We start from the raw sequence: 43,633 nt of genomic DNA, 5'->3' as shown, positions 1-43,633 counted from the left end.
TGCTCGGCCAGGATCTGTTTGACGATGTCCGGCACCGACAGGTCCTGGAACACCCGCGAGCTGACGCGATGACGCAGCAGCGCGAACGGCGGCTCAATGGTCAGCTGATAGCGGCTGAAACCGCCGTCCGAGCCCAGGCTTTCCACTTTGGACACCACGCCGCAGCGCAAGCTCTCCGCGCCGGCGGCGTCGAGGATGCCGATGCGGGCCGGCAGGCCGAGCAGGGTCTTGAGTTCGATGGCCCCGTCTGGGGATAAACACACCAGCTGGTAGGCGTAAGGCCGGGACACGCCTTCTTCGCCGGCCAGGCTCAGGGGCAGCAATTGCTCGGCCGCCACGCTGCCGTCGCCCAGGCTGAGGGTGAGCAGGCGTTGGTCTTGGTTGAAGGCGGAGGCGAAGCTGGCGAGCAGGGTGCTGAGGTCCATGGCGTTAACCCGATTCAAATCGACTGCGCAATTGGCGAGTCCTTAAGCAAACCCTGCGCGGTTGCGCCGGGTTTGCTTAAGCACCCGAAAACGCCCGGCCGCCCGCTTACGCATGGCGGCCCGGCGCCGAGATTCAGTTGGCGATCAAACGCACCGCGTGCAACTGACGCTCGGTGTCGTAACGCACGGTGATTTTATTGGCCGGCACGCCGGCATCGGTCAGGAACTGCTTGACGGCGATAGCGCGGGTTTGCGCGGCGGCGCGAGCGTTGCCGATGTCGCCGCGGTAGCAATGGCCGCGCACCAGAATGGATTTGGCGGTCTTGAGCTTGGGCAGCAGCAGTTGCAATTGAGCCTCGCCCACCGGGGACAGTTTCGGGCTCATTTTTTCAAACGGGATCAGGTTGGGGTCTATGGCCATATTGGCGGCCACGGCCTTGTCCAGCGCGGCCTTTTCTTCCGCCGCCTTGATCACGGCGGGGTCTTTCGAGGCTTGTTGAGCGTTAGGATTGGTCTTGCAGCCCACCAGCGACAAGGCGAGCGCGGCGACCATCAGCAAACGTTTCATAGCATTACTTCCCGGATTGACTTTAAACATGGCGAAGAGCAGCCGGGAAACCGCTGCGCCGGACCGGCGCGCGGCAGTTTCCCGGATGCCTAAAACCCGCCCGAACGACGGGCGGGTCAGCTTTCCAGCACCGCTAGGAAATTAGGCGATCGCTTTGTTAGCGGTCAGGTCCCAACCGGAGCTGACGTTACCGCCGCCAGCGCCGTCAGCGCGTTTCTGCTGGGTGTAGGTCCACTTGATCTTGCCGTAAGTGAAGCTCACTTTTTCGCTGGGGAAGCCGTTGTCGTTAGCGGAACCATGCGGCTCAACCTTGGCGATCAGGACTTGCTCCATCTTGATCTCCATGTACTTCACCTTGTCGCCACCGGCACGGCACAGTTCGATGGTGATTTCCTTGATGTGCTGGCCCTTGCAGCAGGCTTCGTAGATCTTCGGGCTGGCTTTGTCCAGGAAGTGGGTGATTTCGTAAGCGGCGTGGTTCACGCGCTCGGCGGTGGCGCCGCCGGCGGAGCTGGCGGTAGCCTGGGCCGGCTGTTCCAGTTTGTGAGCAAAGGATTGGATCTCGATCCAGTCTTTGTGCTTGTCGTCGCTGCTTTCGCCAGGAATACCGTCAATTTTCAGGAATGCATCAAAAGCCATTTACTTCTCCTTAAACAAAGGTCAAAAATTGGAGGCTAAGCCCCCCATTCCAAAAGACGCCCGCGCCCGCCGCCGCGCCTAAACCCGGCGGACGCGCGCGGACTCTCCAGCCTTAACCCGCCGGTTGCGGCAGTTCCGCCACCAAACGCAGGGAAATAGTCAGTTCATCCAGCTGGAAATGCGGCCGCAGGAAGGCGGCGGCGCGATAGACGCCGGGTTTGCCCGGCACTTCCACCACGTCGACGCGCGCTTCGCGCAGCGGATACTTGGCTTTGGCTTCCTGGCTGGCGGAGTCGTCCAGCAGCACATATTGCGCCAGCCAAGTATTCAGGAAGTCCTGCACGTTCTGGCGCGAGGCGAAGCTGCCGATCTTGTCGCGCATGATGGATTTCATGTAATGCGCGATGCGCGATACCGCGAAGATGTAGGGCAGTTGGGTGGACAGGCGCGCGTTGGCGTTGGCCGAGTCCGTGTTGTAAGTCTTGGCCTTCTGCACCGATTGGCCGCCAAAGAAGGCCGCGTAGTCGGTGTTTTTGCAGTGCACCAGCGAGATGAAGCCCAAGTCGGACAGCAGTTTTTCGGTGCGGTCGGTGATCGCCACTTCGGTGGGACACTTGAGCGCCACTTCGCCGTCGTCAGTCTTGAAGGTGTGGGCCGGCAGGCCTTCCACCAGGCCGCCGCCCTCCACGCCGCGGATGGCCGCCAGCCAGCCGTATTGGGCGAAAGCGGAGGTCAGACGCGCGGCGTAGGCGTAAGAGGCGTTGGTCCACAGGTATTTTTCGTGAGTGCTGCCGTCCACGTTTTCTTCAAAGTCGAATTCCTCCACCGGCACGTTGTCGCGGCCGTAAGGCAGGCGCCCCAGCACGTGCGGCAACACCAGGCCGACGTAACGGGAGTCTTCCGACTCGCGGAAGGATTTCCACTTGGCGTATTCGACGGTGTCGAAGATCTTGGCCAGATCACGCGGCTTGCCCACATCGGTGAAGCTTTCCAGGCCAAACAGGCCGGAAGAGGCCGCGGTGATCAGCGGCGCGTGCGCGGAGGCGGCTACGTGGGACAGTTCGTCCAGCAGGTAGAAGTCTTCCGGGTGGCGAGTGAATTCGTAATCGCCCACCAGGCCGGCGTAAGGCGCGCCGCCGAAGGTGCCGTATTCTTCTTCGTAGATTTTCTTGAACAGCGCGCTCTGGTCGAATTCCGGCGCCGCCTTGAAGTCCTTGACCAGGTCTTTCTTGGAGGCGTTGAGCACCTTGATCTTGAGCATGGTGCTGGTTTCGGACTCCATCACCAGGTACTTCAGACCACGCCAGGAAGCTTCCAGCTTCTGGAAGTCGTTGTGGTGCATGATCTCGTTCAGCTGGGAGGAGATCAGCGCGTCGATCTCGGCGATGCGCGCGTCAATGCTGGCGGACAGGTCTCGCGATACGCTGACGCTGCCTTCCAGCACCTGGTCGACCAGTTCGCCGATCAGGTCGCGGGTGTGGCCCTTTTCGTTGTCGTTGGTGGCGACGCGGCTTTGCTCGATGATGGAGTCGAGCAGGCTGCCGGCCGCCGCCGGTGCTGCGGCCGCGACGGCCTCAAGTTGTTGTTCTGCGCTCATCTATCACTCTCCCGCTTTGTCCGGATGCGCGGCCTGGCTGATTGCCTTCAGCTTTTCGGTATCGCGCACCACTTCGTCCAACAATTCTTCCAGCTTGTCGTTACCCGCCATCTTGTTGCGCAGGTCGGCCAGGCGCTTGCGCGCGTCCAGCAGCTTTTTCAGCGGCTCAACCTGATCCACCACGTTCTGCGGCTCAAAATCGGCCAGTTCTTCGAAGTTCAGCTCCATCGCCAGCTGGCTGCCGTCGTCTTTCAGCTTGTTGTCCACCTTGATGGCCAGGCGCGGCGCCATGCCCTTGAGCACTTCGTCGAAGTTGTCGCGGTCGATCTGAACGAACTTGCGTTCCTTCATCTTGGGCAACGGCTCCTTGCTGTGGCCGGAGTAGTCGCCCAGCACGCCCAGCACGAAGGGCAGTTCCTTGGTTTCGATGGCGTCGCCGATTTCAACGTCGTAAGTGATCTGCACGCGCGGCGGGCGTACCCGCGACAGTTTTTTCTGTGTGCTTTCTTTGGCCATGATGGTTCTCTCTCAAGTTCACAAAGCTCTGATTGGAGCGGCCTCTGCGGATATCGCCGGCCGTTCCGGTGTTACGTCACTACTCAGGCCACGCTGCGCGACAGGCTGGACGCCACTTCGCGCAACTGCGCCACCGAAATGGACGGATCGTTCAGCCTCCGCCCCAGGATGTAAGCCGCTTCTGCGTAGGCCTGATGGCTGCGCCACGGCGCCTGCGGCTCAGCCACGTCGACGATGAAGCGGGCATCCAGCTGCCCTCCCCAGCACTGCGAGACAATCTGCTCGTTCAAGTCGCCCGGCAGCAGGGCCAGGAAGCGCCCTTCCGGCCGGTGAATCAGCAGACATTGCTCCGCTTGGCCGGCCTGGCCGGCGGTAGCCGCCTGGTACAGCGACAACCAAGTGGCCGCGGCCAACATGTCTTCGCCATCGCTGTCCGGCAGCGGCAGCAGATAGGTCTGCGCCGTCAGGCTGCCTTGGAACTTGCGCAACAGCTGGTGGTGGAAGGTGAAGGCCAGAAGCACCGTTTCCAGATCCGGCAGGCCCCGGCTGCTCAACAGCCGGCTCAGATGAGAAGCCGGCGTCACGCTCAGATGCCGCTCCAGCAGTTGCTGCGCCAAGTCCAGATCCGCCACGGAGGAGATGCCAAACAAGGACTGCTCCTCCAGAAACTGGCGGCAAGCCAGCATTTCCACGGCGTTGTCGATGGCGCTGCTCAGTTGCTCCTTCAAGCCGGAGAAGAACAGCTCATTGGCCAGCATCAACACCGACAGCGGCGGCAAAGGCCCGTCGCAAGGCATCAGCGAGGCCGCCACCAAAGGATAATTACGGCCGCTTTCATCGCGGCTGGGCTGCATCACGCCCAGCGACAGCCACATTTGGTCGCGGCTACGCAGCACAAAGCTGGTGCCCGGCATCGCGCGGTAGCGCTCCACCGCGTCCGGACCGGCCTCCAGCCCGCCCAGGCTTTGCGCCAGCAGCTGGTCCAGCTGAGTGGCCGCCGGGTGGGTGGCATTGACGCGGACGAAGTCGCCGCGGCGCGGCAACTTGCCAAAAATGCAGAATTGCGGAGGCGTTTCCTGCGCCCGCTTGAAATTGAACGCCATGACTGTGTCTCCCTTATAGCGTCACGCGCTCAGGCAAGGTCAGCTTGTAAAGCTTGTTCAGTTGCAGCGGATTCACGCCGCCAACCATGCGGAAATTGAATTTCACCGTTTGCGCCTCGCCGTCGGGCTTGCGCAAGTTCCAAGTGAGCTGAGCGGAGTCCGGGCTGTCCTGGCTGACCTTGGCGCTGGACAGCAAGCGCATCAGGCCCATGCGTCCCGGCTGGTTGCCCACCACGCTGCTGGCGCCGCTGTAGGACACCACCTGGATGCGGGCGCCGGCGTTCTGGCCGTTGCCGGGCCAGGTGAACGGCTGCCAGGCCTGCGGGCCGTTGCGGTAGCGCAGTTCCTGGCCATCCACCTCGAACACGATTTCGGACAGGCCCGGCGTCGGCGTCGGCTGCAGTTCAAAACGGGTGTTTTCGCCGTCTTGCAGTTGTGCGTTGGCCAGAGCGGACAGGCTGCTGACGCTGGACAGGAAGGCCGGGTTGAACTTGACGCCCATATTGCCCCAGGCGCGCGGCACCAATTGGTCGCCCTTCTTCTGCACCAGGCCGTTCAGGTATTTGTTGATGAATTTGTCCAGCGTGCCGTCGTTGGCCTTGACGAAGCGGCTGATCTCCGCCACCGAGGCGCTGTTGCTGGAATCCGCGAATGGGTATTTGCCGGCCAGCTGCTTCCACTGGGGCAGCACTTCGTTGGCCCAGGCCTGGTTGATGTCGTTGGCCACCGGCCCCAGCAGAGCGTTGTAGGACTGGGTCAGCGGGCGCACCAGCATCGGGCGCACCATCTCGCCGGTTTCCGGCGTGACTTGGCTCAGCAGGGTGTTGTCTACGAAGGAGGCGGTATCGCCCAGCTCCGAGCCGGAGCCGCCCAGGGTCGCCTGCAAGGCGGCGCGGGCTTGCGGGCCGGGTTCGTCGGTGCTGGAGATCGCCGCCAGCTTGGCTTTCAGCTTGGCCAACTGTTCCAGGTAAGCGTTGATCGGCGGGTTGTCGCCCTTGACCAGTTGCGCCACGCCGGCGAACTGACGGCCCACTTCGCCGTACAGTTTGGTCTTGTCCGCTTGGGCCGGCGAGCTGCCGCCCTTGAGGAATTCCGCGGTTTTTTCCAGCATCGACTGCTTGGCGTTTTCCAGCGAGCGGTTCAGCTCCGACGGATTGTCCCAGGCGGTTTCCATCGCCGCGCGCGCCAGCACCAGCTTGATGGGCGAGCTTTGCTTATCGGACAAGCGCGCCATCGCGGAGGCGGACTGGGCCGGATTGGTGAAGTCGCGGGTGGTGACGCCGATCAGGAATTTCTTCCAGGCGGCGGCGTATTGGGCGCGGTACAGGGCCTCCAGCGCGGCGCGGTTTTTCTCCACGTCGCCGTCCCGGCCCAAATTGTCCTGAGTAGACGAGGCCAGCACCCAGTCGTCGCTACGGATTTCACCCTTGCTGGCTTCGTCGATAGCGCCCTTAACATAGGTGTTCCAGGCTTCGCGAGTGTAGGCGCCCTCTACCATCTGGCTGCCGGCCATCACGTCCAGATCCCGGTTGTCCAGAATCCGCGCCACGGTCAGCGGAGCGAAACGGGTATTGGCGCGGGCCTTGATTTCGTTGAACACCCGTTCTTGGGCGGACAGGCGCTTGAAGGAGCCTCGCAGCACATCGCGGGCCTCGCCCACCACCTTGGCGTTGTTCTCGATCAGCGGCAGGTCCGCTTCCTTGATCTGGCTAACGTAGAAAGCCACCAGCTTCTCGGCCACCGCCATCACTTCTTCCACCGAATACTGGCCGCGCTGGCTTTCCAGATAGGGCCGCCAGTAGCGCGGCAGCTGGTCTATCAGATGCGCTTCGTCCATGCGCTTCTGCTCATGCAGCATCAGATAGGTTTTCAAAGCGTTGTAGCTGGCGTCCAGTTGCTGCGGATTACGCTGCGGAGCGGATGCGGGCTCGCCTTGCGCCGCTGAGGCCTCCAGCTTGGCGGTGGTGGCGCGTTGCGGCCAATCCAGCGCGCTCAGGTTGATATTGGGCAAACCGCCGCGCGGCGCGTGCTTTTTAGGCTTGGGTTTGAACGGCGCGGGCGCGGCCGGCTTGGGCGGCTCGCTCACAACCGGCGCGGGCGCGGGAGCCGGCGCCGGAGACTCCGGCTTCAGCGCCACCAGCGTGGTTTCCAGATTGCGCTGCACCGGGCGCAGCATCACTTCCTTCAAGCCGGTGAAATACTCGCGACGCAGTTGCGGCTCCAACTCCTTGCCCTGATACAGGCCCAGGCCCACTTGCCACGGCGCGCCGTTCTTGCGGTAAGCCTGCAATTCCTCCAGCCGCTTCTGCAAGATCTGCAGCGAGCGCAGCTTGTCGTACAACTGCCCGCTGGCGGCCAGCTTTTGCGCCTGCGCGCGCTCGGCCTTCACCTCGTCCAGCAAATGCTGGTTGCCGATGAAGGACCAGGTCCAGAAGCTGGCCAGCGCGGCCAGCGACAACACCCCGGCGGCCATGCCGAACAAACGCCAGCGGCTGCCGCTGGGCTTGGTCTGGCGCGAAATCAGGTGTTGATCCTGAAACAGCACGTCGCGGAACAGATTACGCAGGAAGTAGCTGTAAGACGCCGGCGCCTGCTTCATCTCCTGGCCGCCCTGGCTCAGATCGAATTGGCCTTGCACGCGATTGGCGGCCACGATGCGCGGCACGCCCTCTTGCAAGGCGCTGGTGAAATAGAAACCACGCAGCAGAGGACGCGCGTGATAGGGGTCTTCTTCGTGCAGCAGCTTGACGAATTTAACCACCGCCTCTTTCAAGCCGTGGAATTCAATGGGAAAGGCGAAGTGCGCCGGCTTGACTTGGTCGCCGCGGTACTGGATCAGCTTTTCCTCGCCGGCCTGCACCAGGCCGCGGTAGAGCAGTTCAAACTGCTGGCCGGTCACGGTGGCCACGTCGAAACCCGTGCCCTGATCCGCGCTCAGCGTCGCGCCCCAGACCCTGGCGCGGTCTTCATCGCTGGCGTCCTGGAAAAACTGGGCGAAGCCGCCCAAGAGGTCCAGCTTGGTGAACACCAGATAGATGGGCACCAAAAGGCCGAAGGTGTTGCACACCTCGTGAATGCGCTCGCGGATCTGGCGCGCGTACAGAGTGAAACCTTCGCTATGGTGCTGCGCCAGCTCCGGCAGGCTGATGGCGATCAGGATGCCGTTGACCGGCGCTTTGGCGCGGTGCTTTTTCAGGAGCTTGAGGAATTCCAGCCACTCCACCCGGTCCTCGCTCTGAGTCGCGTAACGGCCGGCGGTGTCCAACAGCACGCCTTCGGTTGAGAAGAACCAGTCGCAGTTGCGGGTGCCGCCCACGCCCTGAATACCGCTCTTGTCGCTGAACGGAAAGGTCAGGCCGGACTGCAGAATGGCCGAGCTCTTGCCCGCAGCCGGGTGTCCGATGATCATGTACCAAGGCAGTTCGTACAGCGCGGCGCTGCCGCTGGCGCTGCCCAGCTTGGATTTCTTCAGGGTGTCTATCGCGCCCAACAGCCGCTGGCGCAGCAGGGTGACCTCGGCGCGCTTGTCGGAGCTGGCGTTGATCACCGCCTCGTCAGCCTGCTTGCGCAGCATGCGCTCCACCAGACCGCCGGCACGGCGCGCCAAAACCTGGCCCACCAGCAGGGTCAGCACCCATAACAACATGACGCCGATAATCCAGCCCAAACGGGCTTCCAGCGACTCCAGGCCCAACCACGGTCCCAGGAACCAGATCAGAGCGATCAGGATCAGGAACCCGATCGCCGAAGCCACCTTGGCGTGACGCAGCCAACCTTTCATAAACACCCACCACCTTCTTGAAAACCGTTATTTTTTGAGCAAGGACTTCAGCGAGCCTGAGCGCTCGATATGTCCGAAATCCTTGAAACTCCAGTTGCCACCCCAAGTCAGGCCGGCCGCCGTCGCCTCTTCTCCCAGCGCGTTGTAAGCCTGCATCGCCCAGGGATCACGTTCCGATATCACTACCTTGCCTTCGCGGATGGGCGCCAGGTCCACCGCCAAGCCGTATTGATGCTTGCTCTGCCCACCCTTGGCCTTGGTTACCAGCGTGGCCTGCCCGGCCAGAGAATCCTGACGCTCCGGACTGCGATAGCCCTCCAGCAGCACCATGGGGAAGCCCCTGGCCTTCATTCTTTCCATGACCCGCAGCACCACTTGCACAAACTCGGGATTCAGCTTGCTCCAGTCTCGATCCGCATGTCCCAGGCTGGGCCGCTCCGCAATGACATTGACAAAAGCTTCCGGCGGAAGCGGCGGCGGCGGCACTAGTTTTTCTTCAAGCAGCGTCTGCTTGATTCTCATGCCCTGCGCATACTCGGAAACCTCAAATTCCGGGCTGCGATGAAAACGGTTCAACTTCAGCGTGATGGCCACCGCCAGGGCCACCAACAGCAGCGACACCACCGGCAGCCACACCCGCCAATAGCGCGCGGCTACGCTGGGGGCACGGCGCGACGCACGCAAAAAAGCGGCGCTTACCGCCGGCTTTTCATTGCGTTTTTCAGGTCTTCCGGCCGCAAGCGCGCCCAAGGCCTCCGCCCCGGTCAACACCGGCTTTGGAGAGCGATTTCCTTCCAAGATGCGGGGCTGTCCCAGGAAGAATTTCCAGCCCAGCCAAGACAGGAGCAAAACGATGCCAAGCACCAGAATCGGCAATATATAGTTCAAATGCATTTTGACGCGAGACAATAAATGACATTACAATTTAAATCAATAGCTTGAGCTACCCGATTTCGAATTTTAATAACTGAGTGCAAATCAATGTGCAATGGGACATGCATTCCAATTAAACCAAAAATTTGGGATACTTTCGATAGCAGATAGTCACAAATCCAATCGTTAGGAACCGCCGTCATGATGAAAAAACGCCCCTGCTGGGAACAGGTACGCATCCTATTTTACGCCATTGTCATTGCCTCTCTGGCCGCTTGTTCCAGCACGAAGACCATCGACATCAAAGCTGAGGGCAGCCCCTCGCTAAACCGCGACGCCAAAGGCAAACCGCTGTCCGTAGTGGTGCACGTCTACCAGCTGAAAAACCAGCAGGCTTTCAACCGTCTGACCATGGAGGCGCTGTCCAGCGGCAAGCCTGAATCAGAACTGCTGGGCGACAGCCTGATCAGCAGCAAAGAACTGACCTTTTTGCCAGGTGGCAAAGTGACACTGGAAGACGTCACCATTGAAAAAGACGCTCAATTCATCGGCGTCGTCGGTTTTTTCCGCCGGCCGGATGCCCACTTCTGGCGTTTGTTGTATGACGCAGACGCCGTCCGCAGCAAAGATCTGAGCTTCCGCGCCGCAGATTGCCACTTGGAAGCCATCAAGCCCAAGGCATTGACCATGCCCGGCCAGCCTTCGCCCGCCAAGGCGGACTGCGCCGCCAGCCGGAACTGACGCCTGAAAACGGCGCCAAGCCAACGCTGAAAATTAACAAACCCTTTTGCATGACAAGGGCTGCGCTCTTGCTGCAAAATGTCGCGCATTTTAGCGATCGTGTACACAGTTTGAACAGGGTGTTATTACCGGGTACGGACCGCCTTGGTCATGACATGGCTCAAAGCCCGTTCGGGCCTTCGCCCACCGCGGCCTGGCCCGACTGACAAGCCAATGAATTTTCAGGCGCAATTGAGATTTCAGTAGATTTCCAGACAAGGTGTATCAGTAATGCAACAAGCCAAACGAGTGCTCTGGGGCGAAGGCATGTTTCTGCGCCCGCAGCACTTTCAACAGCAAACCCTCATGCTGGAGCAGCATGTCGCCTCGCGGCAGCAACTGAGCCAGCGCCACGCTTGGGGCCTGCAGCATATTGCCTTGGACGAACAGGCGCTCAAGGGCGGCGCGGTCCGCATCGACGCGCTGTCCATCCTGTTCCGCGACGGCACGCTGTACCAAGCGCCGGCCAGTGCGCCGCTGCCGCTGTCCCGCGACCTGAACACCTTGCCGCAAGCCGGCATCAAGACCACGCTTTACGCCTGTCTCGCCCATATGCAGCCTTACGGCGGCAATACCCGCAACGGCGAAGTCATGTCCCGTCCCACCCGCTTTCAAAGCGCCAGCGCGGAAGTGGCCGACCTGTACACCCAGGCTCTGGACGCCGACCTGTCCACGCTGGAGTTGGACGTGCGGCTGATGATCGAGGAAGAGAACCGCGACGGCTACGACGCCATTCCGCTGTGCCGCCTGGAGAAAGACGCCACTGGCCAATGGAGCCTGGGCGGCGGCTTCATTCCCCCGCTGGTCACGGTGGAAGGCTCGCGCGAGGTCAGTCACATGCTGCGCCGCCTGCTGGACATCTTGCTGGTCAAGAACCAGGCGCTGTCCGGCGGACAGCGTGAACGCGCCAAGAACGTGATGGAGTACAGCTCCAGCGACATCAGCTCTTTCTGGCTGCTGCACACCGTCAACCGCAATTTCGCCAAGCTGCGCCACCTGTCGCTGTCCAGCCCCCTGCACCCGGAAGAGCTGTACCTGGCGCTGGCCGAATTCTGCGGCGAGCTGCAAACCTTCTCCACCCATTACACCCTGTCCGACATCCCGGCCTACCGCCACGACGACCTGCACGCCGTGCTGGCGGCGCTGGACACGCAGATCCGCGAGCTGCTGGAAACCGTGATCTCCTCGCGCTACGCCATCATCCCGCTGCATTCGCCCAAGCCGTCCTTCTACATTGGCCGCTTGGAAAGCGACCGCCTGCTGGAGAACGTCGATTACTACCTGTCGGTGCAGAGCGAGCTGCCAGCCAGCCAGATCATCGACAGCGTCCCGCTGAAGATGAAAATCGGCGCGCCGGACGACGTGGAAAAAATCCTCAACTCCGCGATGCGCGGCGTGGCGCTCAGCCATGCGGCGCAAACCCCGTCCGCCATCCCGGTGCGGGTGGGCAACCACTATTTCGCGTTGGAGCCGCACGGCGAGATCTTCAGCCGCATGCTGCAATCGCGCAGCATCTGCATCTATATGCCGCAGACCCTCTCCAACCTGACGCTTGAACTGATCGCCGTATTCCGCTGAGGCCGCCATGAACCAAACCGCCGCAACTCTCCAAGAACGCCCGCTGACCGTAGCCTCCGCCTCGGCCCCCACCCTGCGCGAAATGCTGGAAGACGGCATCTACCTGCTATTCCTGCTCCGGGACGGCAACGCCCCAAGCAGCGCGGTGGAGTTCAACCGCCGCGTCGACCAGTTTCTGAACCAATACGAGCGCAACGCCCGCAACTTCGGCAAGGACCAGAACGCCATCAACCACTCCAAGTACGCGTTTTGCGCCTTGATGGACGAGATCATCCTGTCTTCCGAGTTCGACATCCGTGACGAATGGGAGCGCATGCCGCTGCAGCTGCGGCTGTTTGGCGAGCATCTGGCCGGAGAGGGCTTCTTCAACCGCCTGGAACAGCTGCGCCTGGACCCGGCCGCTCATATCGAACCGCTGGAAGTGTTCTACACCTGCCTGCTGCTGGGCTTCCAAGGCAAATACCTGCTGGAAGGCCAGGAAAAACTGGGCTACCTGACCCACAAGCTGGGCCAGGAAATCCAGCAAGTGCGCGGCGGCAAGGCCGAGTTCGCGCCCAACTGGCAGCTGCCGCAGCGCTTCCAGGCCTTTGTCCGCCATGAACTGCCGCTGTGGCTGTACTTCGCCCTGCTGGCCGTTGTGGGCGCCGGCATCTTCGTCGCCTACCGCTGGCTGCTGTCCAACCAGCTCCAATCCATTTTCGGCCTGTAAGCCATGCACAGCAGCCGCCACGCCCAGATCTTGCCGTCGGTGCTGGACCGGCTGCTGGACGACCAGCCGGACAACAGCCACGGCGCGGAAACCATGTTGTACGAACTGCCGCAGGTCAAGCGCTCGCTGGCGCGGGATCTGGAAGCACTGCTGAACACCCGGCTCGCGCCCTTGCAAGAACTGTTCGACATGTATCCGCAAGCGCACGACAGCATGCTGAGCTTCGGCATCCCGGACCTGTCCGGCATCAGCCTGCTCAATCCCCACGACCGGGAACTGCTGCGCGAACAACTGCGCCGCGCCATCGAAATGCACGAACCGCGCCTGTCCCGCGTGCGGGTGAACCTCGACGCGCCGCGCGAGATGGAGCGCCACCTGCGCTTCCGCGTCGACGCGGTGCTGAAAGTACATCCGCACCGGCCGCCGGTCACCTTCGACGCCACCCTGCAACTCTCCTCCAACGTATACAAGGTACAAGGCTAACCCAGCCTGACAGCGCCCCATGGACCTCAGCACCCTGCTCGCCAGCTTCGCCTCCGCCTTCAACCAAGACCAACGCCTGCTCACCCTCAGCCTGGGCGACGGCAGCGTGGCGGCCGAGCAACTGCTGCCCCTGAGCCTGGCCGGCGAGGAAGGCGTGTCCCGGCCTTACGCCTACCAGCTGGTGTGTTTGTCGCCGGACGGGGCCATCGAACTCAAGACCCTGCTCGGCCTGCCGGCCCGCATCGGCATCCTCGACGCCGCCGGCGCGGAGTGCTTGCGCTGCGGCGTGGTGTCCAAAGTGGAGAGCCTGGGCTCGGACGGCGGTTTCAGCCGTTATCAGCTGACCATTGAGCCGCCGTTCGCGCTGCTGCGTCATCGCGTCAGCTCGCGGGTGTTCCAGGACCTGTCGGTGCCGGACATCGTCAAACAGATCCTGGCCGAGCATCAGCAGGCCAACCCGGTGTTCGCCCGGGTGCAGACGCTGGAATTCAAGACCGGCGCGGCGTCCCCGCGCAGCTACTGCCTGCAATACCGCGAATCCGATTACGACTTCATCGTGCGGCTGCTGCATGAAGAGGGCTATGCCTGGCGTTTCGATCACCTCGACGGTGACACCCCCCAGGTGCAACTGGTCGCCTTCGACGACCCCTACAGCCTGCCGCCGGCCAGTGTGGAACGGGTGCGTTTCCACCGCAGCGACGCCACCGAGGCCGAAGACGGCCTGACCGAGTGGAACGCGCAGCGCCAGATCGTCCCCGGCGCGGTGGCGCTGGCCAGCTTCGACTACCAGCCGGTGCAAACTCAGCACAGCGGCGACGACAGCCGTATTGATCAGGGCCAGAACGGCAAGGCGCTGCAGTCTTCCTTGCACGACTACGACCCGCAATCGCTGTACTACGCCGGCGACGCCGACCAGCTCAGCCACTACGCCCAACTGCGCCAACAAGCGCATGACCTCAAGGCCAAGCAATTCAGCGGCGGCGGCTGGGTGCGCGGTCTGGCCGCCGGCCAATGGTTTCGCCTGGACGACCACCCGGCCCACGACGGCGACAGCAGCGAACAGCGCGAATTCGTCGTCACCCGCCAAACCCTGAGCGCGCGCAACAACCTGCCGGCGGACCTCAAAGCGCTGGCGGGAGAGAAAGACGCCCAACCCTTTCGCGCCGAGTTCGACGCCCAGCGCCGCGGCGTGCCGCTGACCCCGGCCTACGCCCACACCGAACTGGCCAAGCCCAAATCCCGCGGCGTGCAGACCGCCACCGTGGTGGGGCCGCAGGGCGAGGAGGTGCACACCGACCAGCACGGCCGCATCAAAGTGCAATTCCACTGGCAGCGGCCGGACGAACATCCGAGCATCGGCGCCAACCTGGACGACAAATCCTCCTGCTGGCTGCGCGTGGTCATGCCCAGCGCCGGCGCCGGCTGGGGCCACCAATTCATCCCGCGCATCGGCCAGGAAGTGCTGGTCGATTTCATTGAAGGCGACATCGACCGCCCGGTGATCACCGGCGTGCTCTACAACGGCAGCCACCCCACCCCGGACTTCAGCGGCGCCGGCGCCTTGCCGGCGAATAAAACCCTGTCCGGCATCAAGTCCAAGGAACACCAGGGCGGCCAGTACAACGAACTGCTGTTCGACGACACCCCCGGTGAAGTCAGAACCAAGCTATCGAGTGAACCGGGCAAGACCCAGCTCAACCAAGGCTTCCTCACCCACCCCCGCAGCAACGGCAAGGCCGAGCCGCGCGGCGACGGCTTTGAACTCAGAACCGACCAGCACGGCGCCATCCGCGCCGGCCACGGCCTGCTGCTGAGCACCGAAGCGCAGAACGGCGCTTCCGGCAAACAGCTGGCGCGCGAACAGGCGCAAAGCCAGCTGGACGCGGCCCTGGCCCTGAGCCAAAGCCTGGGCGACACCGCCACTGGCCAGCAGGCCGACACCATGGAAACCGGGCCGGAAGAAATCGGCGCGGACAACGCCAAGGCCGCCAAGAAAACCGAAGGCCACCTGCAGCACCAGGCTGCCGCCTTGAAAGCCTGGGAAGCCGGCTCCAACACCGACAAAGACGGCAAGACCGCAAAAGACCAGGCCGGCCAGCAGCCGCTGATCGTGCTCTCCGCCCCCGCCGGCATCGCCAGCCTGAGCCAGCAAAGCCAGACCGTGGCGGCGGGGACCAACCTGGACCTGGTAGCGCAGCGCGATACCAACCAGACCAGCGGCCGGCGCTGGATTCACAATGTGGGCCAGCACATCAGCCTGTTCGTGGCCGGGGTGAAGGACAAGGTGGCGCTGAAGCTGATCGCCGCCAAGGGCAAGGTGCAGGTTCAAGCGCAGAGCGACAGCATTGAGGTGACTGCGGACAAGGATGTGACCGTCACCGCCTGCAAGGGCAAGGTGGAAATCGCCGCCGGCCAGGAAATCCTGCTCACCAGCGGCGGCGGCTATATCCGGCTCAAGGGCGGCAATATCGAAGTGCACTGCCCGGGCGAAGTCAGCGTCAAGGGTGCCAGCCACGCGCTCAGCGGGCCGGCCAGCCTCAGCACCTCCACGCCCACCTTCAACAAGCCGGGCATGGGCAATCTGCAAGTGATCCATGAGTTCGCCAATGGCTACTCCATGGACCAGGGCAAATTCGTGGTCACCGACGCGCTGGGCGTCAAACACCACGGCGTGCTGGACGAGGCCGGCAAGGCCATGGTCAACGGCCTGCCCACCGGGCCGGCGCAAGTGCAATTCCTGGGCCGTCCGCACAAAGACAAGGCTGACATCTTCCCCTTTGTGCCTCAGCCGGAAGTGGCGCTGCAGCAGACCGGCGAGGCCGTCAAACAGCAGGCGATGCAGCAACTGGGCAGCACGCTAGGTAAAGTCAGCCCGCAACTGCAAAACACCTTGGGCCAGGCGCAAGCCATGGCCGCGCAGGCGCAGCAGGCGCTGGCCTTGGCGCGCAATCCGCAAAGCGCCATCCCCGCGCTAGCCGAACGCGCCGGCGGCATGCTGCCCAAGCTGCCCGGCCTACCCGGTATGCTCAAAGTTTAATCAGCCCCATTATCGATATTTTCAAAGTTGAATTGTCATGACCGCACCTGTCGCTGTTCTCGATGCAACCCCGGCCAACGCGGCCAAAGCGCTGGCCCAAACCGGCCAGTCTTTTGATAAATGGCTGCAAGACATCAGCGGCGGTTACCTGACGGTTGAATCGCTGAAGACCTTGGGCACCGCCATTCCGGTGGTGGGCAACCTGATCTCGGTCGGCGACGTCGTGGTGGACGTCATGGACATGAGCGAGAAAAGCCGCAAGCGCCAGGAAGTGGACATCTTTGACTGGATGTTCCTGGGCGTGGACCTGATAGGCGTGGTGCCGGCCGCCGGCAGCATGTTCAAGCTCAGTACCCGGCCCACGCTGAAGCTGTGCGCCACCAGCCTGCGCCGCGCCGGCAAGGACATTGCCAAAGATGCGATTGAAGGCGCGCTAGTGGGGCAATTGATCACCCTGCTGCCGGACCGTTTCCGCAACACTCCGGCCAAGTGGGTGGACTATGTGGAAACACATATCGACAGCAATCTGCAGAAATGCAGCGCGGAAGGCGCCAAATACCTGAAAGAACTGGCGGACCTGCTGATCAGCGTCGGCGACGGCAAGTTCGGCCAGTTCGCCGCCAAGCACACCTCGGCCAAGCCCGTCGCCTACAACCTGGAAAAAACCAACTCCGGCTTCTGGGGCACCATAGCCGCCCATATGGACGCGCTGAACAAAGCCGCCGATGGCGCCAAGAAACAGGCGGTGGCCGGCATGGCCGTCACAGCCGCCCATGCAGTGGACAAACTCACCGGCAAATCCCCTGCCCTGCGCGCGCAAATGCGCTCCATTGGCCTGTCACTGGCAAAATGGGCCGGCGAACTCAAGGCCAAGCTGGAAAAAATGCTGGCGGAGAAGCTGAAACCGATGCTGGCCAAACTGCGCAAGGCCTTCATCGACCACATCGCCTCCAAGAGCACCGCGGTCAAGCAGGGCCTTAGCAAGGTGAGCAAAAAGGTGCAGCAAATGCCCAAGGAGGTAATGGGCCGCTTCAAGGGAGGGGGAAAGGGAGGTAAATGCAATTTCAGCTCCCAGCATTCCATCAACTACCTCAACGGCGTGGAAACGTTGATCCACAACGATTTCAGCCTGCCCGGAGTGCTGCCAATACAATGGGACCGTGTTTACCGATCAGACTTTGCCGCCAATGACGCCGCCGGTCCGCTGGGCGCGCGTTGGGCTATGCCTTACTGCATGCGCTTTGAACGCGACGGCGACGCGCTCAAATACTACGATGATGTGGGCCGCGAGCTGGAATACACGCTGCCGCCGGTGGGCGAATCGCTGCAGGACGAACTGGAAGGCCACACCTTGACCACCCTGTCCGACACCCTGCTCTCGCTCAGCTTCGGCCACGATTTGGTGCAGCTCTACGAACGGCACGGTCAACAATACCTTCTGGCGCTGATCAAGGACCGCGCAGGCAACAGCATCGCGATGAACTTTCGCGACGGCCGGCTCAGCCAGTTGGTCAGCAGCGCCGGCTATGTGGTGGATTTGGCACATGACCGCCATGGCCGCGTCAGCCGCATCAGCCTGCAAGATCCGGAAACAGGCCTTCCGTTGCGCACGCTGGCGCAATACCAGTACAGCGATATCACGGCGCTGGCCGGCAACGCAGGCGACCTGCTGGCCGCTAGCGACGAGAACGGCCAAAGCTGGAACTATCAATACCACCGCCACCTGATCACCCGCTACACCGACCGCACCAACCGCGGCATCACCCTGGAATGGGAGAGCGACGGCCCCGACGCCCGCGCCGTGCGCGAATACGCCGACGACGGCAGCCTGGACATCCACCTGGCCTGGGACGACAACATCGACCTCACCTACGTCACCGACGCCTACGGCCGCACCACCGAATACTACTTCGACGAAGCCGGTTATCCCTACCGCACCATTTTCCCGGACCACAAGGAAGAGTGGCTCAACTACGACGCCAAAAAACGGCTGGTCAGCCACATCCACCCGGACGGTTCGCAAGACAGCTACGAGTACGATGACAAGGGCAATATGGTGCTGCACGAGCGCCGCGACGGCAGTGAAGTGGCCTTCGCCTACGACGCCCAGGACAATCTCGTGGAGATCACCGATCCGCTCGGCGAAAAATGGCTGCGCGCCTACAACGACAAGGGCCAGCTGATCGAGGAAACCGACCCGCTGGGCCACAAGACCAAGTACGCCTACAACGAACAGGGCCTGCCGGTGGCCATCACCGATGCCAAGGGCGGCAAGAAGCAAATTGCCTACCGTCCGGACGGCCTGCTGCAGAGCTATACAGACTGCTCCGGCAGCGCCACCCAATGGCAGTACGACGAACGCGGCCGCGCGCAGTTGATCGTAGACGCGATGGGCAACGCCACCCGCTACCAATACGCGGCCAACGGCACCCTGCAAGCCATCGTCCAGCCAGACGGCCAAGCCACCCAGCTGGAACACGACGCCGAGGCGCGCCTGCTCAAACTCACCGACCCGCTGGGCCGCGCCACCCATTACGACTACGACAAAGCCGGCAGGCTGCAAACCCGCACCGACGCCAACGGCCACAGCCTGGCCTACAAATACGACAAGCTGGGCCGGCTGACCGCGCTGCGCAATGAAAACCACCGTCAGTATTTGTTTGAATACGATGCCGGCGGCCAGCTGATTTCGGAAACCGGGTTTGACGGCAGCGTCACCCGCTACCACTACAACTCTGCCGGCCAGCTGGAAAAACAACAGGAAGGCGATGTCGCCACCCTTTATCGCTACGACCGCGCCGGCCGCCTGATCGAGCGCAGCGCGCCCGGCAGCCTGGAAAGCTTCGGCTACGATCCCGCCGGCAGGCTATACCAGGCCAAGAACCGCTACGCCAGCCTGCGCTGGATCTACGATCCGGTGGGCAATGTAATAGAAGAACACCACGGCTATAGCGTGGCCGGCGTCAAGGAAACCTACCGCTGGCAACATGAACACGACCCGCTGGGCAACCGCATTGCCACCCTGCGTCCGGACGGCCGCCGCGTGGACATCCTCAGCTACGGCAGCGGCCACGTGCACGGCCTGCTGTTCGGCCAGCGCGACATCATCAACCTGGAGCGCGACAAGCTGCACCGCGAAACCCAGCGCGTGCTGGGCAATGCCTTGCAACAGACCCTGGCCTACGACAAGGCCGGCCGCCTGGCCAGCCAGCGGCTGATGGGCAGCACCCAGTGGAACTGCCAATACCAGTACGACGCCGCCGGCCAGCTCACCGGCATCGCCGACAGCCGCGCCGGCCAGCTCAACTACCGCTACGACCCGGTGGGCCGCCTACTGGAAGCCGCTACTCCCAAGGGCGTGGAAAGCTTCCGTTTCGACCCGGCCGGCAACCTGCTGGACAACACCCCGGCCGCCGATGGCCACCAGGACAACAGCCTGCTGGGCAACCTGCTCAGCCAGTACGCTGGCCGCCACTACCGCTACGACAGCCGCGGCAACCTGGTGGAAAAACGCGTCAACGGCGCGCTCACCAAGCTGGAATGGGACAGCCACAATCGCCTGTCCCGCCTGACCGCGCCGGACGGCCAACGCACCGACTACCACTACGATCCGCTGGGCCGCCGCATCGCCAAAACCCAGGCCGGCCAGACCACGCTTTATGGCTGGGACGGCGACGTGCTGGCCTTTGAAACCCGCGACGAACAAGCGGTGCACTATCTGTTTGAACCTGACAGCTTCGTGCCGCTGGCCCAAGTCCACACCGAAGCCGTGCGCGGTGTCAAAGTGCCGCGCTGGAGCCAGCACCGCCCCTATGACTCAGACCTGGACCCGCTACGCAAGCCGGCGCCGGAACCCAGCGAACCGACGGCGGTGTACTACTACCACACCGACCACCTGGGCACCCCTCAGGCGCTGACCGACGAACAAGGCGCGCTGGCGCTGGAAATGGACTACCAGGCCTGGGGGCAAGCGCGGGAAATCATCGCCGACGCCGCCAGCAAGACCAGCATCCGCAATCCCTTCCGCTTCCAGGGCCAGTACCAGGATGAGGAATCCGGGCTGCACTATAACCGCCACCGTTACTATGATCCGGAGATCGGGCGCTTTATTTCGCGGGATCCGATTGGCTTGATGGGTGGGATTAATATCCACAGTTATGCACCGAACCCAATTGAGTGGGTGGACCCACTTGGATTAAAAAGCTGTCTTGACAAAGCAAAATGTAAAGCACTTCTTGCTAACGTATATAAGAAAGCTCTTGCGGAGAAAAAGAAAGATGGCTCTAGAGGCCTGAAAGAGCGAATTGACCATCTAAACGAAGATACTTACAAGTTGTATGACTTTGCTCCTGGCATGTCGGATGCTCGAAATTATGGCAACCTAAAAGGTAAAGGTTCCTACGAAGGGCATATACGGGCAGCCAAACAATTGAGAGATGGACTACAATCTGATATTCGGGACTTTGACGAGGGCGGGTGCAACCAACACTACACCATCCCCAATAGCATTCGCACAATAGCTAAATCAGACATCCCAACCAAACCCGCAGGCACAAAATGACATATAGTATATATGAACTTATTTTCCTCATAAGCTCAGACTGCTTCAATCAACACATATTTAACAGCCAAAGCACGCACACAGCTGAGGCAATACAGAAAATAGCACGAAACATAACCCCACTCATCATGGAGGGTGGCGAAGACTATTTCGACGATGTCGATTTTTCAAAAAAACAAATTGATTTTATTGAAAATAAATTCACATCTGAATTAGAAAACAACATCAACGACAAAGCAGCGATATCAAAAGTATATATTTTAAAAAACATTATTGACAATGAAAACGAATACAGAAGAACCGCTGAGAACACTCTAATCAGCATTTGCGCCCACATCTATTGGCTAAACACCACGAACCTAACACAAGCAATCAGCGACTCCCTTTTTAACACGATAGAAAAAGTAGAATCGTTAGGACTAACAACTACAACACCTCCACAGTTAGACTGGAGTACCATTAAAGACATATGGAACGCCTCAGAAACACCATGGGACAGTTATTTAAAAAAGATAACATCTGAGGTACCCGACTCGCTCTGCAGCGCCTTCAATTACTTAACAAACAATGATACCCAGTTGGATTTTTTGATCCAATGGAAAGAACACTTAAGCGAAAATGAGTTCAGTGCATTAAAAACCTTTTTAGCCGTCGAAGGCGAACAAGAACTCAAAGACATCAACTCAAAGGCCTTTGAAGAATATAAAAAAATAATCACATTCATATAGCTTAATTTAACACAATGGATTTTCACACCTCAGCCCGACCTTAACAAGTAGAAACAGGCATTTATCTTTAGAACTCAAATCAATTCAACAAGACACCTGCAATGACAAGCTTTAATTTGCATGACCAAAGCGGGAATTTAATCGGCAGCATTATCACGACATCCCTCGATGGGAGGTTCATACTGGGAGCCCTCACACCAAGCCCGCATTTCTCATTGTACAAAAACCTATTCAACGCATTTGAGCACGCAGCAAACAATCAACTTTTTGCCGACATCAACCGATTGAAAAGTGAAATACAAGAGCACAGTTTTTACTTAACCGGCACACTACAAAAACTGGATAGAGTGGAAATAACAGGCTTGCAGATCATGGGCAATGACGTGAGTTTTCGATTTAAAACCCAAGCCACGCCCCCCGCCAGGGCGACGTCATCGCAAAAACTGGTGAGATTGACCATGCTAAATTGCTAGAGTGCTGTGCATTACTTCTCTATCGTCCCTAGCTACGCAACGAGCAAATCGTACTACCCTAGGATTAAAGATGACAGAAAATACGATCCTTTATCACAAAGTTCAATTCCATCAATTCAAAAAATTTTCCAGCACTAGAATTGATAACATCTGCGCACCAGAGACGGCTGAGTTCTCCTTGGTCATGGCTAAAAATAAAAACGGTAATATTGGATTTAATCAGAGTGAAGAAGGCCATGCCTTCATCAAATCCATGATTGCAAATTGCTATTTCTTAAACATACAAAATGAGCTTTGTCCTCCACAGGACACACCAATTGCCTATGCACCCCAATTTCTATTCAAAGATAACGGTGGGAAATTTGAAAAACTATATGATGAACACCAAAAACACAAAAACGATTTAAAAAAATACGAAATGTTATCTCGTCACCGCACAATCTCTCCTCCGACAAAACCAGGTCTTACCCTTTTTTTAGACGATCCAATACTAAGCATTGATAGCGACACCTACGAGCTACTTACAAATTCGTGCCACTACATTTGCATAGCAAAAACATCAGGGGAATATGGCTATGGCGCTTTTGATGTATTCGCCAATGATCTTGACTTCTTTTTTCAAGAATTAAAAATCCTTGCCGATGGAAAATTCAAAATCACGGCAATTGACAACAACTCAAAGCTCATCAAGTACTAATTTTAACAACGCTCATCCAATCCATAAGCTCAACAGCCACACCTAAAACACAGCCCTCCAACAATAACCGTGGCTACAAGATAGAAAACATGTCAAGCGGCCCTCCAATAAAGAAGGCAAAAGCTCCTCTCCAAAGACTAGGCATAAGTCACAACCACAAAAAGCCTAAAGTTTAAAATGAATAAAACATACCGCTTCTGAACTGTGCACAACACGGCTGGTCAGGCACTGAAAGCGTCAGCAATAGAGCAGCCAACGCCATAAAAAAATACACTCGAAAAAACACTATACTCAGGCATTGTTTTTGAAGAAATCGAATTCCCCCTCGTGGTCATCGAGGGGGAAACCATATACGGAATGACCTTTCACTCCCTTCAAGTCAAAATAGAAGACGAAAATGCATTAAACAATATATTGGAAACATTAAAGCCAATGTGCTACAAATGCGTAGAAATTTATAGGGAAGCTGGAAGAAATGGACTGCAAGTCCTGGAATCAAGCACAGAGAATCCTAGCGGCGATATCAATCCGCTAGCGCAAAAAGCAAACTAGCACTGTTGCCGACTAATGCAACAACACCGAATCGAACCCAAGCCGCAGCCAGCCCAAAGCCCCGCCCGGGGCTTTGGTCGTTTAGGAGAGTTAAGCCAGTTCCTGCATTTGCACCGTGGTCTGCTGCAAACGGCGGGCGAAGGGTTCCAGCAGGCAATACATCTGCTCGCACTCCAGCGTGTCTAGGTTGGATTGGTCCAGCATGGCCGCCAACGCGCTCAAAGCGCTGCTGACCTGGCCGAGTTCCAGGCAGATCAGTTGAGCGCTGTGATGGAAGTGCTCGCCGTATTCGTCGAGCTGCTGCAACAATGGGTCAATCGGGTTCAACGAGGGATTTTGCTGACGCAAGCTTTTCAGTTGGAACAGCAAGGTTGATAGTGACGAGATGTGGGAAACTTGAGTGGCGCTAGTCATGGCGACTCCTTCTTGAGCATTATGCCCGCCCTCCGACGCTAAGCGGAGGCGGCGGGAACATGGCAGGATTAGCGTTACCGGCAAGAAGGATCCGGCGCGTGCAAGCACGCTCCCACCATGACCCGCCCAAGAGTAGACGTATCTATGGTGTGTTCGGACATGAGATGCCGCATGTGCGGCTGTCCGCCTTCTTGCCTCGGAACGCTAATTCCGGTGCTGATGCACAGCACGGCCGGATTATCACGTGCTTGGGGCTGGGAGGCAAGACGCTGGCGCCTTCTGCGGCATCCCCTTGGCCGATGCCGAATCCATGCGTGCCGTCAAAGTGTCTGTAGGAAGCAACATGAGGCCAACCGTTCAGACTCCGGCCTACTGCACAAAGCCACAACGGTGCACTACGCCCCCTCCGTCTAACCCGGCCCCTCGCACTCATATGGAAGTCAAAAGACATGACAGAGCAAATTGATCAAGATGAAGTCTTAAGAGTATTTTCTTTAATTGAAAAAATTCACGAATTATTTCATCAGCCGGACAATTACACCCTGAAAAATTTCCAGGAATTTGGCGAGAATAACTACTCAGAAATTCACGAAGCTTATTACAAGACTATTTGGAACTGGCTCTCCGAAGAAAACCAAAACAGAATAATAGAGAATCAGTAAGTCGTTCTTTTGATACTCGATCTTTGGCAATATCACCTCATGCCCACAAGGAAAGACGGCCTACCAGACATGGGGCTAGATATGGAAGATTCTTCCTTGTGCGGCAAACGAGGCCCCCATCTTCAGGGCTAGAAAAGGCACCTAGCCTGCACGACAAGTGCTGACCGCTTCGACGTAATCAACTCCCACAAGCACACTCCACTTGAGCAGTGCTTGCCAGCCCCCTATCTGTCACACCAGCATGAAGTCTGCTACGCTGCCTATCCATTTCGACTCTGCGTCCTGCAGGATTTCATCATGCTTAAGTTTGATGTTCTGATCATCGGCAGCGGTCTGGCCGGGATGACCTTGGCCTTGCACCTGGCGGAAAGCCGCAAGGTGGGCCTGATTACCAAGCGCGATTTGCTGGAAGGCAGTTCCACTTACGCCCAGGGCGGCATCGCCGCGGTGCTGGACACCGAGGATTCGGTGGAGGAACACATCCGCGATACCCTGATTGCCGGCGCCGGACTGTGCAACGAGGAGGCCGCGCGCTTCATCGTCGAGCATTCCAAGGAAGCCATTGATTGGCTTATTGCGCTGGGCGTGCCCTTCACCAAGGATGAAACCCACCGCACCGGCTATCACCTGACCCGCGAGGGCGGCCACAGCCACCGCCGCATCATCCACGCCGCGGACGCCACCGGCGCGGCGGTGACCAGCACGCTGGGGCAGAAGATCAAGGCTCACCCCAATATCACGGAGCTGGAAGAACATATCGCCATCGATCTGATCACCTCGCGCAAGCTGGGCCTGCCGAGCAACCGGGCTTACGGGGTGTACGCGCTGGACAAGCAGGCGGACCAGGTGGTGACCATTGCCGCCAAGCACACCATTCTGGCCTCCGGCGGCGCCGGCAAGGTTTATCTGTACACCACCAACCCGGACACCGCCACCGGCGACGGCATCGCCATGGGCTGGCGCGCCGGCTGCCGGGTGGGAAATATGGAATTCATGCAATTCCACCCCACTTGCCTGTATCACCCGCACAGCAAGTCTTTCCTGATCACCGAGGCCGTGCGCGGCGAGGGCGGCGTCCTGAAGCTGCCGGACGGCACCCGCTTCATGCCGGAGCACGATCCGCGCGCCGAGCTGGCGCCGCGCGACGTGGTGGCGCGCGCCATCGACTTTGAAATGAAGAAGCACGGCCTGGACTGCGTTTACCTGGACATTTCCTACAAGCCGGCCCATTTCATCCGCGAGCATTTCCCCAATATCTACGCCCATTGCCTGGAGCTGGGCATAGACATCACCCAACAGCCCATCCCGGTGGTGCCAGCGGTGCATTTCACCTGCGGCGGCCTGATTACGGACCTGACCGGCCACACCGATGTGGACGCGTTGTACGCGGTGGGCGAAGTGGCCTGCACCGGCTTGCACGGAGCCAACCGGCTGGCCAGCAACTCCTTGCTGGAATGTCTGGTGATAGGCAAGGCGGCGGCGGAGGACATCCTGGCCGCGCCGGAGATCAAGCTGCCCAAGATCCCGGACTGGGACGACAGCCAGGTGACGGACCCGGACGAAGAGGTGGTGATATCCCACAACTGGGACGAACTGCGCCGGGCGATGTGGGACTATGTGGGCATCGTGCGCACCAATAAGCGGCTGATGCGGGCGCAAAACCGCATCCGCCTGCTGTCCGAGGAGATCAACGAGTATTACCGCCATTTCCACGTCAGCAACGATCTGATCGAGCTGCGCAATCTGGTGCAGACTTCGGAATTGATCGTGCGCTCCGCGCTGCTGCGCAAGGAGAGCCGCGGCCTGCATTACAGCCGCGACTATCCGGAAAAGCTGGAGCTGGCGCAGGAGACTATCCTGACGCCGGAGGCGCCGGCCGCCGGCGGCTGAGCGGCGGCGGCCCCCAGGACTTAGAACGTGTTTACGATCTCGCGAGCTAAGGCGAGACAAGGCGGCAACGAGCGAAAAAGCGGAATGTACACGTGGTACATGAGCATTTTGAGGGCGTACTCACCGTGTCACGTTTCACGACGCGCAGCAGATCGTAAACAGGTTCTTACACGCCGCCCAAGTAATCCATCTTGCCCAGCGGCACACCATTGTGGCGCAGGATGGCGTAGGCGGCGGTAAGATGGAAGTAGAAGTTGGGCAGCACAAAGCCCAGCAGATAGTTTTGTCCGCTGAAGCGGATTTCATCTCCGCGCACTTTCAGCACTACTTCCCGCGCCTCGCTGCCGTCGATCTGGGCGGCGTTGAAACCCTGCAAAAACGCCACGGTCTTGGCAATGCGCTGTTGCAAATCGGCAAAGCTGGCTTCGTCGTCGGCGTAGCTCGGCACCTCAACGCCCGCCAGCCGCGCGGCGCAGCCTTTGGCGCTGTCGCTGGCGATCTGCACCTGGCGCGTCAGCGCGAACATGTCCGGCGCCAGCCGGGCGTTGAGCAGTACGTCCGGCGCGATATTGCGCGCGGCGGCGTCGGCGGCGGCCTTGTCCAGAATGGCAGACAGATTGTTCAGGCCCCGGATCAGCGCCGGGACAGAGGCTTGGTACATGGAAACGGACATGGCGGGCTCCTGTCGGATGAGGAAAGGCGGACGCGGCGGACATGCCGGCGCGCCGCCACAGCATAAGCCAATCCGCCGCCGGGAAACAGACGCCAGCCCGGCCACGGCCCATTCGGCACGGCCCGCCGGAAACCGGCGAGCCCAGCGGTTTCACGCGCCCTCAACGCTTCACGGGCAGGAGACGTGGATGCTTTTCGAACCGGCGTAAACATTTTTGCAAGACGCCTTGGAGCCGATGCCGTCCAGGGTGAAATGCGGATCGCTCTTCTGATGGCAGCCTTTGGACACATTCAGCTGGCAGGCGGGCTTGTCGATCATTTCCTTCAACGAATCGCTTTTATTGCGCAGGTATTCGGTGGCCTCGGCCTGGGTGTAGGTTTTCACATCGCTGTTGTCGGGATCGTTCCAGCCTTTCTTGAAAGTGATCGCCGCATTGGCGGCCCCCATCGTCAAGACGGCAAGCAAGCCTGCCAATAGACACATCGCGCTTGTGGTTCTCATGAGCCTCTCCTGCCTGAGTGAATGGATGCGCGGCGCTGGCGGGCGACGCGTGTCGGTCCAGGCCTCATGACAAACAATAGTTATTGAAGCGCCCGCCGTTCACCTGACCCATCAGCCACTTGTCATTCCACCCGGCCGGATTCAAGGCCTCACTTGGCCAGCGGCAAGGTGAACCAGAAGGCGCAGCCGCCGGCCACGGTGCTGTTGGCGCCAAACTCGCCTCGGTGGAATTCCACGATGGAGCGGCAGATGTTCAGGCCTATGCCCATGCCTTCCGGCTTGGTGGAGTAAAACGGAGTAAACAGATTGCTTTTCATGGCCTCGGACAGGCCGGGGCCGTTGTCCACCACTTCCACCCGCCAGAAGGCGGTGCCAATGGAGGTGCGCACCTTGACCCTGGGCCGCTTGGTCTGGGCTTCTTGCATCGCTTCGATGGCGTTTTTCATCAGATTGAGCAGCACTTGCTCAATCAGCACCGGATCCATATCCAGCAGGCAGCCTGCCGGGTCTTGCTCCACCTGCAGCTTGATCCCGGCCTTGACGGCCAGGCCTTCCGCCAGGCCGACGGCGCGCAGCACCACCGGCCCCGGCTCCACGCGTTGCAATTGCGGCTCGTGTTTTTTGACGAAGGCGCGGATGCTGCTGACAATCTGGGCGGCGCGCTTGGCCTGCCCGGCGATTTCCTGGATCGCCTCGCGCACGCCGGCGGGAAGTTCCAGTTCCGCCGGCAGCCGACGGCTAACGCCGGCGGCGTAGGTGTTGATGGCGGTCAGCGGCTGGTTCAGTTCGTGCGCCAGCGAGGAGGCCATCTCGCCCATGGCGATCAGCCGCGAGGTGTTTTGCAGCCGTTCCTGCTGCGCCAGCTCCCGCCCCTCGCGCGCCTTGTCTTCGCTCACGTCGGCCAGAATGGCCAGCCAGGCGGATTCGCCATTCACCCAGTCTATGCGGCGGCGGTGCATCTGGAACCAGCTGCCGCCGCCGTCGGTGGTGAATTCCAGGCCGTATTCGTCCTGTTCTGGCTGGTCCTGCAGGCCGGGCAGCAGCACGCAGCAAGGGCCGTCCGGTTCTTCCGCCAGCCATAGCCGGGCAAACGCGGGGTTGGCGTACAGCAGCAGGCCGCCGCTTTCTTCCATCACGCACACGCCGGCCACCAGGCCGTTGAGCACGGTGAGGAAGCGCTGGTGGGAGGCGTTGAGCGCCAACCGCTGTCGCTTGCGTTCGGTGATGTCGAACAAGGAGGCAATCCAGCCGCGCTGGCTGCCGTCGGCCTCCACCAGCGGGGTGGCGTAGAGCCGCACTTCGATGAATTCGCCGTCCTTGCGCGCAAAGCGCAGTTCGAAGCCCTGCGCCGGCTGGCGATGGTCTCGCACCGCGGCGATCGCCGCGGTCATGGCCTCGTGGTCGTCCGCCGGCCAGAATGGATGGGGCGGCGCCTGGCCCACCAGTTCGTCCGCGCTGAAGCCCAGCATGTCGCAGAAGGCGCGGTTGACGCGCACGATGCGCCCTTCGTCCTCCAAGGCCACCAGGCCGCTTTTCATGCAGTCTTCTATCGCCTGGCGCAGCGACACTTCCTTGGCCAGCGCCTGCTCGGCGTGCGCGCGCTCACGCACGTGGCGGCGGATGCGCCAGGCGGCGTACAGCAGCGCGCTGAGCAGCAGCGCGATCAGGCCGGACAACACCGGCAGGGTCAGGCCCAGGCCGGCGCGGTAGCTGACCGCGTGCAGGTAGAGGCCGTAGCCGGGCGGGTCGAAGCTGGTCTGGTGGGAGATGGTGCCGGGGCGCTCCGCCGGGTCGAACTTGCTGGCCAGGGTTTTGCCGCTCAGGTCCTGGATGCTGATGTAGTTCTTGGAGGCGATCCACCACGGCACTTGGTTGAACAGCAGTAAATCCAGTTGGTAGGACAGCCGCAGCCCGCCCAGGGCCTTGCCGTCGTGGACGATGGGCACGGCCAGATCGAAACGATATTTGCCGTCGCTGCCCTGATAAGGCGCGCCGTAGCTGGGGCGCAACAATCGGTTGGCGCGCCACAACGCGTCGAAGGTTTCGCCGGACAGAACGCTGCCGTCGCGGCGGGTGCCGTGCTGGTCGCGCAACACCTTGCCGTCCAGGTCTACCTGCTGGATGTTCAGCAGTTCCGGGTTGCCCCGCAGGTAAAACGCGGCTTGCCGAGCAAAACGCTGACTGTCGATATTGCCGCTCTCGATTTCCCGGCCCAGGTTTTCAGCCCATTCCTGCTGCCCTTCCAGATACATGCGCAAGGACTGCTCCAGCCACAACACCTCCTGGATCAGGTTGTCTTGCTGCTCGTCGCGCCAGTCGCGGTACACCAGATAGAACAGGCTGCCCAGCGCCAACAGCAGGGCCAATAGCAAGGCGCTGACGCTGAGCCAGAGCATGCGGGAAGAACGGCGTGACAATAAAGTTTTTATCTGCATGACATGCTAGGGAAAGCCCTAATGCGGAAGTCCCTAATAGTTGAAAGAAATAGGAAATTCTACTTTACACGGAACAAGCAGACTGTCCACAAGGACAGCGCATAAGGAAAAATCGGCCATGGCGCCGGCTAAATCTCTTTTGCCGGTCATAAAATGCCAATGGGTTGATTGATTCCCTATAACACCAAACAAGTGAGATGGAGATAGAGAATGAAACTGAAGACAGCCGCCGTGGCCCTCTGCGCCGCGTTCGCTTTATCCGGCGTAGCCAATGCCGCCGGCGAAATCCTCATCAAATTCAGCCATGTGGTCTCCCCGGACACGCCCAAGGGCAAAGCCGCTGAATATTTCAAGAAACTGGCGGAGGAGCGCACCAAAGGCAAGGTCAAGGTGCAAGTGTATCCCAACAGCCAGTTGTACAAGGACAAGGAAGAACTGGAAGCGCTGCAACTGGGCGCGGTTCAGATGCTGGCACCCAGCCTGGCCAAGTTCGGCCCGCTGGGGGTCAAGGAGTTCGAGGTATTCGACCTGCCCTATCTGTTCGACAACTACGATCAGGTCAACAAGGTGATGCACGGCCCCATCGGCAAACAATTGCTGGGCAAGCTGGAGAGCAAGGGCATCAAAGGCCTGGCTTATTGGGACAACGGCTTCAAGAACTTCTCCGCCAACAAGCCCATCCGCACCCCTGCCGACCTCAAGGGCCTGAAGATTCGCATTCAGTCGTCCAAGGTGCTGGAAGAAGAGATGCGCACTCTGGGCGCGCTGCCGCAAGTGATGGCTTTCTCCGAGGTGTACCAGGCGCTGCAGACTGGCGTGGTGGACGGCACCGAGCTGGAGGCGTCCAATCTGTACACCAGCAAGGCCTATGAGGTGCAAAAGCAGCTGACGCTGACCCAACACGGCTTCCTGGGCTACGCCGTCATCGTCAACAAGAAGTTCTGGGACGGCTTGCCGGCCGATGTGCGCGGCCAACTGGACAGCGCGATCCGCGATGCGTCCACTTACGCCAACGATATCGCCAAGAAGGAAAACGAGCGCGCGCTGGCCGGCATCAAGGCTTCCGGCAAAACTCAAATCTACACCCCCACTCCGCAAGAACGCAGCGCCTTCAAAAAGGCGCTGGCGCCGGTTCACGCCAAGATGGCCGGCCGCATTGGCCAGGATCTGCTAAACCAGATCTATAAAGAAACTGGTTTCAACCCGGCCAAATAAAGCCAGCCCGGTTCAAGAGCATGCCCGCCAGGCATGCTCTTGTTCCATGCGGAGACAGTCATGCTCAAATTCCTCGATCACCTTGAGGAGTGGATGATCGCCTGCCTGATGGGGGCCGCCACCCTCATCACCTTTACCGCGGTGCTGCACCGCTACGGTTCGGGCATCGCCACTCTGCAGCCCCTGCTCGCCCACATCAATATGTCCTGGGCGCAGGAGCTGACCATTTACCTATTTGTCTGGATGGCCAAGTTTGGCGCCGCTTACGGCGTGCGCACCGGCATCCATGTCGGCGTCGATCTGCTGATCAACCGGCTTAGCGACAAGCGCCGCGGGCGCTTCATCGTGTTCGGCCTGCTGGCCGGCGCGCTGTTTACCGGCACCGTCGCCGTCATGGGCGGGGATTTTGTCTGGAACATCGCCCACACCGATCAAACCTCTCCGGATCTGGAAGCGCCGATGTGGCTGGTCTACCTGGCCATTCCCTGCGGCTCCACCTTGATGTGCTTCCGTTTCCTTCAAGTGGCCTGGAACTTCATCAGGACCGGCTCGCTGCCCAAGCATGACCACGGCCATGTGGACGGCATTGAGGGCGACGAGCAACTGGACAATATGCACCCGCACGATATGCATCACGGAGGCCGCCCATGAGCGCGTTGATCATTTTCGGCCTGCTGATGCTGCTGATGCTGACCGGCATGCCGATCTCCATCTCCTTGGGCCTGACGGTGCTCACCTTCCTGTTCACCATGACGGACGTGCCGGTCACGTCGGTGGCCCTGAAGCTGTTCACCGGCATAGAGAAGTTCGAGATCATGGCCATCCCCTTCTTCATCCTGGCCGGCAACTTCCTGATGCACGGCGGGGTAGCCAAACGCATGATCCGCTTCGCCACCACGCTGGTGGGGCACTGGTACGGCGGGCTGGGCCTGGCTGGCGTGGTGTCCTGCGCGCTGTTCGCTGCGATCACCGGCTCATCTGTGGCCACCGTGGTGGCGGTGGGCTCCATCATTCTGCCGGCCATGGTCAAACAAGGGTATCCGCAACGCTTCGGCGCGGGGGTGATCACCACTTCCGGCGCGCTGGGCATTCTGTTTCCGCCGTCGATCAACCTGGTGATGTACAGCATCGCCACCGCCGGCATGGATGTCACCGGCCCCAACGGCATGAGCGTCAGCACCGCCTCGGTGGGCCAGTTGTTCATGGCCGGGGTGCTGCCCGGTCTGTGCCTGTCCTTACTGCTGGGCCTGACCACTTGGTTCCGCGCCAAGAAGTTCGACTACCCGCGCCTGCCCCGCGCCGGCTGGGGCGAGCGTTGGCAGGCTTTCCGCGACAGCGTCTGGGGCCTGCTGTTGATCGCGCTGGTGATAGGCGGCATCTACAGCGGCATCTTCACGCCCACCGAGGCGGCGGCGATGGCCGCGGTGTATGCCTTCGTGATCGCGGTCTTCGTCTACAAGGACATGGGACTGAAGGATGTGCCCAAGGTGTTGCTGAACGCCGCATCCATGAGTTCGATGCTGCTCTACATCATCACCAACGCGGTACTGTTCTCCTTCCTGCTGGCGTCCGAGCAGATTCCGCAGGCAATGGCGGCGTGGATGACCAGCCAGGGTCTGGGCATTGTGGCCTTCCTGTTGCTGACCAATATCCTGCTGTTGGCCGCCGGCAACTTCATGGACCCGTCGGCCATCGTGCTGATCATGGCTCCCATCCTCTATCCGGTGGCGGTGAAACTAGGCGTCAACCCCATCCACTTCGGCATTCTGATCGCGGTGAACATGGAGGTGGGCATGTGCCACCCGCCGGTGGGATTGAACCTTTACGTCGCGTCCGGGATCACCAAGATGGGCATCACCGAACTGACGGTGGCGGTATGGCCCTGGCTGCTGACCATGCTGGGCTTCCTCGTAGCGGTGACCTATGTGCCGGAAATCTCGCTGTGGCTGCCGCGCGCGCTGGGCATGCTGAATTAGCAGCGTCCGACAGACATGAAAACGCGATGGCCGATGCCATCGCGTTTTTTGTCGGACAAGACGATAGCCCTGTCCACCGTTAAGCCCGTATAATGTGTAGTCACTCTCTTACACCAACCAACCACCTAAAGATCAACCTCAGGAGTCCCAGAGAATGGACGAGCAATTGCGCCAGAGCGCACTGGAATACCACCAGTACCCCAACCCGGGCAAAATCCAGGTTGCCCCGACCAAGCCTCTCACCACCCAACGCGACCTCGCCCTGGCCTACTCCCCCGGAGTGGCGGCCGCCTGCGACGCCATCGTGGAAGATCCGCTGAACGCCTACAAATACACCGCGCGCGGCAATCTGGTCGCGGTGATCTCCAACGGCACCGCCGTGCTGGGCCTGGGCAATATCGGCGCGCTGGCCGGCAAGCCGGTGATGGAAGGCAAGGGCGTGTTGTTCAAGAAGTTCGCCGGCATCGACGTGTTCGACATCGAAGTCAACGAACTGGACCCGGACAAACTGGTGGACATCATCTGTTCGCTGGAACCCACCTTCGGCGGCATCAACCTTGAAGACATCAAGGCGCCGGAATGCTTCTATATCGAGAAGAAGTGCCGCGAACGCATGAACATCCCGGTGTTCCACGATGACCAGCACGGCACCGCCATCGTGGCCGCCGCCGCGGTGCTGAACAGCCTGCGCCTGGTGGAGAAGGACATCGCTCAAGTGCGCGTGGTGGCTTCCGGCGCCGGCGCCGCCGCCATCGCCTGCCTGGACCTGCTGGTGGCCCTGGGCGTGAAACGCGAGAACATCACCGTCTGCGACTCCAAGGGCGTGATCTACGAAGGCCGCGACGAGAAGCTGGACGACTCCAAGAAGCGCTACGCGATCAAGGACAACGGCCAGCGCAAGCTCGCCGACGCCATGACCGGCGCCGACATTTTCATGGGCCTGTCCGGTCCCAAGCTGGTGTCCCAGGACATGGTCAAATCCATGGCCCGCTCGCCGCTGATCCTGGCCATGGCCAATCCCGAGCCGGAAATCCTGCCGCCGCTGGTGAAGGAGGTTCGCCCGGACGCCATCATCGGCACCGGCCGTTCGGACTACCCGAACCAGGTCAACAACGTGCTGTGCTTCCCCTTCATCTTCCGCGGCGCGCTGGATGTGGGCGCCACCACCATCAATGAAGAGATGAAGCTGGCCACCGTGCGCGCGATCGCCGACCTGGCGCTGGCGGAACAGAACGACGTGGTGGCCACCGCTTACGGCGACCAGGAGCTGTCCTTCGGCCCGGAATACGTGATTCCGAAGCCGTTCGATCCGCGCCTGATCGTCAAGATCGCCCCCGCCGTGGCCAAGGCCGCAATGGATTCCGGCGTGGCAACCCGCCCGATCCAGGACTTCGACGCCTACGCCGATCAACTGGCCCAATTCGTGTACAAGACCAATCTGTTCATGAAGCCGGTGTTCGCCCAGGCCAAGAAAGACCAGAAACGCGTGGTGCTGGCCGAGGGCGAGGACGAGCGCGTACTGCACGCCACTCAGGAAATCGTCACCCAAGGCCTGGCCAAGCCCATCCTGATCGGTCGCCCCAGCGTCATCGACATGCGCATCCAGAAGCTGGGCCTGAAGCTGGTGGCCGGCAAGGACTTCGAGATCGTCAACAACGAATCCGATCCGCGCTTCGCCGACTACTGGAAAGAGTACTACCAGCTGACCAAGCGCAAGGGCGTGTCCCAAGAGCAGGCTCGCCGCCGCGTGATCGGCAATACCACGCTGATCGGCGCGCTGATGGTGCGCCGCGGCGACGCCGACGCGATGATCTGCGGCACCTACGGGCCGTATCGTCAGCACTTCGACATCGTTGAAACCGTGCTCGGCTACAACAACCCGGAGAAAGTGGCCGGCGCGATGAACGCGCTGATCCTGCCCACCGGCAACATCTTCATCGCCGACACTTACGTCAACGCCGACCCGAGCGCAGAACAACTGGCCAGCATCACCCGCATGGCCAGCGAATCGATCAAGCGCTTCGGCATTGCGCCCAAGGCCGCGCTGCTGTCCAACTCCAGTTTCGGCACGCTGAACAGCGCGTCGGCGCAGAAGATGCGCGCCGCCTTCGACCAGATCCGCGCCGCGCAGCCGGACCTGGAAATCGACGGCGAGATGCAGGGCGACGCCGCGCTGGTGGAAAGCATCCGCAACCAGGCGATGCCGGACAGCACGCTGAAAGGTTCCGCCAACCTGCTGATCATGCCGAATGTGGAAGCCGCCAACATCAGCTACAACCTGTTGCGCGTCTCCGCCTCCGACGGCGTCACCATCGGCCCCATCCTGATGGGCATGAGCAAGTCGGCTCACATCCTGACCCCGATCGCCTCGGTTCGCCGCATCGTCAACATGGTGGCCCTGGCCGCCGTGGACGCGCAGAACAGCAAGTAAGCGTCGGCCTGGATTTAAAGGCATATACTGAACGGGCAAGCACGGCTTGCCCGTTTTTTCTTCGCCGAGGGAGCAGCTCATGAGCAACGAATTCAATCCCAACGATCCCTTCGCCCTGTTCCGCCAGTTCTGGCAAACCGCCACCCCGCCGGGCATGCAACCGTTCCTGCCGCCGATGAGCGAGGAAGAAATAGACCGCAAGCTGGCGGAATTGCGCGTGGTGGAAAGCTGGCTGACCATGAATATGGGCATGTTGAGCATGCAGATCAAAGCCCTGGAAATGCAGAAGTCCGCGCTGCACTCGATGCGGCCGAAAGACCCACCGCACAATTGAGGCCGCACGGTTCCCACGCGGCCGAGCTCAAGTTTGCTTGAAGCGCAAACAACGCTACACTCTACCCTCCGGCCGCGGACCTTCCTGGCAGAAGCCCGTGGCCGCTACGCATTATCGTGATGAGCGGGATGGCGTGCCCTCCCCTTTCCCATAACAACGAATTTTCCGCGGACTCCATGCGTTTTTCCACTCCACCCGCCGAGCAGCCCGCCGACTCCGGTCTGCCGTCCATCCCCGCTTGGCTGTTCTTGATCATTGCTGTCGCCTGGCTGTTGCCCGGCTTGGTAGGCCATGAGCCTTGGAAGCCGGACGAAGCCTATACCTTTGGCCTGATCCGCCATATCGCAGAGACCGGCGACTGGATCGTACCGACGCTGGCCGGCGAACCCTTCATGGAAAAGCCGCCGCTATTCTTCATCAGCGCCGCCTTCACCATGCAATTGTTCAGCGGCTGGCTCAGCGCCCCGGACGCCGCCCGCTTGGCCGCCGGCGGCTGGATGGCGCTGGCTCTGGCCGGCACCGCCGTCTCCGCCGGGGCCTTGTATGGCCGGCGCGCCGCGCCCTGGGGCGCCTTGTTGCTGTTGGGGTGCCTGGGCCTGCCGATGCGCGCCCACCAAATGATCACCGACACCGCCTTGCTGGCCGGCATCGCCTGGGGCCTGGCCGGATTGGTGCTGCTGCGCCGGCGCGCCTGGCTGGGCGGGGCGCTGCTGGGCCTGGGCGGAGCCGTCGCTTTCTTGAGCAAGGGCCTGCTGGGGCCCGGCTGCCTGGGCCTGGCCGCCTTGCTGCTGCCGCTGCACCCCGATTACCGCAGCCGCCGTTACGCCGGCGGCCTGCTGCTTGCCGCGCTCATCGGCTTGCCGCTGACCGCGCTGTGGGGCTTAAACCTGTACTTGCGCGATCCCGCCTTGTTCCAACTCTGGTTCAAAGTGAACAATTTCGGCCGCTTCGACGGCAGCGCCCACTTGGGCCCCAAGGCACCGCGGCTCTTCTACGGCCGCACTCTGCCCTGGTACGGCATTCCGGTGTTGCCACTGGCCTTGTGGGGGCTTTGGCGCGGCCGCCGGCAATGGACCCGCGCCTGGCCCGCCGCGCCGGCCCTGCTCTGGCTAGTGACGCTGACGGTCCTGTCGTTGGCGGGCGACGCTCGCGAACTATATGCGATGCCCCTGCTGCTACCGCTGGCGCTGTTGGCCATCTCTGGCTTGCGCGCCGGCGAAGCCCACCGCGCCTGGCGCGCGCTGTCCGGCTTCAACCTGCTGCTCTGCCTGACGCTGGGAGCCATCGTGCTGGTTGTCGCCTGGGTGCTCTCCACCGGCGAACCCGCGCAATTCGCCCGCTACCTTCTGCAGCGTAAATTCACCGACTGGCACCCCCAATGGTACCCGTGGACCTGGCTGGCCTTCAGCCTGATTGCCGGTGGCGTGGCTTCCCTATGGCGACGTTTCCCATCAAACACCGCTCCCGGCTTTGCCTGGCGCTGGAGCCTCACCATCGTGCTGTTGTGGGGGGGCCTAGCCACATTGTGGCTGCCGGCGCTGGATCACGGCATGCGCTATCGCGAAACCTTCGCTCCGCTCCGCCCCGTCCTCGCCGATATCGACCGGCAGGGCGAATGCGTCGCCAGCATCGGCCTCGGCGAGCCCCAACGAGCCTTGCTGGACTACTACGCCGACTACCGCACTCAGCGGCTGGAAAGCACACCGCAGGCCAAAAACTGCCGCTGGCTGCTGGTCCAGTCCCTGCATGACCAATTGCCGCCCTACCTGACCGGCCTAACGCCGATAGCAAGCTTCCAGCGCCCGGGCGACTCAAAGGAACGCTTCCGCCTTTATCGGCTGGAGCGGCCGCTGGGCCAGCTATTGGGCGCGACAAAATAATTACAACGTATTTAATTTATTGGAAAATTGTCACAATCAGTCACATTTTGCCCAATATTCCTTAACAATCACAGTGCCGGGATAACGTAGCCTTAACCCTTTTTTCTTGAGGTTATGGTATGTCGGCGCTGAACGCGGTGGATTTGTTCTGGTCCTTGGCCAGCGGGCGCTTCTCCCGCGAGGACGGATTCGACGAAGGGAAGAACCGCTGTAAATTCGCGCTGCGCGGACTGCTGACCCTGCCATGGACGTTGCGCTGGCTGGACAGCTGGGGCCAACCCGCGCTGCGCCGCCACCTGCAAGCCAATCCTAGACTGGCCTGCAAGCTGCATCGCCCCTACTTGTACCGTTCTCTTGGCCCAAGCGGCAAACTAGCCGCCCTGCGCGAACACTATCAGACGCTGGCCGAGCGTGTGTCTCCCGCCGCCTACCACGATCTGCTCAGCGACGCTGGCCTGACGCTGGCCGAGTTGCTCGGCAAAAACGACGCCGGGATCACGGCAGTGCTGACGCACCGTCATAGCTTCGACAAAGAGGGCGAGCTGTCCTTGCAAATCTGCTCGGAAAAGCGGGTCGCCATCGCCACGCTGACTTTCACCATCACCCGCCGTCAGGGCGAAACCGCCATCATCATCGGCGGCCTGCAAGGCCCGCGCAAACCCCATGGCGCGGAAGCCGTGCACCAGCTGACCAAGCAAAGCCATGGGCTGTTTCCCAAGCGCTTGGCGGTGGAGGCCTTGATCGCGCTGGCTCGGGAGATAGGCGCCAGCCAGGTACTGGCGGTCAGCAAATGGCAGCATATCTACAGCTCTTGGCGCTATCGTCGTGAATTCTTCGCCGATTACGATAGCTTCTGGGACACCTTCGATGCCCAGCCCACTGCTTGCAAACGTTTCTTCAGCCTGCCGCTGCAGTTGCCGCGCAAGCCCCTGACCGAGATCGCCAGCAAGAAGCGCGCGGAATATCAACGACGCTACGCTCTGCTGGACGAACTCACCAACCAAAGCCGCCGAGCCGTCACGCTCCCGGCCGCCGCAAACTGAAGGCGGGCTCGGCGCGACTGAAGTCGTCGCCGCCCAATTTGCCCACCAAGGCCAGGACCTCTCCCGCCACGCGGCCATCGCGCCACGCCTCATCCGCCACATGCACGTGACGCACCTCGCCCAACACTAAGTTGCCGGCGCCCGCGCCATCGCCCAAGGCCAGGCACTGGGTCAACACGCACTCGAAGCGAAGCGGCGCCTGCTCCACACCCGGAGCCCTCACCTGCCGGCTGCGCGCCTTGGCTACGCCGGCCAGATCGAACTCGTCCACATCCGGCGCGTAAGGGCCACAGCTCAGATTCATCTCTTCCGCCAAGCGTTCCGGCACCACGTTAACCACAAACTCCCCGGTAGCTCGAATATTGGCCAAGGTGTCCTTCACCCCGCCGTCGGCCGGTGTCAGAATGCTCAGCGCCAGCACCGGCGGCTTCACGCTGGCCACGGTGAAAAAGGAAAACGGCGCCAAGTTGGCCACGCCCCGCAAATCCTGGGTGCTGACCCAGGCAATGGGCCGGGGCAGCACGCTGCCCACCAGCAAGGGATACACCGCTTCGGGTGGCAGCATCTTGATGTCGCAGTCCATATAGACTCCTCTCTGATGCCATCATTCTAATGCTGCAAAGCAGCAAAATACTAGCGCGTCAAATGCGCCCGGCGATGGTGTCGCAACCGCTCGGCAGGTAAAATGGCGTGATGAACTCACCTCGTTTTATCCATCTGCGCCTCCACTCGGAGTTCTCCATCACCGACGGCATCGTGCGCCTGGATGACGCCATCAAGCGCGCCATCAAGGACAATATGCCCGCGGTGGGCATGTCCGATCTGATGAACATCTTCGGCATGGTCAAGTTCTACAAGGGCTGCCGGGACAAAGGCATCAAGCCCATCGTGTCCTGCGATGTCTGGCTGGAAAACGAGGAAGACCGCGATAAGCCTTATCGCCTGATGCTGACGGTCAAGAACCGCCAGGGCTACGGGCGCTTGTGCGAACTGCTGGCCGACGCCTATACCCACAACCAGTACCGCGGCCGTGCCGAGCTCAAGCGCGCCTGGCTGGAAAACGGCGACAACAGCGGCCTAATCTGCTTATCCGGCGCTCACCTGGGCGACGTTGGCCAAGCCTTGCTGATGGGCCAGCGCGACGAAGCGCGCCGCCGCGCCGAATATTGGGAACGCTGCTTCCCGGACAATTTCTACCTGGAACTGCAACGCCTGGACAACCCGCAGGTGGAAAACGCGGTACAAGCCTCGCTGTGGCTGGCCGGCGAGATCGGCCTGCCGGTAGTGGCCACCCACCCGATCCAGTTTATGGACCCGGACGATTTCAAGGCCCACGAGGCCCGCGTCTGCATCGCCGAGGGCTTCACCCTGGGCGACAAGCGCCGGCCGCGCAGCTTCGAGGAAAACCAATACTTCCTGTCCACTGACCAGATGCTGGAGCGCTTCGCCGACATTCCAGAAGCGCTGGAAAACTCAGTGGAAATCGCCCGCCGCTGCAATATCAGCGTGCAACTGGGCAAAAACTACCTGCCTCAATTCCCCACCCCGGACGGCATGACGCTGGACGACTACCTGGTGCACCTGTCCCAGGAAGGCCTGGAAGAACGGCTGGCCAAGCTCTACCCCGACCCGGAAGTCCGCGCCCAAGAGCGGCCGCGTTACGATGAGCGTTTGAAGATCGAGTGCGACACCATCATCCAGATGGGCTTCCCCGGCTACTTCCTGATCGTTGCCGACTTCATCAACTGGGCAAAAAACAATGGCTGCCCGGTGGGGCCGGGCCGCGGCTCCGGCGCCGGTTCGCTGGTGGCCTACAGCATAGGCATCACCGATATCGATCCGCTAGCCTACGCGCTGCTGTTCGAACGCTTCCTCAACCCCGAGCGGGTATCGATGCCCGACTTCGACATCGACTTCTGCCAAGACAACCGCTATCGCGTGATCGAGTACGTGCGCCAGAAATACGGCGCCGAGGCGGTATCGCAAATCGCCACCTTCGGCACCATGGCCGCCAAGGCGGTGGTGCGCGACGTCGGCCGGGTGCTGGACCTGCCCTATATGTTCTGCGACGGCGTATCCAAGCTGATTCCGGCCGCGCCCGGCAAGCAGTATTCGCTGGACGACGCAGTGGAAATGGAGCCGGTGCTGCGCGAGCGACTGGAAAACGAGGAAGAGCTGCGCGAGCTTTGGGAACTGGCCAAGAAGTTGGAAGGCCTGACCCGCAACATCGGCATGCACGCCGGCGGCGTCTTGATCGCGCCGGGCAAGATCACCGATTTCTGCCCGATGTACCAAGCCAGCGCCGACGGCGCGGTGCCGGTATCGATGCTGGACAAGGACGATGTGGAAAAAGTGGGGCTGGTGAAGTTCGACTTCCTGGGCCTGCGCAACCTGACCATTATCGAACTGGCGGTCAACTACATCAAAAACCTGGACCCAAGTTTCGACACCGATCTCAACCTGCTCGAGTTCACCGACCCCGCCGCCTACAAAGTACTGCAACAGGCCAACACTACCGCCGTATTCCAGCTTGAATCGGACGGCATGAAACGGCTGCTGGAAAAACTGAAGCCAGACCGTTTCGAAGACATCATCGCTGTGCTGGCCCTGTATCGACCCGGCCCGCTCGGCTCCGGCATGGTGGACGACTTCATCCTGCGCAAGGCCGGCAAGCAAGAGGTCGACTACTACCACCCGGACCTGCAGGCCTGCCTGGATCCGACTTACGGCGTGATCGTGTATCAAGAGCAGGTGATGCAGATTTCGCAGATCATCGGCGGCTACACCCTGGGCGGCGCCGACATGCTGCGGCGCGCGATGGGCAAGAAAAAGCCCGAGGAAATGGCCGAACACCGCGGCAAGATCGCCCAGGGCGCGGCCACCAAGGGCTACGATCCCAAGTTGGCCGAGATGCTGTTCGACCTGATGGCCAAGTTCGCCGAGTACGGCTTCAACAAGTCGCACACCGCCGCCTACGCCGTGGTGTCCTACCAGACCGCCTGGCTCAAGGCCCATCACACCGCGGCCTTCATGGCGGCCACCATGTCCTCTGAATTGGACAACACCGACCAGCTCAAGGTGTTCTACGACGACAGCGTGGACAGCAAAAACGGCCTGATCTTCCTGCCGCCGGACGTCAACCAGAGCTACTACCGCTTCGTGCCGGTGGACCGCAAACACATCCGCTACGCCTTGGGCGCGATCAAAGGCACCGGCGAAGCGGCCGTCGACCACATCGTCGCGGTGCGCACGGAGTCCGGCCCGTTCAAGGACCTGTTCGACTTCTGCCGCCGCACCGATAAAAAAATCGTCAACAAGCGCGTGATCGAGGCGCTGATCCGCGCCGGCGCCTTCGACAGCATCGAACCCAACCGGGCCAAGCTGTTCGGCAATGTCGGCCTGGCGATGAACGCCGCCGAGCAAGAACACGCCAACGCCAATCAGGGCGGCCTGTTCGACATGTTCGGCGACGATGTCGCCCCCAGTGTGGAAATGGTGGAAATCAAGCCGTGGAGCGACGCCGTCAAACTGGCGGAGGAAAAGCTGGCCATCGGCTTCTATCTGTCAGGCCATCCCTTCGCCGCGTACGCCAAGGAAATTCGCGGCTTCATCAAAACCCCGCTGTCCCGGCTCAGCCCGCGCAAAGAGCCGCAACTCCTGGCCGGTTTCGTCACTGGCATCCGGGTCAAAGTGGGCAACCGCGGCAAAATGGCCTTCGTCCAGTTGGATGACGGCAGCGCCAAGCTGGAAGTCAGCCTATTCGCTGAAAGCTTCGAAGCCAACCGCAGCCGGTTGAAAGACGACGTGGTGCTGGTGATAGAAGGCAAGGTAAGCGAGGACAACTTCTCCGGCGGCCTGCGCATCATCGCCGATAAAGTCTATGAATTGGGCGAGGCGCGCAGCCGTTACGCACGCAGCCTGTCGCTGAAACTGGCCGGCAAGGTGGACGTCAGCAAGCTCAAGTCCCAGCTGCATCCGTTCCGTAGCGAGGATGCCGGCTGCCCAGTGCGCATCCATTACAACAACGGCGCGGCCAGCGGCGATCTGATGCTGCCGCCGCCCTGGGGCGTCCGCTTGGACGACGGCCTCTTGCTGGCGCTGCAGGACTGGCTGGGCAACGACAAAGTCAAAGTGATGTGGTAACCGCTCCGCTTTCTGCAAGCCGCGCCCAGCGCGGCTTTTTTCTTGTTCCGCGCCTTTGCAAGCGCCGGACATTACAGTAGGCTTCCCCGCTCAAACGCACACGCAAAAGGATGTTTTCAGATGACGGCACGCCCGGCGCAACTCCAAGACATCGCCCCGGTCTTCCAGATCGAACAAGCGGTATTCGGTCATCACGTCTACCCGGACTTTTTCTTCCGCCAGGCTCACGACCTGTGGCCGGACCTATTCTTCGTCGCGCCAGGCGCTCAAGACGGAGAACTGGGCGGCTACATCATCGGCGCTCCAGGCAGCGGGCAAGGAGAGTTCTGGATTATGTCGCTGGCGGTCCATGAGCATTGCCGCGGACAGGGCCTAGGCAAGCAACTGCTGCAAGCCCTGCTGCAAGCGCTGCGGACTCGTCAGGCCAAGCACGCGAAGTTGACCGTGCATCCCGACAACTCCGCGGTCAGGCTGTACCAAAACCAGGGCTTCTCCGTTATCGAACATCAGCCTCATTACTTCGGCCACAACGATCCACGCTTGGTCATGCGCGTGGATTTCTAGCTTCCAGACGCACGAAAGCCTCCCATGGGGGGCTTGGCAAAATCTGAACACCAATGCAAAAGCCCAGCTCGTCTGAGCTGGGCTTCGCAATCGGGCGTCTGGCGGTGTCCTACTTTCACATGGCGAATGCCACACTATCATCGGCGCTAAGGCGTTTCACGGTCCTGTTCGGGATGGGAAGGCGTGGGACCACCTCGCTATGGCCACCAGACATAAACTGGTACAAACTAGAAGAAGCCTGGGCTGATCTTTGATCAGCCCACATATATTCGGTATTCAATTGTGTCGCACATCCACACTTCGTCGCTCAGTCTCCCAAGCCACTCAAATGATAGGATCAAGCCTCACGAGCAATTAGTATCGGTTAGCTTA

33 protein-coding genes and 1 rRNA gene are annotated in these 43,633 nt (G+C 60.7%); 20 read left to right on the top strand and 14 right to left on the bottom strand.

Annotated elements, in window-relative coordinates:
* The 8 genes from BR71_RS18075 to BR71_RS24865 form a co-directional block, all read right to left on the bottom strand.
* On the bottom strand, positions 1–425 hold a 425-nt coding region (locus tag BR71_RS18075; RefSeq protein ID WP_043640834.1), incomplete at its 3' end, for a contractile injection system protein, VgrG/Pvc8 family.
* A gap of 133 nt (positions 426–558) precedes the next feature.
* Positions 559–993, bottom strand: a complete 435-nt coding sequence (locus BR71_RS18070) for an OmpA family protein (RefSeq protein ID WP_052370795.1) — start codon at positions 991–993, stop codon at positions 559–561.
* Between the two features lie 141 nt (positions 994–1,134).
* Complete coding sequence (locus BR71_RS18065) at positions 1,135–1,632, bottom strand: Hcp family type VI secretion system effector (RefSeq protein WP_043640831.1); 498 nt, start codon at positions 1,630–1,632, stop codon at positions 1,135–1,137.
* Between the two features lie 112 nt (positions 1,633–1,744).
* Positions 1,745–3,229, bottom strand: coding sequence for a type VI secretion system contractile sheath large subunit (gene tssC / locus BR71_RS18060; RefSeq protein WP_043640828.1), 1,485 nt, complete (start codon positions 3,227–3,229; stop codon positions 1,745–1,747).
* Between the two features lie 3 nt (positions 3,230–3,232).
* Entirely contained in the window at positions 3,233–3,745 is a 513-nt protein-coding gene (gene tssB / locus BR71_RS18055; protein ID WP_043640826.1) for a type VI secretion system contractile sheath small subunit, read from the bottom strand.
* Between the two features lie 83 nt (positions 3,746–3,828).
* Positions 3,829–4,848: a type VI secretion system-associated protein TagF gene (gene tagF, locus BR71_RS18050; protein ID WP_043640824.1), complete on the bottom strand. Its 1,020-nt coding sequence runs from the start codon at positions 4,846–4,848 to the stop codon at positions 3,829–3,831.
* A 13-nt stretch (positions 4,849–4,861) separates the two neighbouring features.
* The gene (gene tssM / locus BR71_RS18045; RefSeq protein WP_043640821.1) at positions 4,862–8,629 is read right to left on the bottom strand and encodes a type VI secretion system membrane subunit TssM; all 3,768 of its coding nucleotides are present in this window, start codon (positions 8,627–8,629) and stop codon (positions 4,862–4,864) included.
* 27 nt (positions 8,630–8,656) lie between these two features.
* Positions 8,657–9,523: a M15 family metallopeptidase gene (locus tag BR71_RS24865; protein ID WP_231138246.1), complete on the bottom strand. Its 867-nt coding sequence runs from the start codon at positions 9,521–9,523 to the stop codon at positions 8,657–8,659.
* Between the two features lie 180 nt (positions 9,524–9,703).
* Between BR71_RS24865 and tssJ the strand changes: the two genes are divergently transcribed.
* The 9 genes from tssJ to BR71_RS17995 all read left to right on the top strand — a co-directional run bounded on the left by tssJ (position 9,704) and on the right by BR71_RS17995 (position 22,548).
* Positions 9,704–10,243 carry a type VI secretion system lipoprotein TssJ gene (tssJ, locus tag BR71_RS18035; protein ID WP_052370793.1) on the top strand — a complete coding sequence of 180 codons (540 nt, stop codon included), beginning with the start codon at positions 9,704–9,706 and terminating at the stop codon, positions 10,241–10,243.
* Positions 10,244–10,513: 270 nt separating this feature from the next.
* Complete coding sequence (gene tssK, locus BR71_RS18030) at positions 10,514–11,860, top strand: type VI secretion system baseplate subunit TssK (RefSeq protein ID WP_043640818.1); 1,347 nt, start codon at positions 10,514–10,516, stop codon at positions 11,858–11,860.
* A 7-nt stretch (positions 11,861–11,867) separates the two neighbouring features.
* On the top strand, positions 11,868–12,569 hold the full coding sequence (icmH, locus tag BR71_RS18025; RefSeq protein WP_019101087.1) for a type IVB secretion system protein IcmH/DotU: 702 nt from the start codon (positions 11,868–11,870) through the stop codon (positions 12,567–12,569).
* A 3-nt stretch (positions 12,570–12,572) separates the two neighbouring features.
* On the top strand, positions 12,573–13,052 hold the full coding sequence (gene tssE, locus BR71_RS18020) for a type VI secretion system baseplate subunit TssE (protein WP_019101088.1): 480 nt from the start codon (positions 12,573–12,575) through the stop codon (positions 13,050–13,052).
* Positions 13,053–13,071: 19 nt separating this feature from the next.
* Positions 13,072–16,089, top strand: a complete 3,018-nt coding sequence (locus BR71_RS18015; RefSeq protein ID WP_052370791.1) for a type VI secretion system Vgr family protein — start codon at positions 13,072–13,074, stop codon at positions 16,087–16,089.
* 37 nt (positions 16,090–16,126) lie between these two features.
* Positions 16,127–20,650 (top strand): RHS repeat-associated core domain-containing protein, encoded by a 4,524-nt coding sequence (locus BR71_RS18010; RefSeq protein ID WP_052370790.1) that lies wholly within the window; start codon positions 16,127–16,129, stop codon positions 20,648–20,650.
* Positions 20,647–21,378, top strand: a complete 732-nt coding sequence (locus tag BR71_RS18005; RefSeq protein ID WP_043640815.1) for a hypothetical protein — start codon at positions 20,647–20,649, stop codon at positions 21,376–21,378. The genes BR71_RS18010 and BR71_RS18005 overlap by 4 nt, the downstream gene beginning before the upstream one ends.
* 101 nt (positions 21,379–21,479) lie before the next feature.
* Positions 21,480–21,851 (top strand): hypothetical protein, encoded by a 372-nt coding sequence (locus BR71_RS18000; protein ID WP_043640810.1) that lies wholly within the window; start codon positions 21,480–21,482, stop codon positions 21,849–21,851.
* Between the two features lie 70 nt (positions 21,852–21,921).
* Entirely contained in the window at positions 21,922–22,548 is a 627-nt protein-coding gene (locus BR71_RS17995; protein WP_043640806.1) for a hypothetical protein, read from the top strand.
* Between the two features lie 642 nt (positions 22,549–23,190).
* On the opposite strand, the gene BR71_RS17990 is transcribed toward BR71_RS17995, so the two are convergent.
* Positions 23,191–23,514 (bottom strand): hypothetical protein, encoded by a 324-nt coding sequence (locus BR71_RS17990; protein WP_156039036.1) that lies wholly within the window; start codon positions 23,512–23,514, stop codon positions 23,191–23,193.
* 449 nt (positions 23,515–23,963) lie between these two features.
* Here BR71_RS17990 and BR71_RS17985 point away from each other — a divergent pair, with 449 nt between their 5' ends.
* On the top strand, positions 23,964–24,176 hold the full coding sequence (locus tag BR71_RS17985) for a hypothetical protein (protein ID WP_043640804.1): 213 nt from the start codon (positions 23,964–23,966) through the stop codon (positions 24,174–24,176).
* Between the two features lie 297 nt (positions 24,177–24,473).
* Positions 24,474–26,066, top strand: coding sequence for an L-aspartate oxidase (gene nadB, locus BR71_RS17980; RefSeq protein WP_043640801.1), 1,593 nt, complete (start codon positions 24,474–24,476; stop codon positions 26,064–26,066).
* A gap of 166 nt (positions 26,067–26,232) precedes the next feature.
* Here nadB and BR71_RS17975 read toward each other — a convergent pair whose 3' ends face one another.
* From BR71_RS17975 to BR71_RS17965, 3 genes are all read right to left on the bottom strand, one after another.
* Positions 26,233–26,739, bottom strand: a complete 507-nt coding sequence (locus BR71_RS17975) for a DUF1993 domain-containing protein (protein WP_043640798.1) — start codon at positions 26,737–26,739, stop codon at positions 26,233–26,235.
* Positions 26,740–26,907: 168 nt separating this feature from the next.
* Complete coding sequence (locus BR71_RS17970; RefSeq protein ID WP_156039035.1) at positions 26,908–27,240, bottom strand: hypothetical protein; 333 nt, start codon at positions 27,238–27,240, stop codon at positions 26,908–26,910.
* A gap of 149 nt (positions 27,241–27,389) precedes the next feature.
* Entirely contained in the window at positions 27,390–29,636 is a 2,247-nt protein-coding gene (locus BR71_RS17965) for a PAS domain S-box protein (protein ID WP_156039034.1), read from the bottom strand.
* 249 nt (positions 29,637–29,885) lie between these two features.
* Between BR71_RS17965 and BR71_RS17960 the strand changes: the two genes are divergently transcribed.
* The 7 genes from BR71_RS17960 (at position 29,886) to BR71_RS17930 (ending at position 38,554) form a co-directional block, all read left to right on the top strand.
* Positions 29,886–30,890, top strand: coding sequence for a TRAP transporter substrate-binding protein (locus BR71_RS17960; protein WP_043640792.1), 1,005 nt, complete (start codon positions 29,886–29,888; stop codon positions 30,888–30,890).
* A 60-nt stretch (positions 30,891–30,950) separates the two neighbouring features.
* Positions 30,951–31,541, top strand: coding sequence for a TRAP transporter small permease (locus tag BR71_RS17955; protein ID WP_043640789.1), 591 nt, complete (start codon positions 30,951–30,953; stop codon positions 31,539–31,541).
* The gene (locus BR71_RS17950; RefSeq protein ID WP_043640786.1) at positions 31,538–32,866 is read left to right on the top strand and encodes a TRAP transporter large permease; all 1,329 of its coding nucleotides are present in this window, start codon (positions 31,538–31,540) and stop codon (positions 32,864–32,866) included. Before BR71_RS17955 ends, BR71_RS17950 begins: the two co-directional genes overlap by 4 nt.
* Before the next feature lie 154 nt (positions 32,867–33,020).
* Complete coding sequence (locus BR71_RS17945) at positions 33,021–35,297, top strand: NADP-dependent malic enzyme (protein ID WP_043640783.1); 2,277 nt, start codon at positions 33,021–33,023, stop codon at positions 35,295–35,297.
* Between the two features lie 79 nt (positions 35,298–35,376).
* Positions 35,377–35,631, top strand: coding sequence for a PhaM family polyhydroxyalkanoate granule multifunctional regulatory protein (locus BR71_RS17940; protein WP_019102797.1), 255 nt, complete (start codon positions 35,377–35,379; stop codon positions 35,629–35,631).
* A 176-nt stretch (positions 35,632–35,807) separates the two neighbouring features.
* Complete coding sequence (locus tag BR71_RS17935) at positions 35,808–37,511, top strand: ArnT family glycosyltransferase (RefSeq protein ID WP_156039033.1); 1,704 nt, start codon at positions 35,808–35,810, stop codon at positions 37,509–37,511.
* A 119-nt stretch (positions 37,512–37,630) separates the two neighbouring features.
* A complete protein-coding gene (locus BR71_RS17930) occupies positions 37,631–38,554 on the top strand; it encodes a VirK/YbjX family protein (protein WP_052370786.1) in 924 nt (307 codons plus the stop codon).
* On the opposite strand, the gene BR71_RS17925 is transcribed toward BR71_RS17930, so the two are convergent.
* Positions 38,529–39,137, bottom strand: a complete 609-nt coding sequence (locus BR71_RS17925) for a flavin reductase family protein (RefSeq protein ID WP_043640779.1) — start codon at positions 39,135–39,137, stop codon at positions 38,529–38,531. The genes BR71_RS17930 and BR71_RS17925 overlap by 26 nt on opposite strands.
* Before the next feature lie 110 nt (positions 39,138–39,247).
* Here BR71_RS17925 and dnaE point away from each other — a divergent pair, with 110 nt between their 5' ends.
* Positions 39,248–42,697 carry a DNA polymerase III subunit alpha gene (dnaE, locus tag BR71_RS17920; protein WP_043640776.1) on the top strand — a complete coding sequence of 1,150 codons (3,450 nt, stop codon included), beginning with the start codon at positions 39,248–39,250 and terminating at the stop codon, positions 42,695–42,697.
* A 120-nt stretch (positions 42,698–42,817) separates the two neighbouring features.
* Complete coding sequence (locus tag BR71_RS17915; RefSeq protein ID WP_043640773.1) at positions 42,818–43,261, top strand: GNAT family N-acetyltransferase; 444 nt, start codon at positions 42,818–42,820, stop codon at positions 43,259–43,261.
* A 96-nt stretch (positions 43,262–43,357) separates the two neighbouring features.
* On the opposite strand, the gene rrf is transcribed toward BR71_RS17915, so the two are convergent.
* Positions 43,358–43,472 (bottom strand): 5S ribosomal RNA (rrf, locus tag BR71_RS17910).
* Positions 43,473–43,633 lie beyond the last annotated feature (161 nt).

Origin of the sequence: Chromobacterium haemolyticum DSM 19808, assembly GCF_000711885.1 — a bacterium.
Lineage (GTDB): Bacteria > Pseudomonadota > Gammaproteobacteria > Burkholderiales > Chromobacteriaceae > Chromobacterium > Chromobacterium haemolyticum.
This window is presented reverse-complemented; position numbering and strand designations above follow the sequence as displayed.

Bases quoted from the DNA above. Each gene is read 5' to 3' on its own strand.
- BR71_RS17940 (WP_019102797.1), top strand. From the start codon at position 35,377: ATGAGCAACGAATTCAATCCCAACGATCCCTTCGCCCTGTTCCGCCAG.
- BR71_RS18010 (WP_052370790.1), top strand. From the start codon at position 16,127: ATGACCGCACCTGTCGCTGTTCTCGATGCAACCCCGGCCAACGCGGCC.
- BR71_RS18065 (WP_043640831.1), bottom strand. From the start codon at position 1,632: ATGGCTTTTGATGCATTCCTGAAAATTGACGGTATTCCTGGCGAAAGC.
- tssJ (WP_052370793.1), top strand. From the start codon at position 9,704: ATGATGAAAAAACGCCCCTGCTGGGAACAGGTACGCATCCTATTTTAC.
- tssB (WP_043640826.1), bottom strand. From the start codon at position 3,745: ATGGCCAAAGAAAGCACACAGAAAAAACTGTCGCGGGTACGCCCGCCG.
- dnaE (WP_043640776.1), top strand. From the start codon at position 39,248: ATGAACTCACCTCGTTTTATCCATCTGCGCCTCCACTCGGAGTTCTCC.
- BR71_RS17950 (WP_043640786.1), top strand. From the start codon at position 31,538: ATGAGCGCGTTGATCATTTTCGGCCTGCTGATGCTGCTGATGCTGACC.
- BR71_RS17915 (WP_043640773.1), top strand. From the start codon at position 42,818: ATGACGGCACGCCCGGCGCAACTCCAAGACATCGCCCCGGTCTTCCAG.
- BR71_RS17925 (WP_043640779.1), bottom strand. From the start codon at position 39,137: ATGGACTGCGACATCAAGATGCTGCCACCCGAAGCGGTGTATCCCTTG.
- BR71_RS17965 (WP_156039034.1), bottom strand. From the start codon at position 29,636: ATGCTCTGGCTCAGCGTCAGCGCCTTGCTATTGGCCCTGCTGTTGGCG.
- BR71_RS18005 (WP_043640815.1), top strand. From the start codon at position 20,647: ATGACATATAGTATATATGAACTTATTTTCCTCATAAGCTCAGACTGC.
- BR71_RS17945 (WP_043640783.1), top strand. From the start codon at position 33,021: ATGGACGAGCAATTGCGCCAGAGCGCACTGGAATACCACCAGTACCCC.
- BR71_RS17975 (WP_043640798.1), bottom strand. From the start codon at position 26,739: ATGTCCGTTTCCATGTACCAAGCCTCTGTCCCGGCGCTGATCCGGGGC.
- tssM (WP_043640821.1), bottom strand. From the start codon at position 8,629: ATGAAAGGTTGGCTGCGTCACGCCAAGGTGGCTTCGGCGATCGGGTTC.
- icmH (WP_019101087.1), top strand. From the start codon at position 11,868: ATGAACCAAACCGCCGCAACTCTCCAAGAACGCCCGCTGACCGTAGCC.
- tssE (WP_019101088.1), top strand. From the start codon at position 12,573: ATGCACAGCAGCCGCCACGCCCAGATCTTGCCGTCGGTGCTGGACCGG.
- BR71_RS17930 (WP_052370786.1), top strand. From the start codon at position 37,631: ATGTCGGCGCTGAACGCGGTGGATTTGTTCTGGTCCTTGGCCAGCGGG.
- nadB (WP_043640801.1), top strand. From the start codon at position 24,474: ATGCTTAAGTTTGATGTTCTGATCATCGGCAGCGGTCTGGCCGGGATG.
- BR71_RS17995 (WP_043640806.1), top strand. From the start codon at position 21,922: ATGACAGAAAATACGATCCTTTATCACAAAGTTCAATTCCATCAATTC.
- tssK (WP_043640818.1), top strand. From the start codon at position 10,514: ATGCAACAAGCCAAACGAGTGCTCTGGGGCGAAGGCATGTTTCTGCGC.
- BR71_RS18015 (WP_052370791.1), top strand. From the start codon at position 13,072: ATGGACCTCAGCACCCTGCTCGCCAGCTTCGCCTCCGCCTTCAACCAA.
- BR71_RS17955 (WP_043640789.1), top strand. From the start codon at position 30,951: ATGCTCAAATTCCTCGATCACCTTGAGGAGTGGATGATCGCCTGCCTG.
- BR71_RS24865 (WP_231138246.1), bottom strand. From the start codon at position 9,523: ATGCATTTGAACTATATATTGCCGATTCTGGTGCTTGGCATCGTTTTG.
- tssC (WP_043640828.1), bottom strand. From the start codon at position 3,229: ATGAGCGCAGAACAACAACTTGAGGCCGTCGCGGCCGCAGCACCGGCG.
- BR71_RS17985 (WP_043640804.1), top strand. From the start codon at position 23,964: ATGACAGAGCAAATTGATCAAGATGAAGTCTTAAGAGTATTTTCTTTA.
- tagF (WP_043640824.1), bottom strand. From the start codon at position 4,848: ATGGCGTTCAATTTCAAGCGGGCGCAGGAAACGCCTCCGCAATTCTGC.
- BR71_RS18000 (WP_043640810.1), top strand. From the start codon at position 21,480: ATGACAAGCTTTAATTTGCATGACCAAAGCGGGAATTTAATCGGCAGC.
- BR71_RS18070 (WP_052370795.1), bottom strand. From the start codon at position 993: ATGAAACGTTTGCTGATGGTCGCCGCGCTCGCCTTGTCGCTGGTGGGC.
- BR71_RS17970 (WP_156039035.1), bottom strand. From the start codon at position 27,240: ATGAGAACCACAAGCGCGATGTGTCTATTGGCAGGCTTGCTTGCCGTC.
- BR71_RS17935 (WP_156039033.1), top strand. From the start codon at position 35,808: ATGCGTTTTTCCACTCCACCCGCCGAGCAGCCCGCCGACTCCGGTCTG.
- BR71_RS17960 (WP_043640792.1), top strand. From the start codon at position 29,886: ATGAAACTGAAGACAGCCGCCGTGGCCCTCTGCGCCGCGTTCGCTTTA.
- BR71_RS17990 (WP_156039036.1), bottom strand. From the start codon at position 23,514: ATGACTAGCGCCACTCAAGTTTCCCACATCTCGTCACTATCAACCTTG.